43 protein-coding genes and 1 tRNA gene are annotated in these 51240 nt (G+C 42.0%); 15 read left to right on the top strand and 29 right to left on the bottom strand.

From position 1 onward, the window contains the following. Positions 1 to 149: 149 nt before the first annotated feature. The 5 genes from VJ786_RS12390 to VJ786_RS12370 form a co-directional block, all read right to left on the bottom strand. On the bottom strand, positions 150 to 2258 hold the full coding sequence (locus VJ786_RS12390) for a S9 family peptidase (protein WP_134777049.1): 2109 nt from the start codon (positions 2256 to 2258) through the stop codon (positions 150 to 152). 139 nt (positions 2259 to 2397) lie between these two features. After that, on the bottom strand, positions 2398 to 3909 hold the full coding sequence (gene creD, locus VJ786_RS12385; RefSeq protein ID WP_134777050.1) for a cell envelope integrity protein CreD: 1512 nt from the start codon (positions 3907 to 3909) through the stop codon (positions 2398 to 2400). Positions 3910 to 4079: 170 nt separating this feature from the next. After that, positions 4080 to 4583, bottom strand: a complete 504-nt coding sequence (locus VJ786_RS12380) for a hypothetical protein (RefSeq protein ID WP_134777051.1) — start codon at positions 4581 to 4583, stop codon at positions 4080 to 4082. An 80-nt stretch (positions 4584 to 4663) separates the two neighbouring features. Then, positions 4664 to 4966, bottom strand: coding sequence for a winged helix-turn-helix domain-containing protein (locus tag VJ786_RS12375; protein ID WP_099366874.1), 303 nt, complete (start codon positions 4964 to 4966; stop codon positions 4664 to 4666). Next, positions 4963 to 5583, bottom strand: coding sequence for a hypothetical protein (locus VJ786_RS12370; RefSeq protein ID WP_099366873.1), 621 nt, complete (start codon positions 5581 to 5583; stop codon positions 4963 to 4965). Before VJ786_RS12370 ends, VJ786_RS12375 begins: the two co-directional genes overlap by 4 nt. A gap of 190 nt (positions 5584 to 5773) precedes the next feature. Between VJ786_RS12370 and VJ786_RS12365 the strand changes: the two genes are divergently transcribed. Both VJ786_RS12365 and VJ786_RS12360 read left to right on the top strand, forming a co-directional pair. Further along, positions 5774 to 5855 (top strand) — tRNA-Leu (locus VJ786_RS12365). A gap of 69 nt (positions 5856 to 5924) precedes the next feature. Continuing rightward, positions 5925 to 7262 carry a trigger factor gene (locus VJ786_RS12360; RefSeq protein WP_134777052.1) on the top strand — a complete coding sequence of 446 codons (1338 nt, stop codon included), beginning with the start codon at positions 5925 to 5927 and terminating at the stop codon, positions 7260 to 7262. Between the two features lie 290 nt (positions 7263 to 7552). Here the strand turns inward: VJ786_RS12360 and VJ786_RS12355 are convergent, their stop codons facing one another. Then, positions 7553 to 9040, bottom strand: a complete 1488-nt coding sequence (locus VJ786_RS12355) for a DUF3943 domain-containing protein (protein ID WP_336557793.1) — start codon at positions 9038 to 9040, stop codon at positions 7553 to 7555. 113 nt (positions 9041 to 9153) lie between these two features. Between VJ786_RS12355 and VJ786_RS12350 the strand changes: the two genes are divergently transcribed. Then, positions 9154 to 9867 carry a hypothetical protein gene (locus VJ786_RS12350; RefSeq protein ID WP_134777053.1) on the top strand — a complete coding sequence of 238 codons (714 nt, stop codon included), beginning with the start codon at positions 9154 to 9156 and terminating at the stop codon, positions 9865 to 9867. 284 nt (positions 9868 to 10151) lie between these two features. Here the strand turns inward: VJ786_RS12350 and cysM are convergent, their stop codons facing one another. From cysM to VJ786_RS12330, 4 genes are read right to left on the bottom strand one after another with little or no spacing between them, the layout of a single operon-like run. Further along, positions 10152 to 11024, bottom strand: coding sequence for a cysteine synthase CysM (gene cysM, locus VJ786_RS12345; protein ID WP_134777054.1), 873 nt, complete (start codon positions 11022 to 11024; stop codon positions 10152 to 10154). Positions 11025 to 11041: 17 nt separating this feature from the next. Then, positions 11042 to 11851: a serine O-acetyltransferase gene (locus tag VJ786_RS12340; RefSeq protein WP_134777055.1), complete on the bottom strand. Its 810-nt coding sequence runs from the start codon at positions 11849 to 11851 to the stop codon at positions 11042 to 11044. Positions 11852 to 11865: 14 nt separating this feature from the next. Further along, the gene (locus VJ786_RS12335) at positions 11866 to 12252 is read right to left on the bottom strand and encodes a DUF3037 domain-containing protein (RefSeq protein WP_336557792.1); all 387 of its coding nucleotides are present in this window, start codon (positions 12250 to 12252) and stop codon (positions 11866 to 11868) included. After that, positions 12242 to 13021, bottom strand: coding sequence for a HipA family kinase (locus VJ786_RS12330; protein ID WP_209023134.1), 780 nt, complete (start codon positions 13019 to 13021; stop codon positions 12242 to 12244). Before VJ786_RS12330 ends, VJ786_RS12335 begins: the two co-directional genes overlap by 11 nt. Positions 13022 to 13105: 84 nt before the next feature. Between VJ786_RS12330 and VJ786_RS12325 the strand changes: the two genes are divergently transcribed. The 5 genes from VJ786_RS12325 to VJ786_RS12305 all read left to right on the top strand — a co-directional run bounded on the left by VJ786_RS12325 (position 13106) and on the right by VJ786_RS12305 (position 16986). Then, positions 13106 to 13645, top strand: a complete 540-nt coding sequence (locus VJ786_RS12325) for a DUF1599 domain-containing protein (protein ID WP_134777058.1) — start codon at positions 13106 to 13108, stop codon at positions 13643 to 13645. 9 nt (positions 13646 to 13654) lie between these two features. Then, the gene (locus tag VJ786_RS12320; RefSeq protein ID WP_134777059.1) at positions 13655 to 14860 is read left to right on the top strand and encodes a BT_3928 family protein; all 1206 of its coding nucleotides are present in this window, start codon (positions 13655 to 13657) and stop codon (positions 14858 to 14860) included. Further along, complete coding sequence (locus tag VJ786_RS12315) at positions 14860 to 15378, top strand: shikimate kinase (RefSeq protein ID WP_134777060.1); 519 nt, start codon at positions 14860 to 14862, stop codon at positions 15376 to 15378. The genes VJ786_RS12320 and VJ786_RS12315 overlap by 1 nt, the downstream gene beginning before the upstream one ends. Further along, a complete protein-coding gene (locus VJ786_RS12310; RefSeq protein ID WP_134777061.1) occupies positions 15375 to 16334 on the top strand; it encodes a glycerophosphodiester phosphodiesterase family protein in 960 nt (319 codons plus the stop codon). Before VJ786_RS12315 ends, VJ786_RS12310 begins: the two co-directional genes overlap by 4 nt. A 76-nt stretch (positions 16335 to 16410) precedes the next feature. Next, positions 16411 to 16986 (top strand): hypothetical protein, encoded by a 576-nt coding sequence (locus VJ786_RS12305; protein WP_134777062.1) that lies wholly within the window; start codon positions 16411 to 16413, stop codon positions 16984 to 16986. A gap of 159 nt (positions 16987 to 17145) precedes the next feature. On the opposite strand, the gene scpC is transcribed toward VJ786_RS12305, so the two are convergent. Then, on the bottom strand, positions 17146 to 18633 hold the full coding sequence (scpC, locus tag VJ786_RS12300) for a succinyl-CoA:acetate CoA-transferase ScpC (protein ID WP_134777063.1): 1488 nt from the start codon (positions 18631 to 18633) through the stop codon (positions 17146 to 17148). A 225-nt stretch (positions 18634 to 18858) separates the two neighbouring features. Between scpC and VJ786_RS12295 the strand changes: the two genes are divergently transcribed. Together VJ786_RS12295 and VJ786_RS12290 are read left to right on the top strand one after the other, a co-directional pair. After that, positions 18859 to 19671: an AraC family transcriptional regulator gene (locus VJ786_RS12295; RefSeq protein ID WP_099366861.1), complete on the top strand. Its 813-nt coding sequence runs from the start codon at positions 18859 to 18861 to the stop codon at positions 19669 to 19671. 10 nt (positions 19672 to 19681) lie between these two features. Further along, positions 19682 to 20536: a 3-keto-disaccharide hydrolase gene (locus VJ786_RS12290; protein ID WP_134777064.1), complete on the top strand. Its 855-nt coding sequence runs from the start codon at positions 19682 to 19684 to the stop codon at positions 20534 to 20536. A 63-nt stretch (positions 20537 to 20599) separates the two neighbouring features. Here VJ786_RS12290 and rpsT read toward each other — a convergent pair whose 3' ends face one another. Then, the gene (gene rpsT / locus VJ786_RS12285) at positions 20600 to 20854 is read right to left on the bottom strand and encodes a 30S ribosomal protein S20 (protein ID WP_099366859.1); all 255 of its coding nucleotides are present in this window, start codon (positions 20852 to 20854) and stop codon (positions 20600 to 20602) included. 116 nt (positions 20855 to 20970) lie between these two features. Between rpsT and VJ786_RS12280 the strand changes: the two genes are divergently transcribed. Then, positions 20971 to 21510, top strand: a complete 540-nt coding sequence (locus VJ786_RS12280; protein WP_134777065.1) for an RNA methyltransferase — start codon at positions 20971 to 20973, stop codon at positions 21508 to 21510. Positions 21511 to 21583: 73 nt separating this feature from the next. Further along, on the top strand, positions 21584 to 22456 hold the full coding sequence (sucD, locus tag VJ786_RS12275; RefSeq protein WP_099366857.1) for a succinate--CoA ligase subunit alpha: 873 nt from the start codon (positions 21584 to 21586) through the stop codon (positions 22454 to 22456). A gap of 80 nt (positions 22457 to 22536) precedes the next feature. On the opposite strand, the gene VJ786_RS12270 is transcribed toward sucD, so the two are convergent. The 5 genes from VJ786_RS12270 to VJ786_RS12250 form a co-directional block, all read right to left on the bottom strand. Continuing rightward, positions 22537 to 23055, bottom strand: a complete 519-nt coding sequence (locus VJ786_RS12270) for a DUF4252 domain-containing protein (RefSeq protein ID WP_099366856.1) — start codon at positions 23053 to 23055, stop codon at positions 22537 to 22539. A gap of 15 nt (positions 23056 to 23070) precedes the next feature. After that, the gene (locus tag VJ786_RS12265; protein ID WP_245153316.1) at positions 23071 to 23547 is read right to left on the bottom strand and encodes a DUF4252 domain-containing protein; all 477 of its coding nucleotides are present in this window, start codon (positions 23545 to 23547) and stop codon (positions 23071 to 23073) included. 7 nt (positions 23548 to 23554) lie between these two features. After that, positions 23555 to 24259 carry a hypothetical protein gene (locus VJ786_RS12260; RefSeq protein ID WP_134777066.1) on the bottom strand — a complete coding sequence of 235 codons (705 nt, stop codon included), beginning with the start codon at positions 24257 to 24259 and terminating at the stop codon, positions 23555 to 23557. Further along, positions 24225 to 24740, bottom strand: coding sequence for a GFO_1088 family ECF-type sigma factor (locus VJ786_RS12255; RefSeq protein ID WP_134777067.1), 516 nt, complete (start codon positions 24738 to 24740; stop codon positions 24225 to 24227). The genes VJ786_RS12260 and VJ786_RS12255 overlap by 35 nt, the downstream gene beginning before the upstream one ends. A 154-nt stretch (positions 24741 to 24894) precedes the next feature. Next, positions 24895 to 25392, bottom strand: coding sequence for a DinB family protein (locus VJ786_RS12250; RefSeq protein ID WP_134777068.1), 498 nt, complete (start codon positions 25390 to 25392; stop codon positions 24895 to 24897). Positions 25393 to 25476: 84 nt separating this feature from the next. Here VJ786_RS12250 and VJ786_RS12245 point away from each other — a divergent pair, with 84 nt between their 5' ends. From VJ786_RS12245 to VJ786_RS12235, 3 genes are all read left to right on the top strand, one after another. Further along, positions 25477 to 27342 carry a CocE/NonD family hydrolase gene (locus VJ786_RS12245; protein ID WP_134777069.1) on the top strand — a complete coding sequence of 622 codons (1866 nt, stop codon included), beginning with the start codon at positions 25477 to 25479 and terminating at the stop codon, positions 27340 to 27342. A gap of 70 nt (positions 27343 to 27412) precedes the next feature. Continuing rightward, the gene (locus VJ786_RS12240; RefSeq protein WP_167554259.1) at positions 27413 to 28276 is read left to right on the top strand and encodes a TraB/GumN family protein; all 864 of its coding nucleotides are present in this window, start codon (positions 27413 to 27415) and stop codon (positions 28274 to 28276) included. A 70-nt stretch (positions 28277 to 28346) separates the two neighbouring features. After that, positions 28347 to 29213: a CPBP family intramembrane glutamic endopeptidase gene (locus VJ786_RS12235; protein WP_134777070.1), complete on the top strand. Its 867-nt coding sequence runs from the start codon at positions 28347 to 28349 to the stop codon at positions 29211 to 29213. Positions 29214 to 29220: 7 nt separating this feature from the next. Here the strand turns inward: VJ786_RS12235 and VJ786_RS12230 are convergent, their stop codons facing one another. The 12 genes from VJ786_RS12230 to VJ786_RS12175 all read right to left on the bottom strand — a co-directional run bounded on the left by VJ786_RS12230 (position 29221) and on the right by VJ786_RS12175 (position 50821). Continuing rightward, the gene (locus tag VJ786_RS12230; protein WP_134777071.1) at positions 29221 to 30558 is read right to left on the bottom strand and encodes an MFS transporter; all 1338 of its coding nucleotides are present in this window, start codon (positions 30556 to 30558) and stop codon (positions 29221 to 29223) included. Then, positions 30555 to 32858 carry a family 65 glycosyl hydrolase domain-containing protein gene (locus VJ786_RS12225; RefSeq protein WP_134777072.1) on the bottom strand — a complete coding sequence of 768 codons (2304 nt, stop codon included), beginning with the start codon at positions 32856 to 32858 and terminating at the stop codon, positions 30555 to 30557. The genes VJ786_RS12230 and VJ786_RS12225 overlap by 4 nt, the downstream gene beginning before the upstream one ends. A 12-nt stretch (positions 32859 to 32870) precedes the next feature. Beyond that, on the bottom strand, positions 32871 to 33521 hold the full coding sequence (gene pgmB, locus VJ786_RS12220; protein ID WP_134777073.1) for a beta-phosphoglucomutase: 651 nt from the start codon (positions 33519 to 33521) through the stop codon (positions 32871 to 32873). Further along, entirely contained in the window at positions 33522 to 35363 is a 1842-nt protein-coding gene (locus VJ786_RS12215) for a glycoside hydrolase family 13 protein (RefSeq protein WP_134777074.1), read from the bottom strand. 39 nt (positions 35364 to 35402) lie between these two features. Further along, positions 35403 to 36380 (bottom strand): cadherin repeat domain-containing protein, encoded by a 978-nt coding sequence (locus tag VJ786_RS12210; RefSeq protein ID WP_134777075.1) that lies wholly within the window; start codon positions 36378 to 36380, stop codon positions 35403 to 35405. Between the two features lie 10 nt (positions 36381 to 36390). After that, on the bottom strand, positions 36391 to 37953 hold the full coding sequence (locus VJ786_RS12205; protein WP_099366845.1) for a RagB/SusD family nutrient uptake outer membrane protein: 1563 nt from the start codon (positions 37951 to 37953) through the stop codon (positions 36391 to 36393). Between the two features lie 10 nt (positions 37954 to 37963). Continuing rightward, positions 37964 to 40948 carry a SusC/RagA family TonB-linked outer membrane protein gene (locus VJ786_RS12200; protein WP_134777076.1) on the bottom strand — a complete coding sequence of 995 codons (2985 nt, stop codon included), beginning with the start codon at positions 40946 to 40948 and terminating at the stop codon, positions 37964 to 37966. Between the two features lie 18 nt (positions 40949 to 40966). Beyond that, positions 40967 to 43555 carry an alpha-amylase family glycosyl hydrolase gene (locus tag VJ786_RS12195; RefSeq protein ID WP_167554260.1) on the bottom strand — a complete coding sequence of 863 codons (2589 nt, stop codon included), beginning with the start codon at positions 43553 to 43555 and terminating at the stop codon, positions 40967 to 40969. A gap of 255 nt (positions 43556 to 43810) precedes the next feature. Beyond that, entirely contained in the window at positions 43811 to 44827 is a 1017-nt protein-coding gene (locus VJ786_RS12190; protein ID WP_134777078.1) for a LacI family DNA-binding transcriptional regulator, read from the bottom strand. A 119-nt stretch (positions 44828 to 44946) separates the two neighbouring features. Beyond that, positions 44947 to 46446, bottom strand: coding sequence for a sodium/proline symporter PutP (putP, locus tag VJ786_RS12185; protein ID WP_134777079.1), 1500 nt, complete (start codon positions 46444 to 46446; stop codon positions 44947 to 44949). A gap of 25 nt (positions 46447 to 46471) precedes the next feature. Beyond that, positions 46472 to 49348 (bottom strand): tetratricopeptide repeat protein, encoded by a 2877-nt coding sequence (locus VJ786_RS12180; protein ID WP_134777080.1) that lies wholly within the window; start codon positions 49346 to 49348, stop codon positions 46472 to 46474. Next, positions 49349 to 50821: a S10 family peptidase gene (locus VJ786_RS12175; protein WP_099366839.1), complete on the bottom strand. Its 1473-nt coding sequence runs from the start codon at positions 50819 to 50821 to the stop codon at positions 49349 to 49351. Positions 50822 to 51240 lie beyond the last annotated feature (419 nt).

The raw sequence follows: 51240 nt of genomic DNA, 5'->3' as shown, positions 1-51240 counted from the left end.
CCAATGACGATTAAAAATCTTACTCCCTCTCTCGCTGTATCCTAAATGAAATACAAAATTATATTCTGTTTCTTTAATTCCTATAACTTCCCTACAAACTTACGATGACGACTAAAATCACTCGCAATGACGCGTACTTCTCCCCTCTTCTACTTCAAAGTTTCACTTAACCAGCCAAAAAACTCACGTTGCCATACCTGCGCATTCTGCCCAGACAACACCCAATGGTTTTCCTCCGGTAAATACACAAACCTACTCTTAATCCCCTTCAACTGCGCTGCTTGGAAAGCTTCCTGTCCCTGCCCGATCGGCACTCTAAAATCCTTACCCCCCTGGAAAATCAAAATCGGTGTATCCCATTTATTCACATGCCTCATCGGGTTATAATCCGTATACGTTTTTGCATTTGCCTTATCCCAATAGGGTCCTCCCAAATCATGGTTCGCAAAGAACAACTCCTCTGTCGTCCCATACCAAGACTCCATATCAAACAACCCACAATGCGAAATAAAGGACTTAAACCTTCCTTCATGCACACCTGCCAACATAAACACCGAATAACCACCATAACTAGCGCCAATAGCACCTAAACGATCCTTATCCACATATTTCTCTTTCGAAAGGTCATCAATAGCCGATAGGTAATCCCGAATAGCCTGTCCACCCCAATCCTTAGAAATATCCTCATTCCATTTCACGCCCCAGCCTGGCATTCCCCTACGGTTTGGTGCTATCACAATATAACCCTGAGAAGCCAATAATTGGAAGTTCCACCGGAAAGAATACGATTGTGTAGTCGCAGATTGAGGTCCGCCCTGACAAAACAACAAGGTTGGGTATTTCTTGTTCGGGTCGAAATCCGGTGGATAGATCACCCAAGAGAATAGATCCTTTCCATCGCTCGCCTTTGTAACCCTACTTTCCACCTTCGTTGCCGCCATTTTGCTATAATCTGCATCATTCACGGTCGTGATCTGTCTCAATTCCTTGCCTTTGAACGGGAAGAAAAACACCTCCGTTGCACGGGTCATTTTGGTAGATGTCAATACCAGACCATCCTTGGTCTCTCCTACTATGCCTGTAATATCAAAATCACCTTTCGTGATCTGGTTGATCTTTGGCTGCATTTTATTCCATACCCCTTTTTCCACGCCCAATTCAAATACCTGAACAGTACCACCCACAGGTGCGGTAAAGAATATTTTCTTACCATCTTTGCTCCATGTAAAGGAATTCACCGTTCCATCCCAATGGGCCGTCAGGTTTACCTTACGGTTGGAACCAGGTTCCAGGATATAGATATCGTTTTTATCCGCTTCATAGCCATCAGTCTTCATACTCAACCAGGAGAACACGCTACCATCTGGATTGAATTCAGGATGGGTATCATAGCCTAACATGCCTTCGGTCCAATTTTTGGTTGTTCCGCTAGCCAGGTCATATTGATAGATATCCGTATTGGTACTCTGGGCATAATCGGTTCCGAATTTCTTCTTGCACACATAAAAAACAGATTTGCTATCCGGAGCCCAAGCGAAATCTTCAGCACCACCAAATGGCATCTGTGGCGAATAGAAAGCTTCCCCCTCCATGATATCCTTGGCTTCCCCAATCTGTCCATTATCATAGCTGGCTACAAAGGGATGCTTGAAACGGCCATCCATCCAACTGTCCCAATGCCTGTAATCCAAATTATCGTAGATATATACATCTGATTTTGGCAGGTCCTTATATTTATCCACGGAATGGTAAGGTTTGATCAAGACCGCTTTGCTGAACATGATCTTCTTCCCATCTGGAGAGAGCTTCACATTTTCAAGACCACCTTCTATATTCGTAAGCTGTTTCGCTTCTGAACCATCGATATTCTTTTTCCAGATCTGCCCTTTAAATGTGTACAGCACATCCCCAGTATCTTCCACTTTCAGAACGGATTCTGATCCAGCTTCAGAAGTGAACTGCTTGGCGACACCTCCATTTACCGGAATGGTATAAAGGTTCTTCTCGGATTTATTTTCATCAAATTGGTAGTTCGAAACTGAATAAACCAATGTCTTTCCATCTTTTGAAAGGCCTTCTGCAGCCACCCTACCTAATTCCCAAAGTTTTTTGGGCGATAAGGGTTCCAATCCTGGGGTATACATTGTTTTTACAGCAAGTTTCTGCCTATCCATCTTATCTGGAAGATCCTTGGTTCGTTGTGCCATAGCCATATTACTGATTAATAAGCATGCGCCAATAATGGTTATCTTTCGCATAGTGATTTCATTTTGCCTGCCAATTTACTAAAGTTGGCAGGCAAAGCGAAATATTAACCATTAAATCAACGCCTATGGCTGAACCATAAGCACCAGATACTGCTCAGGTACATCCTGATCGATTCTTTGCCTAATCTTATCATTTTCTTTCAAATTGGTACCAATCAATCTTGGTTGACAAACGCATAAGAACAGCCAAAATAAGGAAGATACCTACTGTTCCAACGATTAACGAGTAATCCTGCAGCTGTAAAAGCACAAAGATAAATAGGTAGAAAATCGACAGGATGCCCCCAAACAGCAGTGCTGATTTGGTATTCTTGGTAATAGCTTTGATAAAGCTTGCAATCAGCAACATGGTCGCCAAGGAAGCTATTAAATAGGCTATATTAAATCCTAAGTGTTCGGAGATGGCCAATAATAAACCATAGAAAAGCACCATGGCAAATCCGATCAGGATATATTGGATGAGATGCACCCGCTGTTTCTTGATCACTTCCATGAAAACCAAGGAAACAAAAGTCAATGCGATCACCAAAACACCATATTTAGCCACCCGATCGGTCTTTTTATAATTGTTTACCGATGGTAGGAAATTGATCTGTACCATATCCAGATCACTTGAAATCTCCAGGTTGGAACCTGCAGCATGGGCAGCTTCTGCAGCTGCAACTACTGCCGATTCGGCCATGTAGGATCCCGGTGGGTAGGCGGCTGTATGATCTTCCGTATTGAGGTCCAAACCTGAAAAATGGTAGATGGTAAAGGGTTCTCCCAGCCATTGTGCAGGTAATTTCCGGTTGAATGCCGGGATATCCCAACTAGCCGTGAAACTGTCTTTCACCTCCCTTACATTGGGAAGGTAACTGCCGTTGAAACTTGGATTTGCCCATTTACCAGCTGCTTTGATCTGTGTCTGTTTGGCAAGCGGCAGGAAATTCAAGGATTTTGATCCTCGAAGATCCAATTGGAAACTGAATTTTTGTTTGGCAGCCTCCGCATTCTCCAAGGGAAGATCTATCTGAAGATTGCCATTGAACAATTTTAGATCCAGGTTGTTCTTGAACATTTCCTTGGATTCATTCCCCCAGGTCATTACCGGATTTTTGGATAAGCCTTTAAAATCTTCGATTCCGACCAATAATTTTGTTTCTTTCCATTTCAATAAATTGGGGTCGATTTTTAAGGTGGTCAGATCAAAGCCCGCAAAGTCGCCATTGACCTTTACTTGGGTAGTATAGACAACGGTTTCATAGATCCCTCTTTTTCTGGATTCGGGTTCTACCTGTGCTTGGATGTTTACCTGATTGGGCATTAAGAAGGCATAGTTGGTGACGTTATTGTAAACCGTTCTTTTTGTGCCGTCGGATGTTGTTTCCACTGTTTCATTTGTAATATCGTATGGTACAGCTAGGATAGGTCCCGAAATGACCTGTTCCTGCCCCCATTTCATGGCTATCTCCTGGGAAACCACTGCTTCCCGCCCTTTTCTTTCCTGGATCAATTCATTGATCATATTTAAAGGGATGAGCATGATGAGGGTTAGAAAAAAGATGATGAATATTTTGAGAATTACGGATTGCGTAATTCGATCAAATAGCGAAGGCGTTGGTGTTGGCCTGTTTTCTGGGTTGATATTTGAACTTTCCATGCGTTTATTTTTTAGTTGTTGTGTTTTATTAATTGATGTGTTTTATTAGTTGTTTGTTTTTTTATTTCCCCCGTCATTGCGAGGCACGAAGCAATCTTTCCCCGTCATTGCGAGGAACGAAGCAATCTTTGGCCTTTGTCATCCTGAGCGCAGTCGAAGGATCTATACAGTTACCTACGAACAGATGGTTCGACTCCGCTCACCATGACATGCGGGAGGATTGCTTCCTCGTACCTCCTCGCAATGACGGACCGATAACCTATCAAATTAAAATGCAGCATCTCCTTAAACTCCACATCATAGAACCTTCCATAAAACTTGCCCTTCTGATACGATTCCCTGTAATACCTAAAATGCTCCGGGAAAACAAATGTTCCCACAAATAGCATCCCCAACAGGTACAAACTCACCTTTCCATTGCCGAACAATAAATATTGCATGGCAATCTCATCCTGAATATCTATTCCCGTACCGGTCAGCACATGAAAAACATCATGGTTCTCCAAGGTAGGCATCACATCAAATCCCTTCTCCTGATAGAATACTCCCAATTGATACCCAATAGAACCCTCAGGATAATTCAAAAACTCTTCTTTCTTAATCCCCCATGGCGTTTTATTGGCTTTAAAGATCTGGGCATAAATCCTCGATGAATGCGTGTACAGCCAAAGCATAAATTTTAAGCGAAGTCCTCTCATTTTATTTCAATATTTTAAAAAGTACTTTGTATTTCAAAGTTGTTCTACAAAAAAAATTATTTATACTGTTGTTTTATCAAATTCTCCAAGGCCATCAAGTGATTTTCAAAGGCTTTCGCTCCTTTATCTGTCTTACTATACCGCGTATTCGGCTTACGGTCAACAAAAGTTTTGGTCACCGTAATATAGGCCTCCTTCTCCAGACTCTTCAGATTCGAAGCCAGATTCCCATCTGTCACATCAAGCAATTCTTTCAAGGAGTTAAAATCATAGGAATCGTTGGCCATCAGAATACTCATGATCTGAAGCCTAATCCTATTTTCTAAAACCTTATCATATAGCGTTAAATCTAAACTCACTTTTCGTATTTCTTATGAACGATCAATCCATAGATGATGTGCAACACACCAAATCCCAAAGACCAGAACCAGATACCATAACCCGGAAATGCCAGCGCCAATAGCCCCAAAATGATTTCCAGGATCCCCAGTACACGCACCTCCCTAAAGGTAAAAACGGATGCCGCGGCCAAAGATAGTCCATAAAAAATCAACAAACTAGAAGCGACCAAAGAAAATACGCCTTTACTTATCAAGATCAAGGTAAATAAGCCTCCAGCTATCAAGGGGATCGCCATAGCTTTCAAAAGCGCCTTGCTCGTCGGGTTCCAAATGGTCTGTCCCGCTTTCTTTGCCTTTGCCTTCGCCATGCTCAGTCCCAGGATAATGGAAAGTAAGAGTACGCCAAATGCAATCAAGATCAGTTTCCACAATACATCCTCTTCCAGGACATAATTATCGCGATATCCAAATTGGGAGATCGTGCCATAAACCGTAAAGTAGGCCAAAGTTGCCCCTAGTAAAGCGATACAACCGATCAACACACCGGAGAGCCCACTGATGGACATGAACTTCGATGATTTTTCCATCATCGAACGGATCTGACCTATTTCTTTTATTAAATCTTGCTGGTTCATAAAAGTACTTTGTGTTTCAAAGTAAGGTAATATAATCGAATCTTTCAAATATTATTTTCATATTTTTTCAGGAATATAAATTTTCGTGCTCACAAACAACCACTTACAGTAAATAGTTAAAAAAAGGCAAAAAAAGACTTGACATATATTGGATAGGTTTCTATCTTTGTGGCTCAATAAAATCCTAACTGCGGAAGTGGCGTAATTGGTAGCCGCACCAGACTTAGGATCTGGCGCCGCAAGGCGTGGGGGTTCGAGTCCCTTCTTCCGCACTTGATATCCTCCTGAAAATAACCATCAGGAGGATTTTTTTTTAAATTGCGAAAAGCTAAAGAACGAATATGAATATTTCACATCAGAAAATTGATGACATCAACGCTAACATCCAAGTGGAAATAGCTCCTGAGGATTACAACCCGCAAGTTGATAAAGCAATCAAGGATCAAGCAAAAAAGGCTAAATTACCTGGATTCCGCCCAGGAATGGTACCTACTGGTCACATCAGACGTATGTATGGTAAATCAATTTTGTTCGACGAAATCAATAAAATCATCAACGATAAAATTGCTGAGTATATTGGCGAACAAAAATTAGAAGTTCTTGGTCAACCTCTTCCTACAGATGAGGATAAAGATGCTTCTTACAATTGGGATTTCAAGGATACGTTCAATTTCAAATACGAAATTGGTTTAGCTCCAGAATTTGAAACTCCATTCTCCGCAGAAACTGAATTCACTGAATACGATATCAAAGCAGACGAAGCTACTTTAACAGAACGTATCAAAAACCTACGTCGTAGCTACGGTAAAATGACCAATCCTGAAGTATCTGAAGAAGGTGACGTATTATACGCTACCTTGAAACAAGATAAAGAAGATGGTATCGAAAAAACAACTTCTGTACGTACGGACATCATCGAAGACGCTAAAATCAAAAAATCATTGGTTGGTTTGAAAAAAGATGACAGCGTAAAGATCGATGTGAAGAAAGCGTTCAAAGTAGCTGATTTAGCACGTATCTTAGGTGTTACCGAAGAGGAGGCAGAAAACTTGGACGAAACAAAATTCGAGTTGACCGTTAAGAACATCAACCGTTTGGAAGAGTCTGATCTGAACCAAGAGTTCTTCGATAAATTGTTCCCTGCTGGTGAAGTAACCACCGAAGAGCAATTCAACGAGAAAGTTAAAGAAGAGGTAGAAAACCTTTTCAAACAAAACTCGGCACAACGTCTTCGCAACGATCTATACACATTCGGAATGGAGAAAGTTGATGCTAAATTCCCTGAGGAGTTCTTGAAAAAATGGTTACAAGCTACTAACCCTAACTTGAAACCAGAAGAAATCGAAGAAGGATTCGCTGATTTCTTGAGCAACTTGAAATGGACGATCATCGAGAACCGCATCGTTACAGCAAACAACCTAGAAGTGAAATACGACGAAGTGGTTGATTTAGCAAAAGAACGTATCTATGCACAGATCAAGATGTACAACATCAATGAAGAGCCTACTGATGAGCAATTGCAACAATTTGCTATGCAATTATTAGCAGACAGAGAACAAGCAAACCGTTTGTTCGAAGAGGTAAAAGCATTGAAAGTGTTCGATCAGTTGAAAAACACCATCAAAATCAAATCTAAAAAGATTGATTTCGATAAATTCGAAGCATTAGAAAGCAAATAAGCTTTACGAATTAGTTATAAAATAGAAATAGGGCTGTATCATTCATTTGGTACAGCTCTTTTTTTGTATTTTTATTTAGCAAGATTGTTTTTCTTTCGAGAACATATATTATCCATTTTCTCCAGGTGACTTCCCACCTACTGCTTCAAAATAGGTTTGATTTTGGGCAGGAATCAGGGTTAAAGTAGGCTTAAAGCAGGGTTAAAGTATAAGGAAACTATATCAAGCATACATTTTACATACTTTTACATTAGTTTCAGTATGGTTTTACACCGAAGGTAACCTGTCTTCTAAAAGAAAATATTATAGCCGATGGAAAGCTTGCCGTAAGGATATTCCCTGTTGAAATCGGGATACTGCTGATCCCGGAAATGCCCCTGAAGGTTAAAATAACCCGAACTTAGGTTGATGGACCAACGTTTATATAACCGTAGGCTGCCTTCCACATTCAAGCCATGGAGCACATAATAAGAGTCTGTTCCGGAGATGGTAAAGAACACCCCACCGTTATAATCTGCACTCAGCAGAAAGGTGTTCAACAGCATCAGTTCGCCCTTGAAACGATAAGAAGCCCCCGGACCGTAATTGTAGTTCCGGCTGGCACCATAAAGCAGGTAAGGATCCGGCACTGCGGCTAGCACCACTGCCCCTGCCCCCACACTCAGATTCAACCGGTTTCCTTTCTTATATCGGAATTCGGATAGCCAATTGTAGTTCAGACTTTGCGCCCCGTAGAAAAAGGCATCGTTATTATAAAAATCATAATGCGCGTTCAATGTGCCGTAATGGTTTCCACGTTGGGATTTGAAAAATTTGGCTCCGTACAATAAAGCATGAACATTCACGGCATTGATAAAGGAACTATCCCCATTTCCCAACTCCAGGTTTACGCTGAACTGGTCAAATGGTCTTTTGTAATTATGATCACCGTTGCTGTATTTAAACCGTAGCCTCCCATAAAAAGCATTCTTGCCCTTGCTCAGGAAATCCCCGTCTTTGGCATCAAAACGACGGATCCCGGCGTCGACTTCGGCAGATATGATGGAGGAATCCACCACGAAATAATCATCCACCTTCTTTCCCCATTTACCATCCAACCACCTGTTCAAACCGCTGACCGGGTTGACCAAAGTCGCCACGATTTCATTGCCTATACGATTATGCCCATTTCTACTTCTTGCCAGAATGTTTCTGGAAACCCGATGCATCATTTCCCCGAGGAGAATCCCACCAAAGGTAGTGTTCACCAGGTCGTTGATGGATGGATGTTGGGTCTCCCCTGCAGTTTCCCAGATGTAGGATCCCGCAACAGTGGCCAAACTGGATTGGTAAAAGTTATAGCCGTTGCTCCTAAACGCATTGAAATAGATCTGCCCATGAAAGGGGTGATCGATCTGGTTGGTGGTGAATTGGTTATCATCCCAGTCCCAGGCACTTAAGCGTTGATGATCCAGGAAGTTCTGAAAGCTGATATAGGAATACGGATCTTTGGTAATGAAACGGTTGAAGGAGGCTGGAAAAGCCTGTGCCAGGAACCACTCCGTACCTGCCCGCCAGAATTTCTTTTCCCGAACGGGGTTCAGGGGTGTTTTTATGCTGTCTTTCCAATTGACGATCGGTTTAAGATCGATCGTTAGGGAATCTTTATGAATCTTTAAGGAATCGGATCTGAGGGAATCTAATTGTGCATTTGCCTGACCAATAGAAAGGAAAAGAAAGCTTATTACGAGGAAGATGAAATTCTTTGTCTGCAAGGGAATTGAATTATATGCCGACAAAATTAGGCTTTACTTTTGGAAACAGAAAAACCTTGTTCTGATACTTAGGTTAAAACTGTTTGCGGTTTTAAGGGTTTTAATTATATTTAGTTGATAATCAAAAACAAAGCGTTATGAAAAGAATCTATGCAATTATGATGATCCTGTTGTTTTCTGTGACAGCTTTTGCACAGGGAGAGATACAAATGAATGGGGCATTTCATCGGAAGGATGGAAATGTTAACCACCTTTGGCTTTTGAGTGATGGATATTCTTCGTATATCACATATGAGGATAATAAGTATTTGGGGACTTGGGGCGGTCCATTTACCATGAAAGCAGATGGGATTGAAGTGAAGGTGGAATATAATGATCTGAAGCCGGAGGAGATTGGGACGGTTAAAAAGACAAATGCCGTATGGAAGCCGAAGTTTTTGGAAATGGGATCGGTGAAGATGGATAGGATGAATTTAGGGAAACAAGACCTGGATGGATTATGGCGGATTACTGGTAGGAAGCAGGGCGATAAGGTTTCGGAAATTCCGGTTGGGGATAGGAAGACGATCAAGATCTTGGTGGATGGTTATTTTCAATGGATAGCGATTAATCCAGCGGAGAAAGGTTTTTATGGTACTGGTGGTGGAAAGTATGTGTTTAAGGATGGGAAATATACGGAGGAGATTTTGTTTTTTTCCAGGGATAATTCAAGGGTTGGCGCGAAGTTGGGTTTTGATGGGAAAGTGGAAGGAAATAACTGGAACCATAGTGGGCTGAGTTCGAAAGGGGATCCGATTTTTGAGGTTTGGAGTAGGGATAAGACGCAGTATGGGATAGAATTGAGGAAGTAAAGGGGTTAGCGGCCGAAAGGCCGTTGGCATGGAGCGGTAGCACGAAAGGCCGTTAAGCAAGCCCCCCGCGTCATTGCGAGGAGGCACGACGAAGCAATCTTTCGAGTCGTGTCATCCTGAGCAGCGTCGAAGGATCTGTACAGGTACCAAATGTAGATCCTTCGACTTCGCTCAGGATGACATGGGTTGAAAGATTGCTTCGTTCCTCGCAATGACGTAGGCCTCGCAATGACGCATGGCTCAATGACGCATGGGCCAACGACGTAGGTCTCGCAATGACGTTTTTACCCGAACAAATCCGAGCTCAAATACCTATCCCCTCTATCACAAACAATAAAAACAATTACCCCTTCCTCAATCTCATTCGCTACCTTCAATGCAGCATGAAAAGCTCCACCGGAGCTCATACCCGCAAATACCCCTTCTTTCCTTGCCAGTTCCCTGGCCTTCTGCGTAGCATCCTCCTGCGAAATATCAATCACCCTATCCACCCTACTCGCGTCAAAAATCTTCGGCAGATAAGCCTCTGGCCAACGCCTGATCCCAGGAATACTAGCCTCTTCCGTAGGCTGACAACCCACAATCTGCACCTCCGGATTCTTCTCTTTCAAAAACATCGAACAACCCATGATAGTCCCCGTTGTTCCCATTGCACTCACAAAATGGGTAATCCCCCCATTGGTATCCCGCCAGATCTCCGGCCCAGTTGTCTTAATATGCGCTTCATAATTATCCGGATTAGCGAACTGGTTCAAAATCACATACTCCCCTGTTGCCGCCTTTTCTTCCGCATAATCCCTACAGATCTCCATCGTCTCCAGCAAAGTCACCTTTGCACCAAATGCTTCCATGGTCAAGGTTCTTTCCCTGGTCGATGTCGAAGGCATCACCAGTTCCATCTCCAGTCCATACATACTCGCAATCATCGCCAAGGCAATACCGGTATTTCCGCTGGTGGCCTCGATCAATTTACTATCCTTTGTAATGGTTCCCCGCTCCAGGCCAGAACGGATCATGTTCAATGCCGCGCGATCCTTCACCGATCCACCGGGATTATTCCCTTCCAGTTTAGCAAAGATCTTTACTTTTGGGTTGTCATGGAATCTCGTGATCTCCACTAATGGCGTATTTCCTATCGTCTCTATTATTCCTGCCATGCTATTTACGTTTAGTATTATTTGATGGGTTTACTGTCTATAAATTTTGAATTTGCCTGATGATATACTGTGGTATACGGATCAATACTTGCTGTGAGCCATACATTACCACCGATGACCGAGTGATGCCCAACAACGGTCTCACCACCTAGAATGGTCGCTCCTGCATAGATGATCACATGATCTTCAATGATCGGATGCCTTTGTGTATTGGCCAGGTTCTTCTCCACACTCAAGGCACCAAGGGTAACCCCTTGATATAACTTGACGTGCTTACCAATAACCGTGGTCTCCCCAATAACGATTCCCGTTCCATGATCGATATGCAGGTACTCATCTATTTTAGCCCCAGGATGGATATCAATCCCAGTTTTGGAATGGGCATGTTCCGTCAGGATCCTTGGGATCAAAGGGATCTCCTGTTTATGGAGTTCATGTGCCAAACGGTAGATCGCAATAGCAAAAAACCCGGGATACGTACGGATTACCTCATTCAGGCTTTTGGCAGCCGGGTCGCCGTCCATGATCGATTGTGCATCGGTCAGCATGGTTTCATACACATGCGGCAATTGCTCAAAAAACTCTTGGGAAATCCTTTTGATATCGCAGGTTCCACAAGCCTTCGTCTTCAACAGGAGTTCATAAAGATCGAGTTCAGACTGTTTGAATGCTTCTTCTACATCTTTTACGGCCGAAAAGTTGCTGGAACTACGTTCGGGGAACAACAGATGCAGCAGTGCAATGGCCCATTGGCCTATTCTTTTGTTACTTGGCATATCCTGAACAGCTTGCTGTTTTTGAAAGATATGTTGGTAAAATTCTTGCATAAAAAAAATTGGGTTTAGGAGTAAACAAGTTTTTCCATCAGTTCCTGATGGGTTTCTGCGGCATCGAGACAAAAACCGGGATGCACAGCAGAACATTGGATGAGGGTACTACGTTTAGCCGTTATCCAGCGGAATCTTTCCGTCTGATCCAACATCGCCAAGGCTCCCCCCTCCTTATTTCCTTTACAGATATGCTGTATACTTTTTAGATGGGCATAGATTTGTTCAAAATCTATTTCTTTGTGCAATAGCCTACATCGTTCTTCATCGATATGGAACAACAATTCGGCATATTTCTGCTTTCGACAGTACAACAGCACACCGATATTGACGAACTCTTCACGTTCTACTCGAGGTACCAAACGTACCACGGCATATTCATATAAGGTCCTATCTTGCATGCTGGATCTGGTTTACGAAGACAGCGGAAGCCGCTGCTCTCCGGGTTAAAAACTCCACATAGACCTCTCGAACATCATCAGCGGACAGTCCTCGAACCTCGTCGATCAACCATTCATCAGGAATGGCATCCAAAATAGGTTGTATATTTTCTCTGGTAAAAAGTGATGTATAGTTTGCATCCACCTGATCCACCTCCGAAGCATAGTTGAGGAGAACATGATCTTTGATCTGTACAAAAGGTTTTTCGATATGATCTTCCCAGTTATCCCAGCTGTGATGGAAATACAGGGCAGCCCCATGGTCTATCAGCCATAGCTCCTGATGCCAGACCAGCATGTTGGTATTCTTGACTGTACGGTCTACGTTCATTAATAAGGCATCCAACCAGACTATCTTGGAAGCTTCTTCGGCACTGATCTGATCCGCATTGGCATCAAAGGTAATGGCGCCATTCAGGAAGCTCACGCCAAGGTTCTTTCCTACCGAAAATTTCAAAAGGTCCTGGATCTCTTCATCCGGCTCCGTTCTTCCAAAGCCTTCATCCAAACAGGCATACACCATTTCAGGCACGCGAAGACCCAGGAACCTCGCCAATTCGCCTCCGATAAATTCGGCCACTAAGGCTTTTTTTCCCTGTCCCGCGCCACGAAACTTGATCACATAACTGAATCCATCATCGGCATCCACCAACCCCGGCAAGGATCCACCTTCCCTAAAAGGCTGAATGTATCGGATGATATTGACCTCCCGTATCTCTGGTTTTTTCATATTAAGCGGATGTTTCATATCCCAAAGGTAAGGGATTTAGTATATTCTAACTATATTTGTGAAATTGAGCTATCAATAATTTTTATGAACACCACAACGGAATACAATCATATTATCCATCACTGTCAGGAATTATTTTTAAAAAAAACCAAGGATTATGGTACTGCCTGGCGTATCATGCGTCCTTCATCCATAACCGATCAGATCTTTATCAAAGCCCAACGCATCCGTACCTTGGAGGTGAAAAAAGTTTCCAAAGTTGGTGAAGGGATCATCGATGAATACATCGGGATCGTGAATTATTGTCTTATTGCCTTAATGCAGTTGGAACTGACCGATGAAGACCCGATGGAGCTTCCGGTGGAGGAAGTTGCCAGCAAGTACCAGGAGAAAGTGACGGAAACCAGGGACCTGATGCTGGCGAAGAACCATGATTATGGAGAAGCTTGGCGTGATATGCGGGTTTCGTCCTTGACCGACCTGATTCTGATGAAATTACAACGTGTCAAACAGATCGAAGACAACAATGGACAGACCCTTGTTTCGGAAGGCTTGGCAGCCAATTATCAAGATATGTTAAACTACGCCGTATTCGCTTTAATCAAACTCGGATTGGCCAAATAACGATTTCAAATGACTTTTACACAGCCCTACACGCAGAGCAAACATGCAAAACCAAATATCCTGTTATGGATTTCCCGCATCATTGTGGGTTTATTGTTTATTTTCTCCGGCTTGATCAAGGCCAATGACCCGATGGGTTTCGGGTATAAATTGCAGGAATATTTCCATGTGTTCAACATGAGTTTCCTCAATGATTACAGTTCCTGGATCGCTATTTTCCTATGTGCACTGGAAATCATCCTGGGTGGTCTGTTATTGATCGGTGTAGCCGGACGGAAAGTGGCTTGGGGATTGCTCCTACTGATTATTTTCTTCACATTCCTGACTTTTTATTCCGCCTATTCCGGTGCTGTAAAATCCTGTGGCTGTTTTGGTGATGCGATTCCATTGACGCCGTGGCAATCTTTCTATAAAGACCTGGTGCTTTTGGCCCTGATCATCATCATCTTTATTTATAGAGGGCAGATCAAGCCAACGATCAAAAGTTTATTTACAAGGAACCTATTGACGCTTTTCATCATCATCGTTTCTTTTGGAATAGGGATTTTTACCTTGTACTATTTGCCGTTTGTGGATTTTCTTCCTTACAAAGAAGGGAATAACATCCCAGAGCAGATGAAGATTCCTGAAGGTGCTGAACCGGATGTGTATGAGCATATCTATGAGATGAAAAACAAGACAACCAATGAAACCAAAAAGGTAAACGATAAGGATTATATTGCTCAGAAAATGTGGGAGGATAAAAACTGGGAAATCGTTGGGGATCCAAAAACTACCTTGATCAAAAAAGGGTATGAGGTAAAAATTCCAGACTTGATCATCTCGGATATGGATGGCAATGACCTGACGGAAGAGATCATCAACAATCCTTATTACAATTTTATTGTTACCAGTACGAACGTTTCTAAAATGTCTCCTATAGACCTGAAAGCGTTGGATAAGATCAATAATACCATTCGTGATCTTTCGGAAGATTATAATATCCGCGCGATCTTGGCTACGGCATCATCCACCGATGAGGTCAATTACCTGAACGATCAAATGGATCTTGTTTTGGAGACCTTCTATGTGGATGCTGTTCCATTGAAAAGTATGGTTCGCTCCAATCCTGGGGTGATGTTGATGCTGAACGGTACGGTGATCAAAAAATGGTCGTCCATCAATTTCCCGAGCAAGGAAGAGATCATCAAAAACTATTTAGATAAAGCCGAATAATGAATAAACCAGTTTATCTTATTGGCTTTATGGGTAGTGGGAAAACCACTTGGGGGAAGAAACTGGCGAAAGCATTGGATGTTCCCTTTATCGATCTAGACCATGAACTGGTGGAAAAAATAGGGATGTCCATTCCTGAATATTTCAGCCTGCATGGGGAGGCTAAGTTTCGTTTATTGGAACAGGAAACCCTGCATGCCAGCCAAAACCGGGAAGGGATTATCTCGACAGGCGGCGGAACCCCCTGCTATTTCGACAATATGGATTGGCTGTTGGATAATGGGACTGTATTGTACTTAAAGCACAGCCCAAAATCCTTATGGAGTAGGCTGAGCAAATCGGATGTCCATAAACGTCCGGCATTAAAGGGGCTTCAAGGGGAAGACCTCTTACATTTTATCGAAGAAAAATTGGAAGAACGGGAACCGTTCTATAACCGCGCACATATACAGGTGGATCAGATCAATACCTCCTTGGAGGATCTGGTAGCCTTGGTAAAAAATTATGATCACCAATGAATCCTAAGAAATTAATATTTAAAGGGCTATTTGCCGTTTTGTTTATCGGGTTAACGATTGGCTGTTTTCGTGGCGAAAGACCTGTAATGACAGATGAAACGCCTAAGGTTCATAATTGGTTCAATATAAACACGGTGGATGAGCTGTATGAATTTCTTACCTACGAGGAAGGTTCTATTCCATTGGTGAGTGCCCATCGCGGTGGTCCTCATGATGGCTATCCTGAAAATTGCCTGACCACCATCGGAAAGGTTGCAGGTGAAATGCCCGCCATTATGGAAATCGATATCGCCATGACCAAGGATTCTGTACTGGTACTGATGCATGATGAGACGTTGAACAGAACCAGTACCGGGAAAGGAAAAGTGTCTAACAAAACCTTTGCGCAATTGCAGGAGCTGAAACTGAAGGACAATGATGGTCAGGTCACGGACTACGTGATCCCTACCTTAAAGGATATTCTCTATTGGGGAAAGGGAAAGGTATTGTTCACCTTGGACATCAAAAAATCTGTTCCCTATGAAAAGGTGTTGGAAGTGGTCCGGGAGGCTAAAGCGGAAGCGAGTTCCATCATCATTACCTATTCGGCCAATCAGGCTTCGGCCGTGAATAAATTGGCACCTGACTTGATGATCTCTGCCACGATCAAGAACCAGGATGACCTTACCAGACTGAGCGATTTGGGGATTCCGGACAACCGTTTGATCGCTTTTGTAGGAACTTCTGAACCTGATTCTGCCTTGTACAGCCTGCTGCGCCAGCACGGCATCAAATCGATTTTGGGCACCATGGGCAACTTGGATAAGGCTGCGGATAAATCGGGTTTCCAACGGTATGCGGAATTGGTGGAGAGAGGTGCGGATGTGTTATCGACCGACCGTCCTTTCGAAGCTTGGAAGGCCCTGGATTTCTACATCAAAAAAAGAAGCTTAACCTCTACATATATTAACTGGTAATTTACTGGCAAGGATAAAATCCAAACATTTTGATTCATGGCTTGTTTTATAAGTACAAATTAAAACATATAACATCATGAAAAAATCATTACTTACCCTTGCTGTTGCATTAGGTATGTTCGGCATATCCAATGCACAAATCAACACTACCCCTCAAGCTTCTGCTGATGTGGGTATGAAGCCTATCAAAGAAGGCAATTGGATGGTAGGTGGATCGATTGGTAATATTGGTTATGCCTTTGAGTCCAATACGTTCAACTTTGCCTTGATGCCTAGAGCCGGATATTTTATTTCTGATGGTATAGCCATTGGTGCGCAGGCTAATCTAAACTTAAAAGCTGTTAAGGATTTGGATAATGAATGGGGATATGGTATTTCACCATTTATCCGTTATTATTTCCCAGGAGGTGCTAGTGCGACCGGTCGTTTCTTTGGACAAGGTGATATTGGTATTGCGGGAAGTTCTGCAGGTAGTGGAGTTGGGTTGAATGTAGGTGCGAATGTGGGTTATGCGCATTTTATTACACAGACAGTGGCGTTGGAAGGAACTTTTGGATATAATTATTCCAAAGCGAATATTAATACAGGCGATAAGGCCAGTGGTATTGGATTTGGTTTGGGATTCCAGATTTATCTTCCTGGAAGAAGATAGAACGTCATTGCGAGGAACTTTGCGTCATTGCGAGGAGTTTTGCGTCATTGCGAGGAGGTACGACGAAGCAATCTTTACACTCGTAGAAAGATTGCTTCGTTCCTCGCAATGACGGGTGGCTCCTCGCAATGACGTATTTTCCTCGCAATGACGTATAGTTTACTTCTTCATCGATCCCGTTTCATTGAAACGGATATGCCAACTAAAGGCCTCCTCCAACAAATGTGGCGTATGTCCTCCCCTTTCACATGCCCTATCGAAATAAGACTGCAATTCCTCCTTATAATCCTCATGCACACAATTATCAATAATTTTCTGTGCTCTTTCTCTAGGCGCCAATCCCCTTAGATCCGCCAAGCCTATATCCGTCACCAAAATATCCACATCATGTTCCGTATGATCCGTATGCGAAACCATTGGCAAAATATGCGAAATCTTATTCTCTTTCGACGCCGCCTGCGTAACGAAAATACTTAGGTAAGCATTTCTTGCAAAATCCCCGGATCCACCAATACCATTCATAATCTTCGTACCACCAATATGGGTCGAATTCACGTTTCCATAGATATCAAATTCAATCGCTGTATTAATAGCAATGATCCCTAAACGACGGATCAATCCTGGTGTATTGGAAATATTCTGCGGACGCAGCACAAATTTATCCCTATAACGTTGTAAATTATTGAACACCCGATCATAACATGCCGCAGACACCGTCACCGATGATGCAGATGCAAAGGAAAGGATTCCAGCATCCATCAAGTCAAAGGTAGAATCCTGCAATACTTCCGAAAACATCGTCAGATCGTAAAAATTACTGTGTTTGAAACCGGTCAATACCGCATTCGCCACCTTTCCGATTCCAGCTTGGATAGGCAATAATCGATCGGTCAAATGCCCTAATCGAACTTCCTCTTCAAAGAATGCCAAGATGTGTTTGGCGATGTTGGATGTTTTCTCATCTGGTTCCGCAATATCCGCCGGGCTATCGTGTTGATTGGTAAAAACAATCGCTGCTACCTTCTCTGGATCTAAAGGAATCGTCTTCCTTCCGATCTTATTCCAAGGTGCCACAATAGGAATCACGTTTCTATGCGGATAGTTTTCTGCTTGGTAGATATCATGGATGCCATATACATCTTCGTGAACGGAGGTATTGATCTCCAAGATCACCTTCTTTGCCAAAGCGGCAAAAGTAACCGAGTTACCCACGGAGGTGGTCGGCACTATACTTCCATCCCGATCGATAAAAGCGACTTCCAGCACAGCGATATCCACATCCGGAAGATTTTTATTATGCAATAGTTCCGCACTTTCACTCAAATGCTGGTCAATGAATAATACTTCCCCTGAATTGATCTTCTTTCTTAGTACCGGATCCACTTGGAAAGGCATGCGTTTTTTCAAGGCTCCCGCTTCGGCCAATTTACCATCAGTTCCATGGCCTAAGGAAGCACCGGTCATTAGGGTAATCTTGATATCCTCAGTTTTAGCGCGCTCTGCCAAAGCAGGTAGAATTACTTTACTGTCGCCGGCTTTGGTGAATCCACTCGAGCCAACCACCATACCATTCTCAATTAATTTTACAGCTTCCTCGGCTGTGGTGACTTTATCTCTTAATTTCTCTAAACGAATTCTTTCAATCATATGCTTGGTATTATTCACTCCTTCTAAGAGCGAGGCAATATTAATCAATATTTTAAATTAAAAATTATCAAAATTAGACACTTACTTTTTGAGGTAAAATAAAAAGTAACCGATTACTTACTGTGTTTATTAACCCTATAGCTAGCTTAACACATAAATATACTCCTATTTTGGTTTTATCAAATAAAAACAGGAAATTTATCGTTCATTTACAGCATAGTCTGCATGCAAAAGGAATACCTTGACAAATATTATATGACGGATATAGATACCTATGAAAACAGTATCTATTGCCATCATGCCGTAATGGGCGAAGGAATGGTTGTTGAACACTCGCACCATAAAGGTCAATTTTTATACACCGAAGGCGGTGTCGTATTTTTGAAGACCCCAGAGAAATCTTATTTTTTGCCGGCCAGGCATTATATCTGGATTCCTGCTGATGTAAGGCACAGCATTCATCCGAGTAACCCGGAAGTGGTGATGCGGAATCTCTACTTTCCACCTTTTGATACCGACACGGACTTTTTTGATAAAGTGAATATCTATCCAGTGAATGATCTACTGATCGAACTGATCATGTTCACCAATCGATGGAACGGAAATATCTTTCCTGATGAAGAACCTAAATATTCCATTGCAAAGGCCTTCAAATTAATCCTTCCGGAAATTTCCCAAACAGAACTTCCATTGGCTCTGCCCTATCCCAAAAATGATAAGCTCAAACACATCATTGCTTACCTGGAGCAGAACATTGCCGAAAACATCAGTTTTAAGACCTTAGCAGAACACTTTGATATTTCTGAACGAACACTTGCCCGGTTATTCCAAAAGGAACTGAGCATGTCGTATATCCAATATTTCACGATCCTACGGATGTTGACCTCCCTAAAATTGTTATTGGATGATAAATTAAGTGTGAATGAGGTGGCGCTTCGGGTTGGATACAATAGCCTACCCACTTTCAGCAATACCTTCAACAAAGTAATCGGTGTTCGTCCGAGTGAATACGTGAAAAATAGAAATTTACTATTATAACTTAAACCCCATGAAATTTAACAAATTAATTGCTGCAATTGCAATTGCCTCTTTATGCGCCTGTTCGGCCAACTCACAAGTGGCGAAGAATGGCGTAAAGACGCCTAAGCCGATCCAATTGTTTAATGGTAAAGACATCAAGGATTGGACGCCAAAGATCAAATTGCATGAAGTAGGCGAAAACTACGCCAACACTTTCCGGGTAGAAGATGGCTTATTAAAGGTTAGGTACGATGGTTATTCAGACTTTAATCAACAGTATGGTCACCTTGCCTACAAAAAGCCTTACAGCTATTACCTGTTAAAAGTGGAATACCGTTTTGTAGGTGATCAGACAAAAGGAGGTGAAGGATGGGCATGGCGAAACAGTGGTGCGATGTTGCATGGCCAAGATCCGAAGACTATGTTGAAAGATCAGGATTTCCCGATTTCCATTGAGGGCCAACTATTGGGCGGTGATGGTAAAAATGAACGTACGAACTCCAACCTATGTACGCCTGGAACCAATGTAGTGATCAAGGATAAATTGTTTACCCCACACTGTTTGAGCTCCACTTCCAAAACCTATCATGGTGATCAATGGGTAACAGCGGAGTTTTTGGTATTGGGTGATTCTGTTATCCAACATATCCTGGATAACCAAGTGGTTCTTTCCTACAACAAACCGCAGATCGGAGGCAGTAATGTGATCAATTACGATCCTGCACAAAAAACGGATGGTAAATTATTGTCGGAAGGATTCATCTATCTACAGAGTGAAAGCCATCCTATCGACTTCCGTAAAGTAGAACTGTATGATCTAAGCCCTTATAAAGCAGATCAGACGAAATTGAAACAGGTAGTGGATGCGCTACTAAAGAAATAGTATAGCAACAAGAAAAGGGATGCTGTTTGCATCCCTAAATATCTTTGAGGAAAAAGCCTAAACTTATGCTAACTTGTTAACGAACTTGGTTAACTTAGATTTGTTGTTAGAAGCTTTTTTCTTGTGAATAACATTTTTCTTTGCTAAACGGTCAAGCATCGATACCACGCGAGGTAATAAAGCTTTAGCTTCTTCAGCTGAAGTTGTTAAACGTAATTTTTTGATGGCGTTACGAGTAGTTTTTGCTTGGTAACGGTTTCTTAGACGCTTCGCAGCGTTTGCTCTAATTCTTTTAATCGAAGATTTATGATTTGCCATTTCTCTTAGCTATATAATATTATTAATCTTTTATACTAAATTCGGACTGCAAAAATAACATTCATAATCTAATATTCAAAATCATTTTTAATTTTTCGAAATTGTTATCTTTGCACATGCACAAATTATCCATGGATCAGCTGAATCGAGTTGATGTAGACACCTTTAAATCGCAGGAAAAAAACCCAATAGCTATCATTTTAGACAATGTACGCAGCATGCATAATGTGGGATCGGCGTTCAGGACAGCAGACGCTTTGGCGATCGACCGCATCCTGCTATGTGGGATCACCGGGACACCTCCCCATCGGGAAATCGAAAAAACAGCTTTAGGCGCAACCCAATCGGTGATTTGGGAATATTACAAAGAAACTATTGACGCCGTCAATCAACTAAAAGCCGAAGGATTTCAGGTATATGCGGTAGAACAGACCGACAATAGTATTTCTTTGGAGACCTTTGAACCCAATGATCAACAGAAATATGCCTTAGTGTTTGGAAATGAAGTGCATGGTGTAGAGGAAGAAGTGATTCAACAGGCTGATGGCACGATTGAAATCCCCCAATTTGGCACCAAACATTCTTTCAATGTCTCCGTAACGATCGGCATCGTGCTTTGGGATTTCATCAATAAATTAAAGTTTATCAAAAAATAACAAAATACCTAGCCATACAATTTTTAGAAGTCATATCAAAATAGTAGATTTGCGTTGCAAAAAATAAGACAAAATGAGTGTATTAGTTAATAAAGATTCCAAAGTAATCGTTCAAGGTTTTACCGGAAACGAAGGTACTTATCATGCATCTCAGATGATTGAGTATGGTACAAACGTAGTTGGTGGTGTTACACCAGGCAAAGGCGGACAAAGTCACTTAGACCGTCCGGTATTCAACACGGTACAAGATGCTGTAGATGCTACTGGCGCAAATGTTTCTATTATTTTTGTTCCACCAGCATTCGCTGCTGATGCGATCATGGAAGCTGCTGCTGCAGGAATCGCTTTAATTGTATGTATCACAGAGGGTATCCCTACGAAAGATATGATTCAAGTAAAATCTTACTTGAGCGACAAAAACTCCCGTTTAATCGGTCCTAACTGTCCAGGTATCATCACTGCTGAAGAAGCGAAGATCGGTATCATGCCAGGATTTATCTTCAAAAAAGGTTCTGTAGGTGTTGTTTCCAAATCAGGAACATTGACTTACGAAGCGGTAGATCAAACGGTAAAAGCAGGATTAGGAATTACTACAGCTATCGGTATCGGTGGTGACCCGATCATTGGTACAACAACCAAAGAAGCGGTAGAATTATTGATGAACGATCCAGAAACAAAAGGTATCATCATGATCGGTGAGATTGGCGGTGGTATGGAAGCGGAAGCTGCTCGTTGGATCAAAGAAAATGGTACTAAACCAGTAGTTGGTTTCATCGCTGGCCAAACAGCGCCTCCGGGACGTCGTATGGGTCACGCTGGTGCAATCGTTGGTGGTGCAGATGATACTGCTGCTGCGAAAATGGCGATCATGCGAGAGTGTGGTATCCGTGTAGTAGAATCTCCAGCTGAAATCGGAAAAGCTATCGCTGAAGAATTAGCGAAGTAATCGAACATATTAGAAATGGAAAAGTCCTTGCTATTACGGCAAGGACTTTTTTATTAAACTAAACAACAAACAAATTTTCCTTAAATATCTTTTTTATTGGTTTCGTAGTATTCAACCAATTGGTTCAATTCATTCAGGTCGATATCGGTTTTCAGGTCTACAAACACATGGTCACCATCTTCATTGATCCCCAATAAAATCTTCTTGATCTTATCCCCTTTCATCAAGGTATTGATGGATATCCTGGCCCCATCACTGTGGATGCTCATCATTTCCTCATAATTATTCCGAGCCAGGTACTTGCTGAAATTCTTATAAACCCGTTCTCCATCCTGACCTCCTTCTACAGCCATGAACTTAATCTTCTTGATCTTTTTCAAGGCGAGAGCCAACATGGGATCTTCTTCTTTAAGTTCCTTGATCTCCCCACGGATAAAACTTTTCATCAATATTCCTGGCACACTGATGGACACCACTTCTGCATCCCTGGATAGATCCGAACGATCTACAAAAGCCATGTTCGATCCTCTTTTTACAAAACAGCTCTGTGTTCCTATTAAAATAACTGCGGCAACTAAAATTCCTATTATACGTTTCATGGTTGGTTAGATTTATTATTTATCGTTATTTACTAAAGCATTCAGGTCATCATATTTTAAGGAGCCATCCAAGATCATAAATACGGTATCCTCATCGGAGTTAATGCTCAACAATAGATTCGACAGGTAGTCTCCTTCTACATTTTCTGCCAGGAATTTGATCTGGTTCCCTTCGGAATTGATCACCATCAATTCTTCGTATTTCAGGTTCTTGATCGCATTGGAAACTTCGGATTGTATTCCTTTATTCTCCCCTTCCAGCACCAACATTTTAATGGAGTTTATTTTTCCCAATAAGGGCTTGATCACTTCCACATCAGCGTCATCGATCTTTAGTTTGTTCAACATCTTGAACATCGGTTTGCCGATCTTGATGGATGTAACCCCCTTATGTTCTTTATATTGCTCGAAGATCTTATCCAATTTAGAGATCTGGGCTTGAGCCATCGTCGCCAAGAAGAGACTCATCACTAACATTAACGTTTTCATCATTTTCATTTTAGATTTCAATATGTAAGTATTTTACTTTTTCAATTCCTTTCATTCCAGCTTTCAGGTTCGTGGTGGCCAACTGAATGGCTGCTTCGGTAACGGCTAAGGCTTTTTCCTCGTCATAGATCCGAACACCATTTACCTCCACATACATTTCCTCTTCTGTTGCTTCTTCAATAGCTGCTTGTGTTTTGGGTTTGGCAATTTGTTTTACTTTGTTTGCCAATCTGGTATCGGTGCCTTTGGTTGTTCCTTTTGGAGAAGATTGCATTGTGCTTTCTTTTTCTACTTGTTGAACCTGCTCACTATCGATAGGCTGAACTGTTTCCCTTTCCAAGGGTTGAACTGTTTCCTTTTCAGTAGTTGGCACCTGTGCAATCCTATCCCTATTTTCTTGTTCCTGATCTTGGAAGCGGTTCACCACAAAAAAGGCGATCAATAAACTGGCAGCAACAGCCAATAAAGGAAAAAGTCTTTTTATTATTGGCCTGTTCGTTTCCCTGTTTTTTTCAGCGAACTCTTCCGGTTGAACTACGGATTCCTCCAGCTTTTCCGAGAAATCTTCGAAGTTCCAATCCATGGTTTCTGGAGAATCCTTTAAAGATTGGAAATACCCATCCCCCTCCAATTCCTTCAATCGGCGTTCCTCTTGCAGGCTGGTTTCCCCAGCCCAGTACTTAGCCTTTAATCGATCCAATTCTTCGTTTCTCATAATCAAAAACTTTTGTTAATTGTTCCTTAACGGTATTTCTTGCTCTGGAAAGGTTTACTCGAACCGCATTCTCTTCCAGGTTTGTCAAATCAGCGATATCCGAAATCTCATATTCTTCAATATCCCTCAGGTACATCACCAGCCTTTGCTTTTCTGGTAGGCTATCGATGTATTTGAGCACCAATTCCTGCGTTAGCGACGGATACTTTTCCACCTGCACTTCATCCTGCAATTGTCCAAGGTATTTCGCCTGCCTTCCCAACCTTTCGATCTTATTGTAGGCCATATTCCTGACCATGTTCATCGCATAGCCCTCAATGGAATGCAGTCCCGATAATTGCTGCCTCATTTCCCACAGTTTCATCATCACCTCCTGCACCAGATCAAAAGCATCTTCTTGATGTTCCAAAAACCTATTCGCAAAGCGGTAGAGCTTATCCTTATGGACAAATACCGTATGTTTAAAGGTTTCTTGGTTCATTGTTTTATCGCTTATTTACTATCAAGACAGGCAACAGGTCCGATCTATTACATCCAAAATGAAAAAAAAGTAAAAAATATTATAAAAATCTAATAGTCAATATATTAAAAAAGCCAGAAATGTTAAATTTCTGGCTTTCTATCAGCGGTTAGCCTTATTTTTTATGTTCATCCGCCGAAGGACCGTACAATCCAGGAACTGGGATATCCAATAATCGTAAATAAACGGTCGCCTGTCCGCGATGGTGGATCAGGTGGTTATGGATGATGAACCTGAAAGCACCGATCTTAGGAACCTCCGAGATAACATGATCACCTACATGCAGCTTCCATTTTTTTGACCATTCCTCATCATCAAAAACATTTACGGTTTCTACGTTCTTTTGATAATCTGCTTCCAATCTTTCTTTGATCTCTGCTACAGAAGTAGGTTTGAACGGTCTATAATCCGTCATTAAGTTAAAGCTGTCCTTGGTTAGGCCCGCAGCTACCCAGCTGTGCAGTTCTACGATATGCCCCAATAAGTCGCCTAAGGACATTGATTTTTCATGTGGTTTGTAGGATAAATGCTCATCCGATACACGCTCCAATAACCTTTTGGTATTATTGGTTTCATGTTCCATCTCAATTAAAAAGCCTTGTTTAATGCTCATGATTTTGCTGTTTTTGTTTCTTACGAATTTAACCAAAATCCCTTGAAAATTCCTATCTTGTTGTTCTTTAAAACACCTAAGCAAATGAAAAGATTACTGATCTTTTGTATCCTGATTTCTTTCTTCGGGCTACAAATCCGGGCACAATCCACCGATGCCTATTACGTAAAAACACATTATGACAAAATTGAACAATATATTACGATGCGGGATGGCGTCAAATTGTTCACCGCGATCTATGTTCCGAAGGATCAATCCCAAAAATATCCCATCCTTTTAAATAGAACTCCATACACCGTAGCTCCTTATGGAAAGGACAGCTATAAGAACAGCCTGGGAAATTTCCCTGACATGATGAAGGCTGGCTATATTTTCGTGTATCAGGATGTTCGTGGAAAATGGATGAGCGAGGGTACTTTTGAAGATATCCGCCCGACAAGGACCAAGGAGAATAAGCATCAGATCGACGAAAGTACAGACACCTATGATACGATCGATTGGTTGGTGAAAAACCTGAAGAACAATAATGGAAAGGTGGGCATGTACGGGATCTCCTATCCGGGTTTTTATGCAACGGCAGGACTGATCGGATCTCACCCTTCTTTGAAAGCCGTTTCGCCGCAGGCACCAGTAACCGATTGGTTTATCGGGGATGATTTCCATCATGGCGGAGCTTTATTTCTGATGGATGCTTTCCGATTCATGCACGTCTTTGATGCCCCAAGACCAAAACCGATCACCGATAAGGAAGGTCCGAAAGGTTTTGAATTGGCATCAAAGGATTACTCGAAATTCTTTATGGATAACCCAACGCTTTCAGGATTGAAGAAAAAATACCTCAGCCATACCGTAAAATTTTGGGATAACCTCGCGAAACATTCCACCTTGGATACGTTTTGGATGGCCAGGACCATTACCCAGCATTTAAACGATGTAAAACCAGCGGTTATGGTCGTTGGCGGAACTTTCGATGCGGAGGATACCTATGGCGCTTTTGAAACTTATAAACAGATCGAGAAGAGGAATAAGAACAATAATTCCATTCTGGTAATGGGACCTTGGTTCCATGGAGGCTGGGTTCGATCAAAAGGAGATTCTTTTGGGGATATCCGGTTTGGCGAAGAAACCAGTACACATTATCAAAATACATTTGAATTGCCTTTCTTTGAGTATTACTTAAAGGGGAAGGGGGATTTTAAGGCTGCCGAGGCGAATGTATTCTTCACCGGTTCCAATGAATGGAAAACCTTTGATACTTGGCCAAGCCAGAATACCACAACCTCCAGTTTATTCCTACAGGCGGATGGGAAATTAAGTCCTAAGCAACCTGCAAAGAGCCATCCCTTTTTAGAATACAAATCTGACCCGAATAAACCGGTTCCTTTTCAGGAAGGCATCATCAGCAATAGAACTCGGGAATATATGGTTGCCGATCAACGCTTTGTATCGAACCGGCCGGATGTATTGGTCTTTGAAACGGAGGTTCTGGAAAATGACCTGACCATGGCGGGTTCCATCATCGCTGATCTTCATGTTTCCATGACAGGAACCGATGCTGATTTTATTGTAAAGGTTATTGATGTTTATCCAGATACCAGTACGGCCACTTCTCCTGTGAGCAAAGATATCGTGATGCCCAACTACCAGATGCTGGTCCGTGGGGAGATTCTTCGTGGGAAGTTCAGGAACAGTTTCAGCAAACCAGAACCATTCACGCCGAATGAGATCACGAATGTGAAAGTCAATCTGCCAGATGTAGCCCATACCTTTAAAAAAGGCCATAAAATCATGGTTCAGATTCAACATACCTGGTTTCCTTTAGCAGATCGGAATCCGAATCAGTTTATGGATATCTACCAGGCAAAGGCCACTGATTATATTAAAAATACCCATAGGCTGTATGTAGATCCGGAACATCCGAGCAAAATCAACTTCTCGGTATTGAAATAATTTTTAGATATATATTTTTGTAACAAATCATGCCGAATACCTACTAATGATTAAAAACAACAACATTGATATGAAGAGACTAACTTTAAAGAGATTATTCACAACCGCATTCGCTTTGCTTTTTTCTGTGGCACTTTTTGCACAGGAGAACACTTTACTATGGAAGATTTCAGGAAATGGATTGACCAAGGATTCTTATCTATTCGGAACCTTGCATATGGCATGTGCCGAGGATTTTAAAATGGAAGATAAGGTGAAGGAAGTTGCTCAAAAAGCTGAAGCCATTGCCTTCGAAATCGATATGGCGAATCCTGAAAATATGACCAAGGTACAGGAGTTCATGAAACCAAACCTGGAATTCTTTAAAGATTTTGACCCAGCAAAAAAGAAGGTAATTGATAGCATCATGACCAGCTATCAAATTCCTCCCGCTATTTTTGATCAGGTGGCTCCTGCAGCAGTGATATCTATCCTTTCCATGCGTTCATTTGCCTGTTCGGACTTTAAAACGGTTAAGATGATGGAAAATGAGATCCGCAATTTACCTGCAGTTAATGGTAAGCCTATTGCGGAACTAGAAACCGTTGAATTCCAATTCAACCTTTTGAACAACCTGTTTTCGCCTGAGGATTTCTACAATTACCTAACTATAGAGGGAGGATTGGAAGCATCGACAAAGAAATTGGTACAGGCCTATTTTTCAGAGAACCTAAAGGAAATCGAGAACCTGACTTTGAAATCTGGTTATCTAAGTGAAGAAGAACAAGCGAAATTTCTAGATGAACGTAATCATACCTGGATGGAAAAAATGCCAAATATGATGAAAGAAAAGGCTTATTTATTTGCTGTAGGTGCTGGGCATTTGGTAGGCAAGAATGGTATGATCGAATTGTTGAAAAAACAAGGGTATAAATTAACTCCGATTTTAGATTAAATACAATTGTTTAATAAAGGGCGGTTCTACTAGGACTGCCTTTTTTTATGCTAAATTCGTTATTATTTATATGCTAAAGATTCTTCGCCACTATTGGCATTTTATAAAAAACCCTTCAGATCGCAGATTATGGCCTATCCATCCATCTGCCCGTACTAAAGTCTTTTTCACCATCTTTCTTTTAGATGTATCCATTTTAATCCTCATCTTTCCTATTTACATGTTGATTGATTACATCAATCCCATGGTAAGTACAATGGATAATACATTTGAAACACCTTGGAACGTATTTTGGATGGGTGTTATTTTCGTACCATTAGTTGAAGAGATCCTATTTCGATTTTTGATCAAGTATAAAGGTTTCTATGGTTTTATTATTTCCCGAAATACATGGCGTAAGTATTACCGATGGATTTTTTACAGTAGCGTAATCCTCTTCGGGTTTGTGCATTTAGGCAATTTTGATAATAATAATTTCTTATTTTATTTTCTTTCCCTATTCATCGTCCTTTCCCAATTGATAGGCGGAATTAGTTTGGGTTTTATCCGCGTTCGCATTAATTTTTTTGCGGCTTTTCTACAGCATGCCCTATGGAATTTAATGGCTTTTTCTTTGGGATTGGTTATCATCCAGCTCCACAATCCACTAATCAAATTAAATGAAAATCATATACAATTGGAGGTCAATGAATCCAACTTCAGAGATCGTTCTATTGAAAAATTTGATATGATTAGTAAAAACGATCGGATTTATAAACTAGATATAAAACAGTATGCCTTAGCGGAAGTGATTGACAGTATTTATGGAAAGGATAAGTATCAGGTTTATGATATTTATTTAAATTTAAAATTAGAAACGCAAGAAGGTATAAGTAAAGATTCCTTATTGCAGGAATTACAAAAAGAGTTAACTATTCTAGAAAAATCGGAGGAGTAATTTTAAATTACTCCTTAATTCTTTTTACTATCCATGCGGCAATAACCATGCAGGCTCCTGCCAATGCTAGGCCTAAAATAGGTTGGTTTCCTAAAAGGTGCTTAATAATCATACCTCCAAAAAATCCGGAAATAATCTGAGGGAAGGTGATGAAGAAATTGAAAATCCCCATATAAACACCCATCTTTTTTGCCGGAAGGCTATCGCTTAGGATAGCATAAGGCATAGCAAGAATACTTCCCCAAGCTATCCCGATTCCGATCATAGGTAAGATCAATAAGTACTCCGACCGAATAAAGAACATGGATACAAGCGAGATTCCACCGATGGCCAAACCCAGCGCATGGGTATGCGTCCGTCCCAATTTGGATGCTATTTTTGCCAAGAAAAGCGAGTAGATGGCAGATACCGCGTTATAAACCGCAAACAATACGCCTACCCAATTCCCTGCATCGGCAAACAATTGTTTCTTGTCGGCTCCTTTCAAATAAAAGACATGCTCTGCAATGGCCGGTGTGGTATATACCCACATAGTGAATAAAGCAAACCAAGAGAAGAACTGTACCCAGCCCAATTTTTTCATGGTAAGCGGCATCTGTTTGAAGTCCTCCCTCAAACTTGCAAAGAATCCCTTATTGTCTGTTTCCACCTCCTGCACTTCCGCTACCCCTTCAAAACTTGCCAATTCTTTTGGCGAATATTCTTTGGTATTGAAAACTGTCCACAAAACGGTTATGATCAATAAGGCTGCCCCGCAATAAAAGGAATAGATAACATTTAAAGGGACTGAACCATCAACGGCCTTCCCCGATACGCCGAAATAATTGGTAAGCGCATAAGGCAGCATCGATCCAATGACAGCTCCAAGCCCTATGATAAACGTCTGTACGGAGAATCCCAAGCTTCGCTGTTCACTTGGAAGATTATCACCGACCAAAGCACGGAAGGGTTCCATAGTCACGTTGATGGAGGCATCCATAATCATCAACATACCAGCTCCAACCATCAATGGCGGTAAGATGGCAGTAAACCAAGAAATATTGGGCATCAGCAACAAGGCAATGCTCGTTAGGATGGCACCAACAAGAATATAGGGTCTCCTTCTCCCCAGACCGTTCCACGTTCTATCGCTGTAATGGCCTATGATCGGCTGAACAATCATTCCTGTAATGGGCGCAGCCAACCAAAATAGGGAAAGATGTTCCACATCTGCACCAAAGTCCTGTAGGATGCGTGAGGCATTTCCGTTCTGAAGGGCGAATCCGGCCTGTATTCCCATGAATCCTATGCTCATATGGATAATCTGCGCTAAGGACAATCTAGGTTTGCTTAGAGAACTTTTCATGTTCGTTGTTTGGTTAATTGTTGGGGAGCGATATTAATCACATCGCCATTAAATATAATATTTATTTCCTTTCCAGATTTGTTTTGAACTTCAAAATTCCCCTGTGTAACCGTAATTTTAAGGTGTACCTCCCGAAATTGGATATGGAAAGAAAACCGCTTCCAGTTTTTAGGAATAAATGGTTGAAAAGATAACATCCCTTTTTTAACGCGCATACCTGCAAACCCTTCCACGATCGACATCCAGGTTCCGGCCATCGAAGTGATGTGAAGCCCATCCTCCGTATCGTTGTTATAATCATCCAGATCCAACCGCGCTGTCCTTAGATAGAACTCATAGGCCTTCTCGGGATTTCCAATTTTCGCTGCAATGATGGCATGCACACAAGGCGACAGAGAACTCTCATGTACGGTGAGGGGTTCGTAGAACGCATAATTCCGTTTAATGGTTTCCAGATCATACCTATCCTCTAGAAAATACAGGCCCTGCAATACATCTGCCTGTTTGATATAGCAAGATCTTAAGATCCTATCCCAGCTCCATTTCTGGTTCAGTGGCCTTTCTTTAGGATCCAATTCCGTCACAGGTATCAGTTCCTTATCTAAAAAACCATCTTGTTGCAAGAATACTTTTCTTTTAGCATCATAGGGATAATACATCTTCTCGATGATGGATTTCCATTCTTCCAATTCAGCATCCTTTAATTTCAGCTTTTTGAAAATCTCATGGAACTTCTCCGGCGCATGATCCTGAACAATATGCAAACTTTCCAAGGTATATTCCAAGCACCATGATGCCATGGTATTGGTATACCAATTATTGTTCACATTGTTCTCGTATTCATTTGGTCCTGTAACCCCCAGCATCACGAAAACTTTCTTATCCTCGCTCCAATTGATACGTTGTGCCCAGAATCGAGCAATACCGATCAATACTTCCAAACCGTGGGATGCCAAATAGCCCACATCATCCGTGTATCGGATGTAATTAAATATGGCAAAAGCAATGGCGCCGTTCCTGTGGATTTCCTCAAAGGTGATTTCCCATTCATTATGGCATTCCTCACCATTGATGGTCACCATGGGATAAAGGGCTGCTCCATTTTTGAAGCCCAGCTTTTCTGCATTTTCAATGGCTTTTTCCAGGTGGTGGTAGCGATAGATCAGCAGGTTTTTAGCTACATCCTCGCCCTTGGTAGCCATGTAGAACGGCAAACAATAGGCTTCCGTGTCCCAATAAGTCACCCCACCATATTTTTCGCCCGTGAACCCCTTTGGACCTATGTTCAATCGGGCATCTTCGCCCGTATAGGTTTGGTATAATTGGAAAATGTTGAATCGGATGGCCTGTTGTGCCGATACATCCCCTTCTATCTCAATATCCGCATCCTCCCAAATCTTTGACCAGGCATCTTCCTGCATTTTCATGAGCACTGAAAAATCCTTTTCAAAAAGCCAACTCAATCTTTCTATCCCCAAAGATTCCAGATCTGTTTCCGAGTGGTTCGTGCTGGAATGAATCGCCACATATTTTACCAAGCTTAAGGTAGCATCTTTCACCACATGTTGGTTGATCTTTTCACCAACTTTCGCCACTGCATCAATTTTCTTTTTCTTATTGATTGCTTTCCCTTGGTATTCGAACTTCGAAGCAAGATCCGTACGCACTAAGAATCCGGTCTTTTTGGTTCGCATCGTTAAATGCTGGAAATTCCCTCCTAATTCATGACCTTCGTAATCCCAGAATTTCTCATCGTAATTGCTATCCCTATTCAGCACATTCCCATCAAGATAGGAACTTAAACTGATGTCGATATCACGGTTTAAAGCCTTGATCTGATAATGCAGTGAAGCCGTTTCGGATAAGAACAAATGACACATCCGAATACTTTTAACCTCGATTCTAGCCCCGTTTTCCATCTCCGCTTCAAAGATTCGGATCAACTGACCATTCTTCATGTCAAGTACCCGTTCGAATCGATCCACTTTTACCTTGGCTAGATCCAATCTTTCCCCATCGATGAGCACATGAACACCAATCCAATTGACCGAATTGATCACCTTGGCAAAATATTCTGGATAGCCATTCTTCCACCATCCTACACGGGTTTTATCCGGATAATATACCCCTGCCAAATAAGAACCTTGAAGGGATTTCCCCGAATAATCTTCTTCAAAATTCGCCCGCTGTCCCATCCGTCCATTTCCAATGGAAAATAGACTCTCGGAAATTTCCTGATATGCCGGTCTAAATTCATCTTCGATGATTTGCCAAGCGTCTTTAATAATATAATCTTTCATAAGTAGGAATACTTAAATCGCCTCCACTAAACTATTAACTCGTTCATCATAATCTCTTAATACCGCATCTTTATCCACGGCCACAACTTGCATTCCGGCAGCTATAGCTGCCTCGATACCCGATTGCGCATCTTCAAAGACTACACAGTTTGCTGGATCTGCGCCCAATTTTTCGGCTCCCAAGAGGAAAACCTGAGGATCTGGTTTCGACCTACTGACGGAATTACCATCAATAACCGCATCGAAATATTCTATTATACCGGTTTTCTCTAAAATGGCAGGTGCATTTTTACTGGCAGAACCTAATGCAATTTTCTTATGGTTATCCTTTAACCAACTTAGCAAGGCAATCGTCCCTGGAAGTACATCGCCGGTTTTCATCGTATCCAACAATTCGAGATACCATTCATTCTTCCGTTCGGCCAATTGTTGTTTTTCTGCGTCAGTTTTTTGGACCTCTCCCCAAGCTAAAATTTTGTCTAAGGAGTCCATCCTACTGATACCTTTCAATGCTTCATTTTTTTCAATATCGAAAGGGATTCCCAGCTCATCGGCTAATCGTTTCCATGCCTGATAATGAAATACGGCGGTATCCACCAACACTCCATCCAAATCAAATATGACGGCTTCGGCTTTCTCTAATAATGCAGTGATCTTCTTCATTTATTTATTTTGGAGCTTGTAAATTTTTGTTTCAAATGGTTTCAGGCTAATAATGTCACCTCCAGTTTCTTTTTTATCGGATAGCAAATCAAATAGGCTGTTTGATCCAATCATGCGATCAAAACGATCTAAGGAGATGCTTTTAGCTTCGCTATTGAGGTTCATTATAACCATGATCTTTTGGGAATCATTGTATCGGAAATAAACATAGATATTGTCAATTGGGACATAATGCTGGAGTTTTCCAGTTTGAAGGACAGGACTATTCTTTCTAAAATTGGCCAATTTTTGGATATGCCTAAATATGTCTTCTTCCTGCGCTGTTCTTCCAGTCTGTTGGAACTTATCCACTTTATCACCTGGGAACCCACCTTTAAAATCTTCCCTTAACAACCCATCAGGATTATTAAAGTTTTTCATCAGGATTTCAGCACCATAATAGATCTGTGGAATACCCCTATAAGTCAACAACCAACTCATCGCTGATTTATATTTTTCCACGTTTTCACCAACAACAGAAAAGAAGCGATCCTTATCATGATTATCCAAAAACAGGACATGTGCATAGGGATTGGGATAAAGGTAATCGGCGCCCAAGGTACTATATAACCTATTGGCGCCATCCTTATGCTCTTTAAGGGCATCGGAAATGGCATAGTTTAACTGAAAGTCCGTAACTCCTTCCAATTTAGTGTCCACAGATTGACCAACTTGTTGTCCACCCAGGAAATAAGCCTGGTTGGCAATACCTGGTACCCAGGTTTCTCCAAAGAAACTGAAGGTTGGATATTCTTTTCGGATCCTATCCGTCCAATTTGCCATGAACTGCAGGTCATTGTAGGGATAGGTATCAATTCGGAACCCATCTACACCTGCAAATTCGATCCACCAGATATGACTCTGGGTGATGTAATTTACGACGAAGGGATTTTGTTGATTCATATCCGGCATGGTTTTCACAAACCATCCTTTTTCCATTAGTTCTTTGTCCTCCTTGGCTCCATAAGGGTCAAAAATGGTTTGATCCTTATAGGTGGTTTGGGTAAAGGTTGGCCATTCATGTAGCCAATCGGAAAACGGTTTATCCATGACCGTCCAATGGTAAATACCAACATGGTTCGGAACCACATCATGAACCAGTTTCATCCCCCTTTTATGCAGTTCAGCCCCCAGGTTCTGGTAATCTTGGTTACTTCCAAAACGAGGGTCTACCTGATAATTTTCGGTATTGGCATATCCATGGTAAGACGCTTGGGGCATATCATTAGTTAAGACTGGAGTTAACCATACGGCTGTAATTCCCAGGTCCTTCAAGTAATCGAGTTTGCCGATGAGTCCTTGCAGATCGCCGCCATGTCGATAATACATGGAATCTCTATTGACCGCCATCTCCCGCATTCCTTTTACTCGGTCATTCTTTGGGTTTCCATTTGCAAAGCGATCGGGCATGATGAGATAAATAAAATCGGAGGCATTTACGCCTTGTGCTTTTACCTGCTCTTGGTTTCTATCCATCAGTTGATAGCCATAGCTGAACACTTGTTTATCACGATCGAACAATTGGATAGGATATTCTCCCGATTTCGCGTCTGCAGCAATTTCCATATCCAAGAACAGGTAGTTGGGATTTTCTACTTGATGTTGTTTCAATAGACGAAATCCTGCCTTTGGCGATTTGGCCGTCAACTTCCCAACACCTTGTCCATAAAGGATCAATTGTAGCTTGGAATCCTTCATCCCTACCCACCAATTGATGGGTTCTATGCGCTGGATTTTCTCCTGACCAAAGACAATAAGGGTCTGCAACAGCATAAATATGCTGCTCAAAAGATAGATTCTCATATTAAATAGGTAAGAATAGGGAGCTGGGCTCCCTATCGTTTAGTTTTTAGTAATCTTAGCGGTATATCCAGATGGGTGTAGACTCAATTCGATATCATAAACCCCAGGAGCAGCAATGGCCAAGTTTGGACCATCTTGCGTAAGCTCGGTCAAACTTCCACCCAAGTTGATATCCCAAGCATCATTTGCCCTGAACTTCAATTCACCGGCTGCTAGATTTGCCTTGACTTTCCATACATATGTTCCTTTGCTGTTCGAAAAAGACATATCCGTATCTGCTTCCCAACCACCTGGTGTTGCACTTCCAACGATAGCCCAACTGGTTTTCAGCAATTCATAGGTAAGTGCCTCTGCATCCATGCGGATACGGTAGAAACCAGAGCTTGCAGCTTCTAGGTTTCCTGCTCCGCCATCCTGTAATAATGATCCTGCTGCAGCACCCTTTCCAAAAGCACCATCCCAATTGATGTTGGTTGGTAGGAATTTAAAACCACCTCCGGTCACATCAATATATTCATAGATTTCAAATTTAGTCTTGCTATCTGCATTTTGCAGTTTCATGGCAACGGAAAGTTCTGGAGACCATCCCGCACCAATAGAACCACCTACAATGTACATCACAGGGTTACTTTCCGTAAAGGTGATCGCTTTGAACTTGCTAACCGTTTGCCCATTTGCCTGGTAAGTGATCTTCAATAGGGCATCACCCACCCAAGTATCGTTCGACTTCAGGTCAAATTCCTTTTCAACGATCTTATTCCCTTCCAGGTTTACCTGTTCGGTAAATAAGGCTTCCGAAGAGCTGGAGTCCTTGACCACGGCGAATTCAAAATCAGAAACCATATTACTGATGAATCCTACTTTTAGCGGTTTTCCAACCTGAATGATGGATGTAGTTCCCTGATTGATGGAGACTACCTGTTCATCGATTCCATGCTCCACTTTTTTACAGGAAGCGAAGAACAATATGCTGAGACCAACGATGGCCAATAAGCTATTCTTTATGTTTAATTTCATGATCTTTCTGTTAATTGGTATAACCTGGATTTTGTGTTAAGTTGTTATTGTTCGCCCTGGCTTTTGCCGGAATAGGGAAAAGACGTTTATAGGTTTCTGCAGCATTTGCTGGTTTGAACAATTGCGCATTCTCCCATCTTCCAAAACGGATCATATCCGTTCTACGGGTCAACTCAAAAGTAAATTCCAACGCGCGCTCTCTATAGATGGCATCTAAGGTCAAGCTACTTGCAGTGAATTGTTTAGATGGCGTGCTAGGGAATGCTCTTCCACGAACCATGTTTGCTGCTGTCAATGCTTCGCCCGCATTTCCGTTGGTTGCCCCACGAAGAATAGCCTCGGCTTTCATCAGGTAAACATCTGCCAAACGCATCACCACCACATCATTTCCAGCATTATTGTTCAACTGGTTTTTGTCTGGGTAGTATTTGATACAACGTGCTCCAGCCAAACGACCGCCATCATTTGCACCACCAATATCGAAATCTGATCCTGGTAATAAGTTAAAGCCGTAAGGGTCGATCACAATGTTGACATTGTCATAGACCAAAGGTTGGCCTGTGGAAGTATATTGTTGGCCGTATAACCATTGTTGCTTCCGGATATCATCGTTTTCAAAATAGTCGAAATAGGCAGGCTGTGTACTCCAGCCATTCCAAGGGTTGGTACTCAACTCGAAGGTTTGGCGGTGGGCATAGTGTAATACACGCAAGAAAAGGGTATTACCGCCTGCGCGGGTCGCATCAAATGGAATGGAGAATATAGGTTCTGTACTGGAAGAACCGTTATCTGGCTTAAATTGAGCCAAAAAATCGGCCTCTAAGCTGTATTTTCCTGAGTTGATTACCGCATTGGAATGCTCCACAACTTTATTCCATTGGGCAGTCCCCGCATAAACCTGTGCATTCAAATATACCTTTGCCAATAAAGCATGGGCAAACCATTTCGTCGGTCTGGCATAGGTAGCCTCCGATTTTTCCTCATTCAGATTCGCCAAGTTCTCTTCCAATTCCTTTACGATGAAATCATAGATTTCTGCACGGGGTTTGGTACTAGGCAATTCTGTACCCGTATCAAAGGAAGTAACCAAAGGTAGATTTCCATAGGCGTCCATCATCAGGTAATAATACCAGGCACGCATCACTTTGATCTCAGCCAAAGTTTGGGCTTTGGTATCGGAATCCGGTGCATTTTCCAGGATACTCAATACCCGGTTACAGGTACCGATGGCATTGAAACCCCAATCCCAGGTATTGCTCACCACCTCATGGGAAGACGACCAGGTATGGAAATGCATATCGCGCCATTTTCCACCATCAAACCAGTCACCACCACGGGTTGGCACCACCACTTCGTCTGCTCCTCCCGTTTGTAAACTGAAATAATTGTCGAAATATCCTCTGGCAGAGGTATAAACAGGTCCCGTAACGGCCACAAATTGTTCAGGCGTTTTCGGGAAAGTATCTTCGGTATAGGCCGAGTACATCTTGTCATCAAATTTGGTACAAGATTGACCCGCCAAGGTTAGCCCTAGGGCTACCATTAAATAGAGTTTGCTATAATTTCTTTTCATGACTTACAGATTAAAAGGTGAAGTTTACTCCCATAGAGAATGATCTAGTTTTTGGATAATAATTTCTATTATCAATACCTGGTGCCAAACCACCTAAGCCTACTTCTGGATCTACTCCACTATAATTCGTAATCGTAAATAAATTCTGTGCTGTTAGATAAACACGTGCATTTTTGAGATGACGTAAGTTTCCTGTTTTGAAGGTATAACCTAAAGTTGCATTGTCAAGACGTAGGAAAGACCCATCTTCCAAGAACCTGCTAGAAGCAATCAATGGTGTTTCAAAGATTCCTTCTTCTACAGCATCTTTGGAAATATTGGTCACATTTGCCTGTTGTAATCTGGAAAGATCTGCACGTGTAGCATTAAAGATCTGGTTACCATACATGCCTCTTAGGAAGAAGTTGAAATCCCAGTTTTTGAATTGGAAGTTGTTATTCCATCCGTATGTGAATTTTGGTAAAGCCTGTCCCATGACCATATAGTCATCCGGTGCGGAGATCTGATCTTGGGTCACCAGCTCACCATTAGGTTTTTGGTAAATTGTTTTTTGGGTTGCTTCATCATAACCTATATAATTGGCAACATAGAAAGTTCCCAAAGCATGTCCAGGCAATACGATAGATGCTGTTTGACCCGTCCATCCTTCCAATCCGATACCACCTTCAAAGCGTTGTGATACCCCGATGTTCTCGATATTGGAAGCTAAACTTCCCACCTTATTGATGTTACGGGCAAAATTTACGGAGGTATTGTAAGAGAAGTTCTCGTTGCGATATACTACTGCATTCAACACCACCTCTACCCCTTTATTGGTCATGGATGCACCATTTGCCAATAATCTATTATATTGGTAAGGAGGCGAAGGAACATCATATTCGTATAAGAGGTCTTTGGTTTCCTTGTTGTAATATTCAATGGAACCAGAGAATCTTCCTTTTAGCAATTCAAAATCGATTCCTGCGTTAAACATGGAAGTGCTTTCCCATTTCAGGTCAGGGTTTTCATTTTGGTTTACGCCGTAGGCATTCACCCATTCACCGTTGTAATAGAATTGGCCATCACGAGGACCGAAAATGATGATCTGGCGGTAAGGATCGATGTTTTGGTTACCCGAAACACCATAACCTGCCTTCAATTTCAAATCGGAAAAGATCGTTTGGTCTTTCATGAACGCCTCTTCGCTGATTCGCCAAGCTCCAGAAACGGAACCAAAGGTTGCCCAACGGTTGTTCGCACCAAATTTTGAAGATCCATCACGTCGAACGGCTGCACTTAAGATATATTTATCAGCAAAAGTATAACCCACACGACCGTAGTAGGAAATCAATAAGGATTCCAGAATGTATGGATAATCTTGGAAAGGATTATATCCATTTGGCAAAGTACCTAGGTTCAGGTTGTTTGCTCCTAAGTCATCCGAAAGGAAACCGGTTGAACGTGCTATTACACCATCATTGTTTTTGGTTTTTTGGTAAGAATAACCCACCATCGCATCAAAAGCATGCTGATCTTTCGTAAGGTTATAGTTCAGATAACTCTCTAAGATCTGATCGATGTTTTTCAGGTTCGTGCGTTGTGCAAAACCTTGTCCCAATGCATTGGAATCAAAATCCGTACGGTGCATATAGTACTTGCGATCATATTGATTTTGTTGGTAGGAAAGCACATTGGTCCAAGTCAACCCTTTGTATAAAGTTAAATCAGCTTTTAAGCTTGCCAATAAGGTATTATTGTTTCTGTTCTCATCGCGTTGGTTCAACATCGCTACAGGATTCATGTAGCCTGTTCTTCCCGGCACTTGGAAATAACCTCCATAAGGTGCATAAGTAGGATCATCACTCATGATCGGAGAAGTCGGCACAAAGCGAGCTGCACCATTGAATATTCCATAGTCAACATGGTTGGATCTATTCAAGCTGTTGGCTAAGTTCAAAGCCAATTTCAAGCGGTCATCAAAGGCATTCTGATCCAGACCAACCCTTGCTACAATACGCTCAAGATCATTTCTTTTCACAATACCTTGATTGCTGAAATAATTGATGGATGCATTATAACGTGTTCCTTCAGAACCGCCGGTCATGGACAGGTTGTGGTTATGTGAAAATCCAGTTCTGGTGATGGCTTCTTGCCAATCGGTGGTGTGCCCAGCTTCCGATGGGGAAACAGCCAAACCATGCTCTTCTACAAAGGCCGCATGTTCAGCAGCGCTCAGGACATTTACTTGGTTGGCGATTCTTTCGGTTGCGGCGTATCCACTATAACTTAAAACTGGGGTTCCGGCCTTACCTCTTTTTGTGGTCACGAAGATAACCCCATTTGCTGCGCGGGAACCGTAGATAGCGGTGGATGAAGCGTCTTTCATCACATCCATGGAAACGATGTCATCGGGTGCTACCAATTCAATATTGGCACCCACTACCCCATCGATCACATATAAAGGAGATGAACTTGCTGTTAAGGAAGAAGGTCCACGAAGTTGTACCGTAGCTCCCGCCGTTGGATCACCACCCGAACGGTTTACGGTTAGACCCGCTACTTTACCCGCCAATAATTGATCTGGCGAGCTAACCACCCCTTTATTGAAATCCTTTGGACCTACACTGGCTACCGATCCGGAAATCTGTTTCTTTCTCGCTACACCATAACCAATCACCACGATCTCATCTAGATCGCTAGCCGTATTTTCGATCACGATGTCCAGCACGTTTTCTCCAGCTTTGATCGCGATTGCTTTTGAAGCTGTTTTATAGCCCATGGCGGTTACCGTAATGGTCTGGTTTCCTACGGCAATGTTCTGAAAACTGTAGGCTCCTTCAGGACCTGAAGCTGTTGCCGCTTGAGTTCCCTGAACCTGGACTGTAGCACCTAAAACTGCCTGTCCTTCCGAGTCGGTGATACGTCCGGTCAAACTTGCAGTCTGGGCAAATACAGACATGCTCATCAACATCAGTAATCCGATGCTTAAAATGGCACGAGTAAATAATTTGCTCATAATTGTGTGTTTTGTTGTTTAGTAATTTAGTTTGTTATTGCTCAATACAAAGTACTCCCCAGGAGCCAGTTGTATTCCACTTTGTGTTGTTAAGGTTTTGCTTTGGTTATTTAAATTGTCGTGCCAAGTACCCGCCATGGCAGCACTGATGTTAAGTTGCTGTTGCACTACATCAAAATTGCCGATGATCAGGACCTTCTGTCCAGCACTTTCCAATAGGTAATATTTCACGGCAGCATTCAAGGAAGATGCCTGCAAAGTCGCGTTTCGGAAAATAGAATTTGCCTTTTTCAAACGGATCATTTTCGCATAGTTCTTGAAGAGCTTGGTCCGGATCGGATCGTTGAAATATTCCCATTTGATTGGCTTCTCTCCTGTCCTTCCATTTTGATCAATGGAGATTTCATAACCCAATTCCCCGAATTGCCAGATCATTTTTGGTCCTGGTGCAAACAGTAGGAAGCTTGCTGCCATGCTATTTCGATCAATAGCGGTAGGCAATTGCTTGATGGAATAACTTCCGGAGGTGTTGCCATACTGCAGGTTTTTGAACATGATCCGTTCTTCGTCATGGGATTCCATGTAACTGATGAGGTTTGGATTAGAAAAGCCTCTATTCTGTGCAAATAAGCGGGAGAGATCGGATTTATTATCGCTGTTATAGCCCATGGTGGCCTCATTGAATGCCTGGTTCAGGTTATTCCAGAGGAACATCTCAGCTTCTGCCAATTCTTTCTCTTCTCGGTCATCCGCGAAGTGTTCCAGGATCACATAAGCAGTAGGATCTATGGTCTTGATGTAACTGTTGTACATCTTCCACAATTGAACCCGGCTAGCATCATAGGCGGACCATGCCCCGACCGCTGATTCTGAAGTGCCGGAGTTCTTTTGTGTAAACCCTTTTGATAAATCAAAACGGAACCCATCCACCTTATATTCACTTAACCAATATTTTAAAACGTCTTTTACAAAAGTCTGGCTGAGATTGCTCTCATGGTTCATATCATAACCTACATTAAAAGGATGCATCGCGATTGGATTGAACCAAGGATTGGAAGCCGTTGGGGCTCCATTCTCAAAGTATAATTGCACCATGGGCGATTGTCCAAAGGCATGGTTCAAGACCACATCCAAAATCACGGCCATCCCCTTCTGGTGGCAGGCATCAACAAATGCTTTCAACTCATCCTGCGTTCCATAATATTTGTCCAGAGCCAAATGGAAGGATGGGTTATAACCCCAGGTGGAATTCCCTTCTGACTCTTGGATAGGCATCAATTCTATGGCATTAACTCCTAATTTTTCAAAATAGCTGATAGAATCCTTCAATGTTGTATAATCATGGCTTTGGACAAAATCCCTGACCAAAGTTTCATAGATCACCAGATCGTATGGATTGGGTTTGTTGAATTGGCTGATCTTCCAGTTGTAGGAGGATGCCTTTAAATTCAACACAGATACTATACCCTGAGCTTGCGCAGGATAATTAGGCAAACTTGACCTATAGGAAGATTTAATTCCAGCATCATGGGCAGGATCTAAAACCAAATGGCTATACGGGTCAGCAATCCGAAGCTTGCCATCTACCATAAATTGATAAGTATAATCCTGGTTCAGATTAAGGTCGGTCAACCTGATCCAAAAAGTCTTCCCATCTGGGGTTTTATTTAATACATATTTTTCAGAAGCCTGATATTGATTGAAATCACCCAACAAAAAAACCGATTGTTTCTGTGGAGCGCTCAGTGCAAAGGTGACCGTATTGTTGCTTCTATCGATGCTTACCCCATTTGGATTTACACCAGCTGGCAATTCTGCCACATTGGACGATCCGGTAACAAATACTTCAAGATTCTGAGTGCTTTGCTGTCCATTAGCTTCAATCTTAGCCAAGAAATTATGTAAACCTACCTTGGTTAATTTATGGCTAGCTTTCAAGGTTTTACTGTTTTCTTCAACCCCGATCTGAACACCGTCCAAACTCAGGCTGATTTTCCCGGATTGGTTAGCCATGATCTCAAAACTAACTTCTTCTTGAACAGCATAACTTTCCTGCTCCGTTTTTAGCAGGTAGGTAGGTTGGGTAACAGGTTTATTGAATCGGATGGCTAATCCTTCCTTCTTTGCTATTGGAATATATAGATCTGAACCATCTTTATTTCGACCTACTTTAGTGCCTGTTCCATTTCTTACCAATAAGGCTAAGTACTTGACATCATTTCCATTGGAAAGTTTATAGAGAACACTTGGATTTAATGTAAAAGCATATTTACCATCATTTCTTTTGGTCATTTTGAAGGAAGCATCATTGCTCGTCCAGGAGCTGATTACATTTTTCCAATCCTGCGCACCAGCACTGGCGGCTGTGATCAGACCCATATGCAGGTATAAATCTCCGTTTTCGCCTTTTAATTCTGCATTCCCTTTGGAAGGATCAAATAGCAAAGTAGCTTGATCATTCCAATAGAGAAAGCCTTGCTCTACCGACAATAAACCCTCTGTACTTACTGCTATAGGATCGGGTTCATCGGTTGGCACGGCCTTCTTACAGGCCATAAAGCTCCATAAACTATTAGCGATTAAAAGAAATATGATTAACTTTCTCATTTGCTTACGATTTGGCATCCTTGGGAACGTTCCCAGAATGTGTGCAAAAAAATCATGGATACTTCAGCTAACAGGAAAACCAAAACAAGATGTTGGTGTTCAAGCCTAAAAATAAGATGATTTTAATATTTAATCTTTGCTACGACAATTGATGGATTGCAGTAGGTTTATAATTTTAATTGATTTCAATGTTTAGTTGGGAATGTTCCCGAAACTAATCGAAGATAAGAGGATATTTTTTATTAAGCAAGAAATTTATGATATTTTTTTACTGGAATCTTGATAAATGAGACTGGAATCCAGGATGATAGTTTGCTGTTCCTCTAATTTTACCGGTTTAGCAAGGGATTCAAATAAATAGGTAGCCGCCACTTTTCCCATTTCAAATGCAGGTTGTTTTACCACGGAAAGTGAAGGGTTCAACAGATCGGTAATATCCAAACAAGAGAAACAGATCAACTTCAAATCTTCAGGCACTGCAATTCCTTCCTCTTTCGCCACACGTAAGGTGGAAATGGCTAGACGCTCTACCGAGGCAAGGATGCCATCCGGTTTTGCATCTCTCAACAATTCACGGATATCTTCCGTATTCAGTTCCGCTTGGTTCACAGTATCCAATACCAATTGATCATCTACAGGAATCTTGTATTTTTTTAAGGCCCTTTTGTAACCATCCATGCGGACTTTACCTATGGAAATATTGGGATTGATGACCAAATAGGCAATTCGTTTACAACCATTTTTTATCAGATGTTCGGTTGCTAGGAAACTGGCCTCTTCATCATTACCCGTCACATAGACGGTATTGATATCATCATAATTTCGATCAAAGAAGACAATGGGAATATTATTATCCTTCAACAGGTTCAAATGGCTATGATCATTGCCTTCGCCCGAAGCCGACATCAGAATACCATCTACCCTACCATTGGAAAGGGAACGGATAATGGATGCTTCGTTCTGAACCTGATGGTCTGTCACATAAATCAAGGTATGATATCCTTTGGATCGTGTTACCAATTCTATTCCTTTGATCGCCTGACTGAAGAATTTATTTCCAAATTCAGGAATGATAATCGCAATTGTTTGGCTCTTGCTAACCCGCAAGTTACTGGCATGAAGATTAGGTGAGAACCCAATTTCTTCAGCCATTGCCAAGATACGTGCCTTTGTTTCCGGGTTGATGTCGTTACTATTCCGAAAAGCACGGGATACCGTAGACTTTGAAAGTCCAAGTTTTGCGGCCAGATCGATAATAGTTAATTGAGACATATAATGTATATGGTTGCGGCTCAAAGATATGGCAATTATCCTAATTTAAAAATAAAAGGCTTGCCAATATTCGGCAAGCCTTTAACTGATTGAAAAAATCTTGTTTATTTAAACCCTTATTAACCTTCTTTTAAGATCGAATTTACCTTATCAAACTCCTCCTGTACCTCTTTCGATGCTGGTTTGGTTATTAACGAAACAAGCACAATAGTCAAAAATCCCAATAAAAATCCAGGGATGATTTCATATACCGCTTTATAATCATGAGGAACATAAACCCAGATCAATACGGTCGCTGCGCCAACCAACATGCCCAAAAGACCTGCTATGGCGGTTGTTCTTTTCCACACCAACGATAAAATAATGATCGGACCAAATGCAGCACCGAAACCTGCCCAGGCATTACCTACCAGATTAAGGATACTATCTTTAGGTGTCAGCGACAAAAGAATAGCGATGACAGCAACAATCAATACCGAAATCCTACTCACCAAAAGCATATTCTTTGCCGAAGCCTGTTTATTGAAAAAAGTCTTATAAATATCCTCGGTCATGGAACTGGAAGTCACCAAAAGTTGGGAAGAAATCGTACTCATAACGGCGGCCAAGATGGCGGACAATAAAAATCCTCCGATCAATGGATGGAACAATACACGGGAAAGATGGATAAAGATAGTTTCTGACGCTTCCTTCGAGCCATCAAACTTGGTCATGGTAGCTTGGTCGAACTGTTGGAGATAGGCAATACCGAAAAGACCAACCAACATGGCGCCCCCAACGGTAAATATCATCCAGGTGATCCCAATTCTTCTGGCCTTCGGAATATCCTTCACACTGTCAATCGCCATAAAACGAACCAAAATATGTGGTTGTCCAAAATAGCCCAAACCCCAAGCCAATAGCGAAACAATGGAGACCGTAGTGGTTCCTTTAAACAGATCGAGGTAATTGCTGTTCTTGTTTTCGATGATATCCATGGTCGTTCCTAACCCTCCCAACTGGGAGATTAATACGATGGGAAGAATCACCAAAGCCAACACCATGATCGTCCCTTGCACAAAATCTGTTAGACTCACTGCCAGGAAACCTCCTAAGAAGGTATAGAGCACTACCACCGACGCAGTGAGGAACAAACCGGTATAGTAGTCCATATTAAAGGCCGATTCAAACAATCGTCCACCAGAAACCATACCCGCTGAGGTATATAAGGTAAAGAATACCAAGATCAGGATGGATGAAACCAACTTCAGCAGCTGGGTCTTATCCTGGAAACGGTTTTCAAAGAATACCGGAAGGGTAATGGCGTTTTTAGCTACTTCGGTATAGACCCTTATTCGAGGCGCTACGATCACATAATTGAAGAATGCTCCAATGGTAAGACCAATAGCGATCCATGCTGCGGATAGTCCAGAAAGGTACATCGCACCGGGCAATCCCATCAAAAGCCAACCGCTCATATCCGCTGCACCAGCAGATAAGGCAGTAACTGCCGCCCCCATTTTTCTACCCCCGATCAGAAATTCTTCCGAATTGGATGTGGATTTCTTCCAGGAATAAAATCCGATCGAGACCATTAACAGCATGTAAATGGTGATGGAAATAAGTTCGTATATATTCATATGGTTAATTGAAAAGATAAAGATGCTATAATTTTGGAAGAATTTCCATGGTTTTTAAATGATTATCCAATATAATTTTTGCCTCAGGCATCTTTGACGACCATTCTTTTAAGGTCTTTAAGGCGTCCATCTGATAAGGATAGAAATCCAAGGCTTTTTGGATCTGAAGGAAAGCGGCTTCGCTACCCCCTTTTTTCATGGAGAAAAGCGCCTTAGTCAATTCTTCAGATGCATAATATAGGGAAGAATGCTCTCCCTCCATTTTGTTGAAGAAAGCCTCTGCTTCCGCTATCCTATTCTGCGCTATTAACAGCCTAGTGATTTTCAGGTTATTTACGGGCGAAGTTCTGGAAGGATCACCGTCCCTCACCATCAATTTTGCTAAGAAATCCGACAGGGATTTAAGATCTCCTTTCTGCGCATAGGCTTCCGCATACAGCAATTCAAAATCAGCTCGGCCAGCTTGTGTTGCTTGTAAGGTCGGGTAGATCTTATCCAGATTCTCCAAAGCTTTATCAGCTTCCTGATTGGCCAATAAAGCTTCCAGGTATTGCATCCGGATGCCATAATTCTGTGGTTTCTGCGCAGAGATGTGCGCTAAAGTCTTAAGCTGTTCTTTATCGCCTAATAGTGCCCGCTGCCAAGCAGCAAAGATTTTTGCCTCGTCTTTCCTGTCCCTCAGGTAGGTTGAAATCTCTGATCCTTTTTTGATATATTCATCCGCCGTTTCAAGGGCTTCAACTAACCTTCCCCGATAGAAATAAAAATTACGGAGCGTGGCAGAGATCCTTGCCTGTTCCATATAATCCGTTTCCAGTTCATAGGCTTTTTGGTATAATCTCGCCAGGCCATCGACGTTTCCAGGATCCTTTGCCCCCAATAATCGCGCTTCTGCTAAATAGATTGGCGCATAATCAGCATCCAATGCTTTTGCTTGGTTCAATTTTTGGTTTGCCTCTTCAAATTTCTTTTGGGAGGTAAGGAATTCCGCATGGGCAAGGATTGCCGGAAGATAGGTCGCATCATATTGTAAGGCCGTATCGATCAATCTAATCGCCTCATCCAAGTCATTCCTGCTGCTATAATTTGCCAGATTCAAATAAACCTGAGACCAATTGGAAGCCATCGCTTTGTGATCCCCTGCCAGGTATGCCTTTTCTTTTTTGATCAGTTGATCAAGGAAGGCATACATTTCCGGATCCTTTGTCTGCAGGTCGGCCAAGGTATTCATGGATTTAAAATCCAAGGGATGCACTTTCACTTTTTCAAAGTAAGCCGGATAGGTCTGTGCAAAATACTCCGATTCATTGTTCTGTGAATAGTAGTCCAAGGTCCTACCGTTTTCCATCGCGCTGTAATAGAGCGATTTTATCTTTCTATTCTGCTCGTCGGTAAGTACCATGCCGTGGAACAGGTGTACATATTCATGCAGCAATACATTTCGTTCCTCAAAAGCACCACGTTCCACATATTCAATGGCTGCAGCACCTGAACCCACGCCTCTGATATCCATCCATTGCCTATTGTCAAACGTAGTATTGAACCTGAAATAAGGTGCTTTCATGGCAATGGCCAAATCAATGTGCAATGGTGGAATCACAAATAAGCGGTGCTGTTTGACGAGGAATGGAAAGTAAACCGTTGATGTATATAACTGGTTCCAGGCCATTCCTTTTGCTACATTTCCAGGATAATAAGCCACATCGGGAAAGACTTCCAGGAAATCTTCCATGTTATCAATCTTCGGATTCCGGAGGGATTGCATGATGCGATCATATGTCTTCAAGTATGGGATCCGTTTGGATTTAATGACAGCCGCTAATCCATTATGCGCCGGCCCATAATGTTTTTTCTTTTGTAGGATTTCGATAAATAGATTCTCCGAATTCCTTAACCTTTCTAATCGATCTAATGCATCAAAATCGCTGTATAGGAGCGATGCTTTATGCATAGCCGGTAATACAGAGTTTGGATATTTTGTACTAATCCGATCGATGACCTGATAGGATTCATTGATTTTATTGGCCGTGAACAGACTATCCGCCTGATTAAGATCTTGTCTAATTTCCTTTTCCTGTTTATCCAGGTAATCGGCGTAAGTCAGGTTGGTATGTCCATTTCCGAGATGCCAATGCGATTGGAAATGCAATGGGTTCAATTTTAGGGCGATTTCCCATTGTCCAACCATGGCATCCAGTTGGGTGGCGTCAATTCGTCTCCAAATGGCATATCCACAATAGAATCTAGCATCGGCATGGAACGGATCCAACTTCAAGCCTTTAACCAACACTTCCTCTGCTTCTTTAGGTTTCTGGTCCCAGAAAAATACATCCGCCTTTAGGAAATAACCTGCTGCCTGATCGGGGAAATGCTTGATCAGATCGTTAGCAAGTTGCAATGCTTCCGGATATTTCTTCTGTAGCATCAGCGCCCTTCCCAATACCATGGCATAATCCAGGTCATTGGCTGTTTGCGGCAGAATAGCTTTCATCAGTTGCTCTGCCTCCTCCAATTGCCAAGCTTCGATCAAGAGGATCGCTTTCCATTTCTGGATTTTTAGATGGCTGGATTCCTTCTGGTTCAATTCGCTCAAAAGTTCTTCGACCATCTTGAATTCATTGTTCAGCCAATTATATTTTGCTTGAACATCGATTTTATCGACCCTGGATAGATTCTTAATCGTGGGTAATTTCGTGTTTACATAAGTCCAATCGCCAAGGTCAAGTAGGCGGTTCATTACCTTCGCCGGATCGGATTTCCGATCTTCCAACGATTTGCGCTGCTGAGTGATCTCTTTTTCCAGCTTGGTTTGGATCTGTTGTAGATCGTCCAATAGGTCCTGCGCATTTAGGGTCAGGACAGATGATACAGCAAGAAAAAGAAGAAAAAAGTATTTTTTCATTTAATATTTCGCTGCTTGATCGGGTTTCGGAGTAGATAATTTGATGAACTGTCGGATGTCCTCATTGGCCTTGATCAGGTCTTCTTTTCGCAGGTACATCATATGTCCACTGCGGTACCCTTTGAAGCTCATTCTTGGAGCCAGTTTACCCGATGGATCCATCTGCCACATATTATATTTTGCATTGAAATAATCACATGCCCCATCGTAATAACCAGACTGAACCATAACATGTAGGAATGGATTGGCAGCCATGGCCTGTCTTAAGTTGTACCCAGTATTATCATTGCTGTTGTCCCAAGGATGAACATTGCCGAACATATTGTATTTCACATCCGATTTATACTTCAGTTCATTGGCATAATAGTAGTTAATGGCTGGAGTAAAGGAATGCAACCAGGAAGTCAGTTCCGCATTAAAATCGGGGCGTTCTCCGCCATCGCGCATGTCGATTCCCAAATAGCGGGAATCCAGACGACCGATGGTCATACCTTGATCCCTCAACAGTTCTTTCCAATACAGATTGGTGGAGATATCCATGTTGTTCTGGGCAATGACCGTTTCCGACAATCCGGAATACCTGGCCATCTTTTTAATGATGGCTGCTTTACTGTTGGCATCTAAGCTAGAGCCTTTTGCTATAGCCGGTAACAATTCATCCATGGTGAACTGCTCCACCTCGGGCAGCATCGCTTCCAATTCCTTGCTCTGCAGATCGGAAGGTAATTTTTTATGGAACCAGGCTGCTGCTGCATAATAGGGCCAACGTAAGGCTTTTTCCAAGGCACCATCCCTTTTGATTCCCAATTCTGTTGGAGATACCAAGATCACACCATTGAGGTACATCCATTGGTTGTTCTGAAGTTCATGGGCAAGTCCGGATACGCGGGTGGTACCATAACTCTCCCCGATCAAATACTTCGGAGAGGCCCATCTATTGTTCCTTGTCACAAAGGTATTCAACCATTCTGCTAGATATCGGATGTCGGCATTAATACCAAAGAATAATGATCGATCTGCCTTTTCATCCAGTATTCTGGAGAAACCGGTATTTACCGGATCGATGAATACGATGTCCGCTACATCGAGAATAGTATAAGGATTTTCCTTGACGCCATAGGGCTGTAAGGGATATCCTTCATCATCAATATTCAATAACCGTGGACCGGTATAGGCCAAGTGCATCCATACGGAGCCAGAACCTGGACCACCATTGAAGGAAATTACCAAGGGTCTTTTATTGCGATCCTGAATATCATCGCGGTAGTAATAGGTATAGTGAACAGTTGCCAAGACCTTTCCAGCATTATCCCAAACGGGTTGGGTGCCTGCTTTGGCTGTATAGGAAAATTTTTGTCCATTAGCGGTGATCTGGTGTTTGGTAGTTACCGCGGAATCAGCTAAGGGAATACGTTGGGCATGTGTTATGGAGATAAAGCATACTGCCAACATGGAAAAGAAAAGGTGTTTCATTTTATTTAGTAATTAGTAATCAGTATTTAGTAATTAGTATTTAGTAATTAGTATTTAGTAGTTAGACCTATGGCGCCCTCCGTCATTGCGAGGAGGTACGAGGAAGCAATCTTTGGATATGCGGCGCCCTTTGTAATGCTGTGATCGAATCTTTGTCATCCTGAGCGCAGTCGAAGGATCTGTACGGGTGCCACATGTAGATGCTTCGACTACGCTCAGCATGACATGCGGGAAGATTGCTTCGTTCCTCGCAATGACGCGTGGCGGTTTTCAAAGCCCTCCGAATATACGAAAAAACGCATAAAAACAGAAAGAGGCTGTCTAAAAAGGTCTCTTAAAAGAGAACCCCGTCATTAAAAAATGGCGGGGTTTTTCTGTTTTTTGTCCTCAAGATTTTGTATCTTAAGGTGCAACCAAAA

Source organism: Sphingobacterium tenebrionis, from assembly GCF_037126265.1.
Lineage (GTDB): Bacteria > Bacteroidota > Bacteroidia > Sphingobacteriales > Sphingobacteriaceae > Sphingobacterium > Sphingobacterium tenebrionis.
Note: the sequence above shows the minus strand (reverse complement) of the source record. Positions and strands in the feature narration are given on the sequence as shown.

Excerpts from the sequence above, each read along its gene's own strand:
- VJ786_RS12390 (WP_134777049.1), bottom strand. The coding sequence starts at position 2,258 with ATGCGAAAGATAACCATTATTGGCGCATGCTTATTAATCAGTAATATG.
- creD (WP_134777050.1), bottom strand. The coding sequence starts at position 3,909 with ATGGAAAGTTCAAATATCAACCCAGAAAACAGGCCAACACCAACGCCT.
- VJ786_RS12380 (WP_134777051.1), bottom strand. The coding sequence starts at position 4,583 with ATGCTTTGGCTGTACACGCATTCATCGAGGATTTATGCCCAGATCTTT.
- VJ786_RS12370 (WP_099366873.1), bottom strand. The coding sequence starts at position 5,583 with ATGAACCAGCAAGATTTAATAAAAGAAATAGGTCAGATCCGTTCGATG.
- VJ786_RS12360 (WP_134777052.1), top strand. The coding sequence starts at position 5,925 with ATGAATATTTCACATCAGAAAATTGATGACATCAACGCTAACATCCAA.
- VJ786_RS12350 (WP_134777053.1), top strand. The coding sequence starts at position 9,154 with ATGAAAAGAATCTATGCAATTATGATGATCCTGTTGTTTTCTGTGACA.
- cysM (WP_134777054.1), bottom strand. The coding sequence starts at position 11,024 with ATGGCAGGAATAATAGAGACGATAGGAAATACGCCATTAGTGGAGATC.
- VJ786_RS12340 (WP_134777055.1), bottom strand. The coding sequence starts at position 11,851 with ATGCAAGAATTTTACCAACATATCTTTCAAAAACAGCAAGCTGTTCAG.
- VJ786_RS12335 (WP_336557792.1), bottom strand. The coding sequence starts at position 12,252 with ATGCAAGATAGGACCTTATATGAATATGCCGTGGTACGTTTGGTACCT.
- VJ786_RS12330 (WP_209023134.1), bottom strand. The coding sequence starts at position 13,021 with ATGAAAAAACCAGAGATACGGGAGGTCAATATCATCCGATACATTCAG.
- VJ786_RS12325 (WP_134777058.1), top strand. The coding sequence starts at position 13,106 with ATGAACACCACAACGGAATACAATCATATTATCCATCACTGTCAGGAA.
- VJ786_RS12320 (WP_134777059.1), top strand. The coding sequence starts at position 13,655 with ATGACTTTTACACAGCCCTACACGCAGAGCAAACATGCAAAACCAAAT.
- VJ786_RS12315 (WP_134777060.1), top strand. The coding sequence starts at position 14,860 with ATGAATAAACCAGTTTATCTTATTGGCTTTATGGGTAGTGGGAAAACC.
- VJ786_RS12310 (WP_134777061.1), top strand. The coding sequence starts at position 15,375 with ATGAATCCTAAGAAATTAATATTTAAAGGGCTATTTGCCGTTTTGTTT.
- VJ786_RS12305 (WP_134777062.1), top strand. The coding sequence starts at position 16,411 with ATGAAAAAATCATTACTTACCCTTGCTGTTGCATTAGGTATGTTCGGC.
- scpC (WP_134777063.1), bottom strand. The coding sequence starts at position 18,633 with ATGATTGAAAGAATTCGTTTAGAGAAATTAAGAGATAAAGTCACCACA.
- VJ786_RS12295 (WP_099366861.1), top strand. The coding sequence starts at position 18,859 with ATGCAAAAGGAATACCTTGACAAATATTATATGACGGATATAGATACC.
- VJ786_RS12290 (WP_134777064.1), top strand. The coding sequence starts at position 19,682 with ATGAAATTTAACAAATTAATTGCTGCAATTGCAATTGCCTCTTTATGC.
- rpsT (WP_099366859.1), bottom strand. The coding sequence starts at position 20,854 with ATGGCAAATCATAAATCTTCGATTAAAAGAATTAGAGCAAACGCTGCG.
- VJ786_RS12280 (WP_134777065.1), top strand. The coding sequence starts at position 20,971 with ATGCACAAATTATCCATGGATCAGCTGAATCGAGTTGATGTAGACACC.
- sucD (WP_099366857.1), top strand. The coding sequence starts at position 21,584 with ATGAGTGTATTAGTTAATAAAGATTCCAAAGTAATCGTTCAAGGTTTT.
- VJ786_RS12270 (WP_099366856.1), bottom strand. The coding sequence starts at position 23,055 with ATGAAACGTATAATAGGAATTTTAGTTGCCGCAGTTATTTTAATAGGA.
- VJ786_RS12265 (WP_245153316.1), bottom strand. The coding sequence starts at position 23,547 with ATGATGAAAACGTTAATGTTAGTGATGAGTCTCTTCTTGGCGACGATG.
- VJ786_RS12260 (WP_134777066.1), bottom strand. The coding sequence starts at position 24,259 with ATGAGAAACGAAGAATTGGATCGATTAAAGGCTAAGTACTGGGCTGGG.
- VJ786_RS12255 (WP_134777067.1), bottom strand. The coding sequence starts at position 24,740 with ATGAACCAAGAAACCTTTAAACATACGGTATTTGTCCATAAGGATAAG.
- VJ786_RS12250 (WP_134777068.1), bottom strand. The coding sequence starts at position 25,392 with ATGAGCATTAAACAAGGCTTTTTAATTGAGATGGAACATGAAACCAAT.
- VJ786_RS12245 (WP_134777069.1), top strand. The coding sequence starts at position 25,477 with ATGAAAAGATTACTGATCTTTTGTATCCTGATTTCTTTCTTCGGGCTA.
- VJ786_RS12240 (WP_167554259.1), top strand. The coding sequence starts at position 27,413 with ATGAAGAGACTAACTTTAAAGAGATTATTCACAACCGCATTCGCTTTG.
- VJ786_RS12235 (WP_134777070.1), top strand. The coding sequence starts at position 28,347 with ATGCTAAAGATTCTTCGCCACTATTGGCATTTTATAAAAAACCCTTCA.
- VJ786_RS12230 (WP_134777071.1), bottom strand. The coding sequence starts at position 30,558 with ATGAAAAGTTCTCTAAGCAAACCTAGATTGTCCTTAGCGCAGATTATC.
- VJ786_RS12225 (WP_134777072.1), bottom strand. The coding sequence starts at position 32,858 with ATGAAAGATTATATTATTAAAGACGCTTGGCAAATCATCGAAGATGAA.
- pgmB (WP_134777073.1), bottom strand. The coding sequence starts at position 33,521 with ATGAAGAAGATCACTGCATTATTAGAGAAAGCCGAAGCCGTCATATTT.
- VJ786_RS12215 (WP_134777074.1), bottom strand. The coding sequence starts at position 35,363 with ATGAGAATCTATCTTTTGAGCAGCATATTTATGCTGTTGCAGACCCTT.
- VJ786_RS12210 (WP_134777075.1), bottom strand. The coding sequence starts at position 36,380 with ATGAAATTAAACATAAAGAATAGCTTATTGGCCATCGTTGGTCTCAGC.
- VJ786_RS12205 (WP_099366845.1), bottom strand. The coding sequence starts at position 37,953 with ATGAAAAGAAATTATAGCAAACTCTATTTAATGGTAGCCCTAGGGCTA.
- VJ786_RS12200 (WP_134777076.1), bottom strand. The coding sequence starts at position 40,948 with ATGAGCAAATTATTTACTCGTGCCATTTTAAGCATCGGATTACTGATG.
- VJ786_RS12195 (WP_167554260.1), bottom strand. The coding sequence starts at position 43,555 with ATGAGAAAGTTAATCATATTTCTTTTAATCGCTAATAGTTTATGGAGC.
- VJ786_RS12190 (WP_134777078.1), bottom strand. The coding sequence starts at position 44,827 with ATGTCTCAATTAACTATTATCGATCTGGCCGCAAAACTTGGACTTTCA.
- putP (WP_134777079.1), bottom strand. The coding sequence starts at position 46,446 with ATGAATATATACGAACTTATTTCCATCACCATTTACATGCTGTTAATG.
- VJ786_RS12180 (WP_134777080.1), bottom strand. The coding sequence starts at position 49,348 with ATGAAAAAATACTTTTTTCTTCTTTTTCTTGCTGTATCATCTGTCCTG.
- VJ786_RS12175 (WP_099366839.1), bottom strand. The coding sequence starts at position 50,821 with ATGAAACACCTTTTCTTTTCCATGTTGGCAGTATGCTTTATCTCCATA.